Below are 43,119 nucleotides of genomic sequence, written 5' to 3'. Positions count from 1 at the left end.
TGTGCTCTAACCAGCTGAGCTACGTAGCCTGATACTATCATATTCTTCGATGGCTGGGGTACCTGGATTCGAACCAGGGAATGCCGGTATCAAAAACCGGTGCCTTACCGCTTGGCGATACCCCAATGACCGTCGCGGTGAACCGCTATATCGAAGAAAAAATGGCTGGGGTACCTGGATTCGAACCAGGGAATGCCGGTATCAAAAACCGGTGCCTTACCGCTTGGCGATACCCCATCCGTGCAACGCTTACGGGTGAATGGTGCGGGAGGCGAGACTTGAACTCGCACACCTTGCGGCGCCAGAACCTAAATCTGGTGCGTCTACCAATTTCGCCACTCCCGCAAAAAAGATGGTGGCTACGACGGGATTCGAACCTGTGACCCCATCATTATGAGTGATGTGCTCTAACCAGCTGAGCTACGTAGCCATCTTTTTTTCGCGTAACCTTATCGGCGTTGCGGGGCGCATTATGCGTATTGAGCCTTGAAGCGTCAACCCCTTTTTCATTGAAAATAGCTGGAATGTGACTGTTTGGTTAGGTTGCGAACAGCATGACGCAATATTCGGCAATTATTAGTTATTAATTGTTTTTTCGCGCGTTAAATCGACATAAAAAAAGAGCCCTGCAGGGCTCTTTTCTAAGGATTGACTTATTTATACGCGGACTGATGCACGCCAACCGCACGGCCAGACGGATCGTTCATGGTTTTAAACGCTTCATCCCATTCAATGGCTTTTGCTGAAGAACAGGCAACCGACGGCCCGCCAGGCACGCATTCAGCTGCGCTGGCAACCGGGAACAATTCCTCAAAAATCTCACGATACAAATACGCTTCTTTAGACGATGGCGTGTTATACGGGAAGCGGAAGCTGGCGGTTTCCAGTTGTTGGTCAGAAACTTGTTCTGCAGCCACCTCTTTCAGGGTGTCAATCCAGCTGTAACCGACACCGTCAGAGAACTGCTCTTTCTGACGCCACGCCACGCTTGCCGGCAGGTAGGACTCAAAACATTCACGCAGAACGTGTTTTTCCATTTTGCCGTTGCCGCACATTTTGTCCTGTGGGTTGATGCGCATCGCCACATCAAGGAATTTTTTGTCCAGGAAAGGCACGCGAGCTTCCACGCCCCAGGCCGACATGGCTTTGTTGGCACGGGCGCAGTCGAACATGTGCAGCGCCTGCAGTTTACGCACGGTTTCTTCATGCAGTTCTTTCGCGTCTGGCGCTTTGTGGAAGTAGAGATAGCCGCCAAACACTTCATCTGACCCTTCGCCCGATAACACCATTTTAATGCCCATTGCTTTAATCTTGCGCGACATTAAGTACATCGGCGTTGAGGCGCGAATCGTCGTGACATCGTAAGTTTCGATGTGATAAATCACGTCGCGGATCGCATCCAGACCTTCCTGCACGGTGAAGTGGATCTCGTGGTGGACAGTACCAAGGTGGTTTGCCACTTCCTGCGCGGCTTTCAGGTCCGGTGCGCCTTCGAGGCCAACCGCGAAAGAGTGCAGTTGCGGCCACCACGCTTCACTGCGTTCCTGATCTTCTACACGACGCGCCGCATACTTTTTCGTGATGGCGGAAATCACGGATGAATCCAGACCGCCGGACAACAGCACGCCGTAAGGAACATCGGACATCAGGTGACTTTTCACCGCATCTTCCAGCGCCTGACGCAGCTCGTTTTTATCCGTAACGTTGTCTTTTACTGCATCGTAATCAAACCAGTCGCGCTGGTAGTACTGACGAATTTCACCGTCTTTACTCCACAAATAGCTACCGGCCGGGAATTCTTTGATCGTGCGGCATACAGGAACCAGCGCTTTCATTTCAGACGCAACATAGAAGTTACCGTGCTCGTCGTAACCCATATACAGCGGGATGATGCCGATGTGATCGCGGCCAATCAGGTAAGCGTCCTGCTCGCTGTCGTACAGTGCGAAGGCAAACATGCCTTGCAGGTCATCCAGAAACTCTGGACCTTTTTCCTGATACAGCGCAAGGATCACTTCGCAGTCAGAACCAGTCTGGAACTGATAGCGATCACCGTATTCGGCACGCAGCGCCCGATGGTTATAAATCTCACCGTTAACGGCCAGGATATGTGTTTTCTTCACGTTATACAGCGGCTGAGCGCCGGCGTTGACGTCGACAATAGACAGACGTTCGTGCGCCAGAATGGCGTTATCGCTGGCGTAAATGCCAGACCAGTCCGGGCCGCGATGGCGCATCAGACGGGACAATTCCAGAGCCTTTTTACGCAGTTCAACTGCGTCAGTTTTAATATCGAATACGCCAAAAATAGAACACATAACCTTCTCCGTTAACCTGTTGCGTGATGCTTTTTATGTTTGCTTGATAAATAAAATGCCGCAAAGCCGCTGGGGGCGCAAGGAGTTTGGTGGGCTGAAAATAAAAAACTCAATGATGATTGTTGAATGGTGAAAAAAGATTACGTAATGAGCGCATTTATTGATGAATCATCAATAAAATGGCAATTTTATTAGATGGGGGTATTTCTGTGGGCCGAATAAGGCGCTTACACCATCATCCGGTATTCGCGCCGCAACATTGCCGGATGATGACGCGCGTGCGTCTTATCCGGCCTGGGATCAAATCACATCAATCTCTGCAACGGAGGGATAGATCCAGCTTGGTCTGAATGGCATGTTGTCAATATCGTCAAGCTTGGATACGCCAGACAGTACCAGGATAGTTTCCAGACCCGCCTGAAAGCCTGCCAGAATATCGGTGCGCAGGTTGTCGCCAACAATGACCGTTTCTTCTGAGTGCGCCTGCATTTTGTTGAGTGCTGCGCGAATAATCCACGGGCTGGGTTTGCCGACATAAAACGGTTTACGGCCGGAGATCTTCTCAATACCGGCGCAGAGCGCACCACAGGCAGGGTAAAAGCCGCGACCGTGGGTATCCGGGTTAGTGGCGATAAAACGTGCGCCGTTAGCCACAAAGTAAGCCGCTTTATGCATCATGTCCCAGTTGTACGAACGGGTCTCTCCGACAATGACAAAATCAGGGTTAACGTCGGTAATGGTAAAGCCCGCTTTATACAGCTCATGGATTAACGCGCCTTCACCCACCACGTAGGCTTTTTTCCCTTCCTGGCGACGGAGAAAATCAGCAGTAGCCATGGCGGAAGTATAAAAGACGCTATCGGGGACATTCACACCCGCGGTGGCGAAGCGGTTTGCCAGATCTTGCCCAGTCTGCGAAGGGTAGTTCGTCAGCAGGACTAACGGTAAACCTTTCTCCAGAATGCCGGTCAGAAATTCTGCTGCACCGGGTACGGCAACATTGTCGTGCATCAGCACGCCGTCGATATCACAAATTACATTCTTAATGGTCATGAACTACCCAGGGAATTCGTTATGAGTCATATAGTAGCCCACTACTATATGAGAGCATTAGCTTTCCAGCAAACGTTGCAGCAATGAACCATTGAGCATGGCGCGCTTCACCAGCGCAAATGCACCAATCGCTGAACGGTGATCCAGCGTGGAACGTACCACCGGTAAATTGTGGCGAAACGCCTTCAGTGCCTGATTATTAATGCAGCTTTCTATTGCCGGAAGCAGGACTTTATCTGCTTCGGTAATCTCACCGGCAATGACGACTTTTTGCGGATTAAACAGGTTAATCGCAATCGCGATGGTTTTACCCAGGTGGCGACCCACGTGCTCGATAACTTCTGCTGCCAGATTGTCACCTTTGTTGGCTGCCTTACAGATAGCTTTGATGCTGCAATCGTCCAGCGTGAGACGGCTCGGATAGCCTTGTTTCAGTAAATTTTGTACGCGATGTTCAATGGACGCATTGGCAGCGATCGTTTCCAGACAACCAAAGTTACCGCAATGGCAGCGTTCGCCCAGCGGTTCAACCTGGATATGGCCTATTTCGCCCACGTTGCCGTTGCGTCCGATGAAAATACGCCCGTTGGAGATAATTCCTGCGCCGGTTCCGCGATGGACACGCACCAGAATGGAGTCTTCGCAGTCCTGACTTGCCCCAAAATAGTGCTCGGCAAGTGCCAGACTGCGGATATCATGGCCGACAAAACAGGTGACCTGAAAACGTTTTTCCAGCGCGTCGACCAGTCCCCAGTTTTCAACCTGAATATGGGGCATATAGCGAATGACGCCACTTTCGGGGTCAACGAGGCCTGGCAGGATAACGGAGATTGCAATCAGCTCACGGATTTTCCGCTGGCAGCTGTCAATAAAGGTGGCAATCGTATTGAGCAGCGCGTGTTCCAGGGTTTCCTGGGTGCGCTCGGGTAGCGGATAATGCTCTTCGGCAACCACTTTGCTGCTCATATCATAGAGCGTCAGCGTGGTGTCGTGGCGGCCAAGGCGAACGCCAATGGCGTGGAAATTACGGGTTTCGGTGACGATAGAGATGGCGCGGCGGCCCCCGGTGGAGGCCTGCTGATCGACTTCTTTAATCAGCCCGCGTTCAATCAGTTGACGCGTAATTTTGGTTACGCTGGCGGGAGCAAGCTGGCTTTGCTCGGCAATCTGAATTCGCGAGATTGGCCCATGCTGGTCAATCAGGCGATAAACTGCCGCGCTGTTAAGCTGTTTTACGAGATCAACATTACCTATTTGAGCTTGTCCGCCTGGTGTCATTCTTTTTCTTACTCAGTAACGACCTCGTTGCCATTAACGATGGTCTTGATAATTTTAAAGTCGTGCGTGAACGCGGTCAGGTTGGCTACTTTGCCTGGCGCGATACTGCCGAGTTGTTTGTCGACGCCAATGGCGCGAGCAGGGTAGAGCGTTGCCATACGCAGGACTTCGTCCAGTGCGATACCGCAATGTTCAACCAGATTGCGTACACCTTCGATCATGGTTAATGATGAGCCGCTCAGTGTGCCGTTCTCATCAACGCACAGTCCATTGCGGTAGTATATTGTTTTACCAGCGAAAATGAACTGCTCAATGTTTGCACCCGCCGGCGCAGTTGCGTCGGTTACCAGGCACAGTTTGTCACCTTTCAGGCGTTTGGCATTGCGAATGTTGGCATAGTCAACATGCATGCCATCGGCGATGATACCGCAATAAATATCGGCCTCATCCAGAATCGCGCCTGCCAGACCTGGTTCGCGACCGGTAATATAAGGCATCGCATTGAACAGATGTGTTGCAAAGGAAATGCCTGCACGGAAACCGATTTTTGCTTCTTTCAGCGTCGCGTTAGAGTGGCCCGCAGATACCACGATACCTGCATTCACCAGTTGGGCGATCACGTCGACAGGAACCATTTCAGGCGCCAGCGTCACTTTGGTGATGACATCCGCATTATCGCACAGGAAATTGACCAGCGCAGCGTCTGGCTGGCGGACAAAGCTCGGATTATGCGTACCTTTTTTCACCAGATTCAGCCACGGACCTTCAAGGTGTAGCCCTAATGCCTGATTTGGATGCTTAGCGAGGTATTCACGCATAACGCGAACACCCTGCTTCATCAGGTCATCGCTGGTGGTGATTAGCGTTGGCAGATAGTTGGTGCAGCCAGATTTTTCATTGGCTTTCTGCATGATTTCCAGCGTTTCAACGGTAACGGCCTCTGCCGTATCGTTAAACTGTACACCGCCGCAGCCGTTTAACTGCACATCAATAAAACCGGGGGAGACAATGGCCCCATTCAGCGAGCGCTGTTCAATCCCTGACGGCAATTCAGACAGTGGGCAAACGCTATCGATCAGGCCATTGGCGACAACAATCGCATGGTCATCAAGAATTTCGTGACCGGTAAAAATCCGGCCCTGGGTTAAAGCATACATTCCGACCCCCGATTTCAAAAAAATGCCGCCCTGCACGTTTTCGACAGGGCGGGGACATCATTACAGACCTTTAATATTTTCCGCTTCTAACTCGTTAAAGTATTTCAGCGTCTTCACTTTCAGTTCCATAGTGGAAGGCTCATCGCAGACCACAACCGCTTTCGGATGCAGTTGCAGACAGCTGATAGTCCACATGTGGTTAACGTTACCTTCAACAGCCGCCTGCAGCGCCTGGGCTTTCTGGTGACCCAGCACCAGGATCATTACTTCTTCAGCATCCAACAGGGTGCCCACGCCTACGGTCAGTGCATATTTAGGCACCTGGCTTACGTCGCCGTCAAAGAAGCGTGAGTTTGCTACACGGGTGTCGTGGGTCAGCGTTTTGATACGAGTACGGGAAGCTAAAGAAGAAGCGGGTTCGTTGAACGCAATGTGCCCATCGTTACCTACGCCGCCCATAAACAGATGGATTTTACCGTAAGAACGGATTTTCTCTTCATACTGACGGCATTCTGCATCAATATCCGGCGCGTTACCATTGAGGAGGTTGATATTTTCTGCTGGAATATCAACATGATCAAAGAAGTTACGGTGCATAAAGCTGTGATAGCTTTCCGGATGCTCTTTCGGCAGGCCAACATATTCGTCCATGTTGAAAGTGACAACATGTTTGAAGCTCACCTGGCCCGCTTTGTGCATTTCGACTAATGCTTTATAGGCAGTCAGCGGAGTGCCGCCAGTCGGCAGGCCCAGAACGAACGGACGATCTGCCGTTGGTTTGAACGCGTTAATACGGTTAACGATATGGCGAGCAGCCCATTTGCCGACTTGTTCAGCGGTATTCAGGGGGATCAGTCTCATTCTTCACCTCAAAAGTAAATGTAAGCAGTTGGCGGATTGAGTCTCTGTGCAGTATTAAGCGTAACCTGGTTTTGCATCGGTAAGGATCAATCCGTTTCGATTTTTTGAATGATAAAATAAGTTTTCGTAGTTAGCCAGTGTAAGGGGGGGTTAATAACGATATTTGGTGATTGGAATCACAAAAAACACGCTTTTAATTTGCGATACGAATTAATTTTTCACACACTCTGAATGTAGATGAATGGTTAATGTTGTTGTTCCAAAATCTCTTGCTGTTGCAGTCAGGAATGGTCGCACAATAAAAATATGGCTTCAAAGGAGCCTAATCGGGGTCTCGTAGGGGGAATAAAATGAATATTTTAGGTTTTTTCCAGCGGCTGGGTAGGGCGTTACAGCTCCCCATCGCGGTGCTGCCAGTCGCGGCACTGTTGCTGCGATTCGGCCAACCAGATTTACTGAACGTACCCTTCATCGCGCAAGCGGGTGGGGCTATCTTTGATAACCTCGCGTTAATTTTTGCTATTGGTGTGGCTTCCAGCTGGTCTAAAGACAGCGCGGGTGCGGCAGCGCTGGCAGGTGCGGTTGGTTATTTCATATTGACCAAAGCAATGGTTACCATTAACCCGGCGATCAACATGGGCGTCCTGGCGGGTATCATCACCGGTCTGGTCGGCGGTGCCGTGTATAACCGTTGGTCTGGCATCAAACTGCCTGATTTCCTGAGCTTCTTCGGCGGCAAACGTTTTGTACCCATCGCCACTGGTTTCTTCTGTTTGATACTGGCTGCTATCTTCGGCTACGTGTGGCCGCCGGTGCAGAACGCCATCCATGCGGGCGGTGAGTGGATCGTGGGCGCTGGCGCGCTGGGCTCTGGTATTTTTGGTTTCATCAACCGTCTGCTGATCCCAACCGGTCTGCATCAGGTGCTGAACACCATCGCCTGGTTCCAGATTGGCGAATTCACTAACGCAGCAGGTACCGTATTCCACGGTGATATCAACCGCTTCTACGCGGGTGACGGCACTGCGGGTATGTTCATGTCTGGCTTCTTCCCGATCATGATGTTTGGTCTGCCGGGTGCGGCACTGGCGATGTACTTCGCGGCGCCGAAAGCACGTCGTCCGATGGTTGGCGGTATGCTGCTGTCCGTTGCGATCACTGCATTCCTGACCGGTGTTACCGAGCCGCTGGAATTCCTGTTCATGTTCCTGGCGCCGTTGCTGTACCTCCTGCACGCCGTTCTGACAGGTATCAGCCTGTTCGTTGCGACGCTGTTGGGTATCCATGCGGGCTTCTCCTTCTCCGCAGGTGCTATCGACTACGTGTTGATGTACAACCTGCCGGCTGCAAGTAAGAACGTCTGGATGCTGGTCGTTATGGGTCTGGTGTTCTTCGTTATTTACTTCGTCCTGTTCAGCGCGGTTATTCGTATGTTTAACCTGAAAACGCCGGGCCGCGAAGATAAAGAAGACGAGATTGTTACTGACGAAGCGAACAGCAATACCGAAGAAGGTTTAGCTCAACTGGCAACCAGCTACATTGCAGCGGTTGGCGGTACGGATAACCTGAAAGCGATTGATGCCTGTATCACCCGTCTGCGTCTGACCGTTGGCGATTCTGCCCGCGTAAATGATGCGATGTGCAAACGCTTAGGCGCATCGGGTGTGGTTAAGCTGAACAAACAAACTATTCAGGTCATCGTGGGTGCGAAAGCTGAATCTATCGGCGACGAAATGAAGAAAGTTGTGGCTCGTGGTCCGGTTGCGGCAGCGTCTGCTGACAAAGCCCCGGCAGCGGCTGCCCCGGTTGCAAAACCGCAGGCGGTAGCGAATGCAGCCACCATTGAAGCGCTGGTTTCCCCGATTACCGGTGATGTGGTTGCACTGGAGCAGGTGCCTGATGAAGCGTTCGCCAGCAAAGCAGTGGGTGACGGTGTGGCGGTAAAACCAACGGATAAAATCGTGGTTTCTCCGGCAGCGGGTACTATTGTGAAAATCTTCAACACCAACCATGCGTTCTGTCTGGAAACGGAAAAAGGCGCGGAAATCGTGGTCCATATGGGTATCGATACCGTGGCGCTGGAAGGTAAAGGCTTTAAACGTCTGGTTGAAGAAGGTGCGGTTGTTGCAGCAGGTCAACCGATTCTGGAAATGGATCTGGAATACCTGAACGCGAACGCACGTTCCATGATTAGCCCGGTTGTTTGCAGCAATAGCGATGATTTCGGTGGTCTGGTTGTTAAAGCCGAAGGTCATGTCGTTGCCGGTCAAACACCACTGTATGAGATTAAAGGTAAGTAATTGCTCGTAGGCTGGATAAGGCGTAAGCGCCGCCATCCGGCACGATGAGATGAATTAAACGCGGCGGGGGATATTCCTCCGCCGCTTTTTTTTGCAGCAAATGTCCTTATTATTTTCATCTGGTACGTATTTTCCGTAACTAAGGGTTGTCACTACGTCCGGCTTATAAGATCATATGCCGTTATACGTTGTTTACGCTTTGAGGAATCCACGATGAGTGAGGCTGAAGCCCGCCCGAGTAACTTTATTCGTCAGATCATCGATGAAGATCTGGCCAGTGGTAAGCACACCACTATCCATACCCGTTTTCCGCCGGAGCCAAATGGCTATCTGCACATTGGCCACGCGAAATCCATTTGTCTGAACTTTGGTATTGCGCAAGATTACCAGGGCCAGTGCAACCTGCGTTTTGATGATACGAACCCGGTTAAAGAAGATATCGAGTACGTTGAATCGATTAAAAACGACGTTGAATGGTTAGGTTTCCACTGGACTGGCGACATTCGCTACTCTTCGGATTACTTCGATCAGCTACATGCTTACGCGGTAGAGCTTATTAACAAAGGCCTGGCGTATGTCGACGAACTGTCTGCTGACGAAATTCGCGAATACCGTGGCACGCTGACACAGCCGGGTAAAAACAGCCCGTTCCGCGATCGCAGCGTTGAAGAAAACCTCGCGCTGTTTGAAAAAATGCGTACCGGTGGTTTTGAAGAAGGTAAAGCCTGCCTGCGTGCGAAAATCGATATGGCTTCGCCGTTTATCGTGATGCGTGACCCGGTGCTGTACCGCATTAAGTTTGCTGAACACCATCAGACGGGCAACAAGTGGTGCATCTATCCGATGTACGACTTCACCCACTGCATCAGCGATGCGCTGGAAGGCATCACACATTCACTGTGTACGCTGGAATTCCAGGATAACCGTCGTCTGTACGACTGGGTGCTGGATAACATCACCATTCCGGTTCACCCGCGCCAGTACGAGTTCTCGCGCCTGAATCTGGAATACACCGTGATGTCCAAGCGTAAGCTGAACCTGCTGGTGACTGATAAGCACGTTGAAGGCTGGGACGATCCGCGCATGCCGACTATTTCGGGCCTGCGCCGTCGTGGTTACACCGCTGCTGCGATTCGTGAGTTCTGCAAACGCATCGGTGTGACCAAACAGGACAACACCATTGAGATTGCCTCTCTGGAATCCTGCATCCGTGAAGATCTGAACGAAAACGCACCGCGCGCAATGGCGGTTATCGATCCGGTGAAACTGGTTATCGAAAACTACCCGCAGGGCGAAAGCGAGCTGGTCACGATGCCTAACCACCCGAGCAAGCCGGAAATGGGCAGCCGTGAAGTGCCTTTCAGCGGTGAAATCTGGATCGACAGGGCCGATTTCCGCGAAGAAGCCAACAAACAGTACAAGCGTCTGGTGATGGGTAAAGAAGTCCGTCTGCGTAATGCTTACGTTATTAAAGCTGAGCGCGTAGAGAAAGATGCAGAAGGGAATATCACCACCATTTTCTGTACTTACGATGCTGACACGCTGAGTAAAGACCCGGCCGATGGGCGTAAAGTAAAAGGCGTTATTCATTGGGTAAGTGCGGCTCATGCGCTGCCGATTGAAATCCGTCTGTACGATCGTCTGTTCAGCGTACCTAACCCGGGGGCTGCGGAAGATTTCCTGTCCGTGATTAACCCAGAGTCGCTGGTGATTAAACAGGGCTATGGTGAGCCTTCGCTACAGGCCGCTGTTGCTGGTAAAGCGTTCCAGTTCGAGCGTGAAGGATACTTCTGCCTCGACAGCCGCTATGCAACAGCTGACAAACTGGTGTTTAACCGCACCGTGGGTCTGCGCGATACATGGGCTAAAGTAGGCGAATAAACCGTCGTTACGCATCCTTTCGAACGCCGCACTCTGCGGCGTTTTTTTTCGCCTGAAAACGGTTAGCAGACTCTATTTGCGCAGCGAAATAATTGTTATTCAGGAATGGTTTTTGCTGTTTATATTTTTCTAACAAAAACCTTGTGTTATCAGTCACTCTGGACTGAAACCGATTTCATCTTTATGGAAAACAAGCCTTTTTTCAATTATTCAACGCTTTTTTATCTTCCAATGAAAATGTAACAGAAAGCAATGAAATATGTGCGGTTGCTCATGTTCTTACATACTGGTTACAAAAAGAGATTGATAATTCGCGTCGCGAAAAATAGTCTATTCATTGTAGTCAATGAGGTTTTCTCAGCGCTACTTTTTTAATTTTTGCTTTTTCGCTGACCGCTTTTATCGGCAGCATTTTATACCCAATGAATTTCGAGTTGCATCAAGGCGGCGACGCCGCGAATTCCCTGGAGCGTACATCAGTACGTGACGGGGATGAGCGAGGAAAGCCAACGCAGATGCGGCTTGAAAGACGAAGGGTTATACGTCAAAGAGGATTAACATATGCGTACGTTTAGTGGCAAACGTAGTACGCTGGCGCTGGCTATCGCCGGTATCACAGCAATGTCGGGTTTTGTTGTCGCTCCCCAGGTTCACGCCGAGGGTTTTATTGATGACTCTACCTTAACGGGTGGCATTTATTACTGGCAGCGTGAGCGTGACCGTAAAGATGTGACCGATCATGACAAATACAAAACTAACCTTTCTCACTCCACCTGGAACGCTAACCTCGACTTCCAGTCCGGTTATGCGGCTGATATGTTTGGTATTGATGTCGCAGCATTTACCGCTATCGAAATGAACGAAAGTAGCGAAAGTGGCCATCCAAACGAAATCGCATTCTCTTCAAAAAATAAAGGCTATGACGAAGATTACTCCGGCGATAAGAGCGGGATTAGCCTGTATAAAGCGGCCGCCAAATTTAAATTTGGCCCAACCTGGGCGCGCGCGGGTTATATTCAGCCAACCGGACAAACTCTGCTGGCACCACACTGGAGCTTTATGCCTGGTACCTATCAGGGTGCTGAAGCCGGTGCCAACTTCGATTATGGCGATGCGGGTGCGCTGAGCTTCTCCTATATGTGGGCCAACGAATATAAAGCGCCGTGGCACACCGAAGTCGATAAATTCTATCAGGCCGATAAAAAGACCAAAGTTGATTACCTCCATTCAATCGGCGCCAAGTATGACTTCAAAAATAACCTGTTGCTGGAAGCCGCATTCGGTCAGTCTGAAGGCTACGTCGATCAGTATTTCGCCAAAGCCAGCTACAAATTTGATTTAGGCGGTAACCCATTTACTACCAGCTACCAGTTCTACGGTGCCCGCGATAAGGTTGATGACCGTACGGTTAACGACATTTATGATGGCACGGCCTGGCTGCAGGCACTGACCTTCGGCTACAAAGTGGCAGAAGTCGTTGATCTGCGACTGGAAGGAACCTGGGTTAAAGCTGACGGGCAGCAGGGCTACTTCCTGCAGCGTATGACCCCGACCTATGCGTCTTCAAACGGTCGTCTGGACGTTTGGTGGGATAACCGCTCTGACTTCAACGCCAACGGTGAAAAGGCCGTGTTCTTCGGTGCGATGTATGACCTGAAGAACTGGAACCTGCCTGGCTGGGCTGTGGGTGCATCATACGTTTACGCGTGGGATGCTAAACCGGCAACCTGGCAGCTCAACCCGGATGCATATTACGACAAAAATCGTACTATCGAAGAGTCGTCTTACAGCCTGGATGCGGTCTATACCCTGCAGGACGGCCGTGCGAAGGGCACAATGTTTAAACTGCACTTCACCCAGTACGACAACCATTCGGATATTCCGAGCTGGGGCGGTGGTTACGGTAACATCTTCCAGGATGAGCGCGACGTGAAATTCATCGTTATTGCTCCGTTCACCATCTTCTAATGCCGACAGCGGCAGGCCGCAAGCCTGCCGTTTTGTTGAGGAGTGTGTTATGAAAAAGCTGATACTCATCGCCGTCATGGCATCAGGGCTGGTTGCCTGTGCGCAATCACCCGCGCCGAAAGAAGATAGCCGTCTTAAGGAAGCCTACAGCGCGTGTATCAATACCGCGCAAGGCTCGCCGGAGAAAATCGAAGCCTGTCAAAGCGTGTTGAATGTGCTGAAGAAAGAAAAACAGCACCAGCAGTTTGCGAATGAAGAAAGCGTGCGCGTACTGGATTACCAGCAGTGTATCCAGGCAACGCGTACGGGTAACGATCAATCCGTTAAGGCCGATTGTGATAAGGTCTGGCAGGAAATTCGCAGTAATAATACGGCGAAATAAAACGTGGTATGCACAAGAACGGGCGGAGATATTTCTTCGCCCGTTTGCTTTTTAGCGTCGTTTCTCAATTGCCCACTTGAGTAATGCCGCGCAACGGTAAAATCCGTGGGCGAATTTTCCGTATGGGATGGTCAGAAATAGCGCCATCACGACACCAAGATGAATAGCAAGCAAAATAGCCATCCATGAGGTATCTCTGCCTGCCAGCAGCGCTAAGCCCGTCAGACTCGTCAGTAGCAGCAACAGGATAAAACCGCGGTCCATCGGCTTTTGCCGCGCGTCGCCCTGTAGCGGTGAGCGTTTAAAATTCAGCCATAGCAAGCCAGCCGGGCCGAGAACCAGACCAATACCGCCCAACGTGCCCAGCATGACCGGAACGCTGAAGAACGGGTAGGGAGCTTCTATGCCGGCAAAGTAGTGATAGCCCGTTGCCACCACGGTGGCGGCAAAGCAGAGCAGAAAACCGTAGAAGGTGAAGTGATGGAAACGGCGGCGCATCAGGGTGAAGGCATCATCCGCTTCGTTACACCCTTTGCCGTGCCCGCCATCGAGATATTTCAGCATCAGCGCATTGTGTGAGGCTTCAGCAATGTCAGCAGAACTCGGCATCCCCGGAGAAATCTCCCGCCAGAAGCGGATAACGCCCGCCATCAGCAGACCCATCGCCAGAATAAAGACTGAACCAAACATCCATGCCAGCAGGTTATGCGGGAAAATTTGATAAAAATCTCCGGCCAGCGGAGGATGGAACAGGGAACCTTTTAACCCCATGGCAAGAAGTAAAAACAGGATCAGGCCAAAAACCAGCGACAGCGTTACGGTCATGCCAGCCCGGCGGTAAAGCGCGCCAAAGGCGGCGGGTTGCGTATAGTGTTGATAGGTTTCCAGCCTTACTTCTGCCATTGCTTTCGGTACATTGATAGCAAATTCATGGGGCGGCGCGTATTGACACGCGTGCAGGCAGGCACCGCAGTTATGGCACAAGTTCGCCAGATAGTTGATATCCGCTTTAGCGAATTCCAGACGCTGAGTCATCGCCGGGAAAACGGCGCAAAAACCCTCACAATAGCGGCAGGCATTGCAGACTTGCATGACTCGTTCAACTTCTGCTTCCGGCTCGGTTAGCATTTTCGCTTCGATAATTAATTTCTCAAGCGGTTGCATGATGTGCCTCCTCACGTGCTGCCAGCGCGGCTTCTTTTCCGGCAATACGGCCAAAGGTGGTCCCTATCGACATGCCTACACCCGCGGTGTAGCCTTTTCCCAGCACGTTGCCCGCCATCATCTCCCCGGCGACGAACAGATTGCGACTTGGACGCCCGGCAAAATGCACCGCGGCGTGTTCATTCACCTTTAATCCCAGGTAGGTGAAGGTGATGCCTGGCCGCAGGGCATAGCCGTAGTAAGGCGGCTGGTCCAGCGGTCGCGCCCAATGTGTTTTGGCCGGTGTCAGGTTTTGTGTTGCACAGTTATCCAGAGTGGTGTGGTCAAAGTGCCCAGGCCGGCAGGCGCTGTTGTACTGCATGACAGTATGGGTAAAGCGCTCAGTATCCAGTCCCAACTGACGTGCCAGTTCTGCTAGCGTATTGGCCTGTGCGCCAGGAAAAACCGGAGGCATGAAGTGACCGATCGCTTTACTGTCGATAATGGAGTAACCAATTTGTCCGGGCTGGTGGGCAACCAGACGTCCCCAGATGGCATAGCGTTTGGGCCAGAAGTCTTCGCCTTCATCATAAAATCGTTCTGCATCGCGGTTCACTACGATGCCCAAAGAGACACAGTCCACGCGGGTGCAAATCCCGCCGTCATATAATGGCGCTCTGGCGTCAATGGCTACGCAGTGTGACTGGGAAGGTTCGCCGATGATGTCCGCCCCGGCATCGATCATAAATTTGAGTAATACGCCCTGATTAAAGCGCGTGCCGCGAATGAGGAAGTTATCCGCAGGCCATTCACCGCGGGCGTTCTCACCCCAGGCTTCTCGCAGCCATTCGCGGTTAGACTCAAATCCGCCAGCAGCAAGCACGCAGGATTTCGCGGTAATACGCTCTGCACCTGTCAGCGCCGCCACGAACTCGCCGTTGTGCAGTTCAAGCGCCTGCACCGGTGTGTTATAGCGGATTTGCACCCCCAGTTTTTCTGCGCTGCGATAATAGGCGTTCACGAGGGCTTTTCCTCCGCCCATAAAGAAGGCATTCGTTCGCGCGACATGCAAAGCGCCAGAAAGTGGAGGTTGAAAGTTAACGCCGTGCTGGCGCATCCAGTCGCGGCATTGGGAAGAGGTACGGATCACCAGGCGTGCCAGTGCTTCGTTGGTATTACCTTCTGTTACACGCCAGAGGTCCTGCCAGAATTCCTCTTCTGGATAGCTCTCCACCAGTACATCCTGTGGCGCATCATGCATACAGCGTAAATTACGCGTGTGCTGGGAGTTTCCTCCGCGCCATTCACGCGGGGCCGCCTCAAGCAGCAGTACCGAAGCGCCTTGCTCCCGGGCGGTTAAAGCGGCACATAATGCAGCATTGCCGCCGCCAATCACCAGAACATCAACCATCGCATACTCCATTACTACTTAACTAATTGTTAAGTTTGTAATTAAAATGTATACGAGTAAGTTGTGGGGACGCTATGACGTGATGCTAAACAGCCCTTTAATTATTGTAAAGAGTCGCACCTGGCCAGCGTCCAGATTCCACCAGTTGATGCATCACTTTGGTGAGTACCACACGGGCAGCGAGACCTGCTGGGGTGAGTTCATCGTCAGAAAGGCTGACCAAAAAGTTGGGGCGGCTAAGTATGGGATTATGGATGCCGACCACTCTTAGCGTCTCTTTATCGAGATGGGATATTGCCGCGCCGGGCTGAAGTGTTGCGCCGATTCCGCTGCGAACGGCGTGCATCAGTAGCGTCAGGCCGTCAATTTCTGTGGCGATCTCAATGTTCAGCGCATGCTCCCGGCTGATAGCATCCAGTCTGCCGCGCAGACCATGACCTGGGCTTGGCATTATCAATGGAATATTAACCAGTTCGGCTGGCGCAATAGTGTCATCCGCAATATCTGCCAGCAAGGTATGAGTACCAATCAAAAATAACCGTTCCTCAAGAATCGCTCTGGCGCTCCAGCGCAGGATTTTTTCCTTCTGAAAGACCACGGCCAAATCAATTTGACGGGTATTAATCATTCGTTCCAGATTGCCAGAGAGACTTTCCACGACATGCAGGCGGACATTGGCATAGCTTTCCCGCATGGCGTTGATGAAAGGCATCCCGAGCACGGAAGCGGTGCTGGGTGCCATGCCGACGCTGACGTGCCCGGAAAGTCTGGCCTCCCGTGCGGCGAGGATCGCATCGTCTGCGTGACGGAGCGCCAGTTGCGCCTGAGAGTAAAAAGCCAGCCCAGCGCTGGTGGGCGTCACGCCACGAGAGGTACGTTGCAGCAGACGTATGGCGAGTTCGTTTTCCAGGCGGGTCATTTGCTGGCTGAGCGCCGAAACACCGATATTGAGATCGAGCGCCGCGCTGCCCATGCTGCCGGTTTCAACAATGCGCACAAAATAGCGTAACTGGCGAAGTTCCATTTCGACTCTCCGATGAAGGCAATTGATTTTTACATTAAAGCAACACAGGAGCGGTGGGAAGGGGAAAGGGGCAGGTAACGCCCATAAAAAAAGCCAACCGGAGGGTTGGCTTTTCAGAAAGCATTACATTATTTGCCGTCGTGGGCGTGCTCATCTTCGCGGCAATCGCCTTCAGCGCAGTGACCGTACAGATAGAGGCTATGGTTAGTTAAACGAATGCCATGTTTAGCCGCAATCTCACGTTGACGCGCTTCGATGGAGTCATCGCTGAACTCGACCACTTTGCCGCAGTCAAGGCAAATCAGGTGATCGTGGTGATGTTGCTGGGTCAGTTCGAAGACGGATTTACCCCCTTCGAAATTATGGCGGGTCACGATACCGGCATCATCAAATTGGTTCAGCACGCGATACACGGTCGCCAGACCAATTTCTTCACCCATGTCGATCAGGCGTTTGTATAAGTCTTCCGCACTGACGTGATGGTTATCCGGTTCCTGAAGAACTTCCAGAATCTTTAAACGAGGAAGCGTTACTTTCAGGCCAGCCTTCTTTAATGCGGTATTGTTGTCAGTCATGCGGAATCTGTCCTGTAGCTAAACGGTTCACTTCATTAACAGAAGTGACAGAAATTGCACTTGAGATAATGCGGATCATTATAGAACTGCCATGCCTAAATGAAAACTGCAAGTCTCTGGCAAATATTGTTAATCAAAACGTGGTATCACCGACAAACACACTGTGCAATACCCGATTGGCATCCAGCCATTGTACAGGGTCAGGCGAAAAAGTTACAAATTTGTAGCAATTATTTTGATTGGTTTTATCTATTGATGCGGCGCAGATGAATATCTGCGCCGCACGAAATCAGGCATTGATGATTTCGTCGAGGTGCAGCTCTTCAGAGATCTGCTTAACCCATTTTTCTACGCGTTCTGCGGTCAGTTCCGGCTGGCGATCTTCATCGATAGCCAGACCGACAAAGTGGTCGTCATCTGCCAGACCTTTGGACGCTTCAAAATGGTAACCCGCCGTTGGCCAGTGGCCGACGATGGTGGCGCCGCGCGGCTCGATGATGTCGCGGATGGTGCCTAACGCATCACAGAAATATTCTGCGTAATCTTCCTGGTCGCCACAGCCGAACAATGCCACCAGTTTACCGTTAAAATCAATGTCTTCGAGAGTAGGGAAGAAGTCGTCCCAGTCGCACTGCGCTTCACCGTAGTACCAGGTTGGGATGCCGAGCAGCAGAATGTCATACCCTTCCAGGTCTTCTTTGCTGCTTTTTGCAATGTCATGTACATCGGCAACGTCTTTACCAAGCTGTTTTTGAATCATTTTTGCGATATTTTCGGTATTACCGGTGTCGCTGCCGAAAAAGATGCCAGTGATTGCCATGAGTAAAATAACCTCTTGAAACTTATTGAAATGGTGGTGGCGCAATGCCCACGGATAAGGGCAATCATAGCAGAACAGTCAGGCATGCGGAAACAGCAAACACGCGGGACTGCACTCTGTGCTACACGATTTATGATTTTTACCCGTCATACTTCAAGCTGCATGTGCGTTGGCTTTCCTCGCTCATCCCAGTCACGTACTTATGTACGCTCCTGGAGATTCGCTGCGTTGCCGCCTTCCTGCAACTTGAATTATTTAGGGTTAGAGCAGAAATTCAGACTAAGCCTGACCGCGCAATGCGGTGAGTTGGTTCATCAGCATCTCTTCGATGAGTTCACTGCGACTCATGTTGCGCGCTTCCGCCAGCTCATTCAGAGCGTCAACGGCATCCGCGTTCAATTTCAGTTCGACACGCTTAAGTCCACGAACTTTGTCGCGTTTAAGCTGATTACGTTTATTAATACGTAACTGTTCATCACGCGAAAGCGGATTGGTTTTGGGTCGTCCCGGGCGACGCTCCTGCGCGAACAGATCTAATGTCGTACGGTCCGTTTGTTCTTTGGCCATGATCTTGGTGACTTCGGGGAAACAATCAGCCAGGCGTCTGCCCGGATGGATAGCGCGCCATAATACATCAGCAGGGGAGGCGCGCCAACGCCCACGCACGTAATCGCGCGCAGACGCTGAGTTTTTAATCAGTTAACCTTCTCACTCAGATAACGACGGATAGCGCGCAGCACCGCTTCTGGTTTTTCTGCATGCACCCAATGACCCGCGCCGGCAATAACGTGCGCCCGAGCCAGCGGGAATTGCGCCAGCAGTTGTTCGCGATACGCTTCGGTAACATACGGTGAGTTGCCGCCAGGGATAAACAGCGCCGGGTGCTCCCACGCAGGAATGGTTTCCCAACCGACGATATGAGGATATTGATCCCACAGCACGGGAACGTTAAAACGCCACTCGCCGTCGACAAATGATTTCAGCAGAAACTGGATTACGCCTTCTTCTTGCAGATGTTGACGCATGACGCTCGCCGCCTGCTGACGCGAAGCAGCCTGCGCATCGGTTACAGCATTGATTGCCGCAAAAATCTCATCGTGACGGCGGACATGATAGTCAACGGGGGCGATGTCGATGGCCACCAGTCGTTCGACACGCTCCGGGGCCAGTGCGGTCAACGCCATGACGGCTTTACCCCCCATCGAGTGACCGATAAAGATCGCTTTTTCTATCTGCCGATCGTCCAGCGTATCCAGCAGATCCTGCGCCATGGCCGGATAATTCATCTCTGGTGAGCGGGGAGAGAGGCCATGGTTTCGCATATCGACCTGGATGATATCGTGATCGGCTACCAGGGAGCGCGCCAGTATGCCCAGATTATCCAGACTGCCAAACAGGCCGTGAACCAGGACGATGGGAGAATTATTGTGCGGGTTTTGCGCAGATTGCGCTCGGATATTCAATTTCATGGCAAAGTTCTTTTTTTCACACTCACGGGTTAGGGTATCATGTTGACCATTCTGCCACATGGCTGCAACAACTACGGTTACTCCGAGTTTTGCTGGTCACCAGGCTCGACGCTATCCGCTGTTAGGATTTGCCTTTACACTACAGCGTGTAAAGTCCTGACAACTTGTATTCAGCCAAACATTGCACTGGATTAAGATGAAAACGATTGAAGTTGATGATGAACTCTATAGCTATATTGCCAGCCACACCAAGCATATTGGCGAGAGCGCATCCGACATTTTACGGCGTATGTTGAAGTTTTCCGCCGCATCACAGCCTGTCTCTCCGGTAGTAAAAGAAGTCCGCGCCGTGCAACCTGTCGTGGAAGCCAAACCGGTCAACCCCGCGAAAGACAAAGTGCGCGCCATGCGTGAACTGCTGCTTTCCGATGAATATGCGGAACAGAAAAAAGCAGTGAATCGCTTTATGCTGGTGCTGTCTACACTGTACTCACTGGATCAACATGCGTTTGCACAAGCAACAGAATCGTTGCATGGCCGCACGCGCGTCTATTTCGCAGCGGATGAACAGACGTTGCTGAAAAATGGTAATCAAACCAAGCCGAAACACGTGCCAGGCACGCCATATTGGGTGATCACCAATACCAATACCGGCCGTAAATGCAGCATGGTTGAACACATCATGCAGTCAATGCAATTCCCCGCGGAGTTGATTGAAAAGGTTTGCGGAACAATTTAATCCTTGCATTAGAAGGACCAGGCAATGGCAATCCACAACCGTGCAGGTCAACCTGCACAACAGAGTGATTTGATTAACGTCGCCCAGTTAACGGCGCAATACTATGTACTAAAACCGACGGCAGGGAATGCGGAGCACGCGGTGAAGTTCGGTACATCCGGGCATCGCGGTAGTGCGGGTCGTCATAGTTTTAATGAGCCGCATATTCTGGCTATCGCTCAGGCGATTGCCGAAGAACGTGCGAAAAACGGGATTACTGGCCCGTGCTATGTGGGCAAGGATACCCATGCGTTGTCTGAACCGGCATTTATCTCTGTACTGGAAGTGCTGGCGGCGAACGGCGTTGACGTCATCGTGCAGGAAAACAACGGCTTTACGCCAACCCCTGCCGTGTCGAATGCTATCCTGGTCCACAATAAAAAAGGCGGTCCGCTGGCTGACGGTATTGTGATCACGCCGTCCCATAACCCACCAGAAGACGGCGGAATTAAATACAACCCGCCAAACGGTGGCCCGGCAGATACCAATGTCACTAAAGTCGTAGAAGACAGGGCTAATGCACTGTTGGCTGATGGTCTGAAAGGCGTGAAGCGCATCCCGCTGGATGCCGCACTGGCCTCCGGTCATGTTAAAGAACAAGACCTGGTGCAACCCTTCGTGGAAGGGCTGGCAGATATCGTCGATATGGCGGCAATTCAGAAAGCGGGTCTGACGCTGGGTGTCGATCCGCTGGGCGGTTCCGGTATCGAATACTGGAAACGTATCGCTCAGCACTACAACCTGAATCTGACCCTCGTTAACGATCAGGTCGACCAGACTTTCCGCTTTATGCATCTTGATAAAGACGGTGCCATTCGTATGGACTGCTCCTCCGAGTGCGCGATGGCCGGTCTGCTGGCGCTGCGTGACAAGTTCGATTTGGCGTTTGCCAATGACCCTGACTATGACCGTCACGGTATCGTAACGCCGGCTGGACTGATGAATCCGAACCACTATCTGGCGGTCGCGATCAACTACCTGTTCCAGCATCGCCCACAGTGGGGCAAAGATGTCGCCGTGGGTAAAACACTGGTGTCCTCCGCGATGATCGATCGTGTGGTGAACGACCTGGGACGTAAGCTGGTCGAAGTGCCGGTGGGTTTCAAATGGTTCGTTGACGGTCTGTTCGACGGTAGCTTTGGCTTCGGCGGCGAAGAAAGTGCGGGGGCATCTTTCCTGCGTTTCGACGGTACACCGTGGTCCACTGACAAAGATGGCATCATCATGTGCCTGCTGGCAGCGGAAATTACGGCAGTGACAGGCAAGAACCCGCAAGAACATTACAACGAACTGGCGGCGCGCTTTGGCGCACCGAGCTATAACCGAATTCAGGCTGGAGCCACCTCCGCGCAAAAAGCGGCGTTGTCTAAGCTCTCTCCGGAAATGGTGAGCGCCAGCACGCTGGCGGGCGACCCGATCACGGCGCGTTTGACGGCAGCACCGGGTAACGGCGCCTCGATTGGCGGCCTGAAAGTGATGACTGACAACGGTTGGTTTGCCGCACGTCCGTCAGGCACCGAAGACGCTTACAAGATCTACTGCGAGAGCTTCCTCGGTGAAGAACACCGCAAGCAGATCGAAAAAGAAGCGGTTGAAATCGTCAGCGAAGTGCTGAAAAACGCGTAAACAGTAGGCCGGATAAGACGCTAGCGTCGTCATCCGGCATAAATTAAAAAGCCGGATAGCTTTGTGCTGATCCGGCTTTTTTTATTCGGCTTAGATTCACGGCATAAACCGATAGCCAATCCCGGTTTCGGTCAAAAAATGGCGTGGGCGAGCCGGATCCAGCTCCAGTTTCTGGCGCAAATGACCCATATAGATACGTAAGTAATGGCTGTGCTCAACGGCATTCGGTCCCCACACCTGATTCAATAACTGGCGTTGGGTCAGCACTTTTCCGGCATTATTGAGCAGTATGGCCAGCAGGCGAAACTCAATTGGCGTCAGATGAACCTCCTCAGCCCCGCGATGAACCAGACGCGCGGCAATATCCACCTTTACATCGGAAAACTGCACTACGGGATCAGGGGAGGGGCCGCTAGCGTGGCGGCGCAGTGCAACGCGTAAACGAGCCTGCAGCTCGCCAATGCCGAATGGCTTGCTGAGATAGTCATCGGCTCCGGCATCCAGCGCGGCGATTTTATCGCTCTCTTCGCTGCGGGCTGACAACACGATCACCGGGATCGCGCTCCACTGCCGCAGGTCGCGGATAAAATCAATACCGTCACCGTCCGGAAGGCCGAGGTCGAGAATGATGAGATCGGGTTTTCGTGTGGCGGCTTCCAGCAGACCACGTTGCAGCGTTTCCGCTTCATACACACGCAGGCCATCAGCTTCCAGCGCGGTGCGCAGAAAGCGACGAATGGCTTGCTCATCTTCAACAATCAGTACGTTTGTCACATATCCTCATGAAAATCTTCAAGTTCAGGGGACGCTTCCTGCGGCAGTGTAACACGGAAACTCGCCCCTCCCTGCGGACGATTATGCGCTGAAATCGTGCCACCGTGCACGTCGACAATCGCCTGACAAATTGCCAGCCCCAGCCCAACACCCGGTACCGATGATTCTTTGTTTCCACGGGAAAACTTGTCGAAAATACGTTGTTCCAGGCCGGCAGGAATACCGGGCCCATTGTCCCAAACGTCCAGCAGCAGATGCTCGCCGTCGACCTGGGCGTCGATACCGATTTGTGCCTGCGGGCCGGCATATTTGACGGCGTTTTCCAGTAGATTGATCAGCACCCGCTCAAAGAGTGGTCCATCAACGTGTATCAGCGTCAACGGCTCCGGAAGTGACAGGTTAATGGGTGTTGCCAGCCCTGGCTCCAACATTTGCAGGGCGCTGCCTACTACCTCTTCCAGCGTTAGCCACTCTTTCTTAAGATTAAAGCCGCCAGACTGGATTCGCGCCATATCCAGCAGATTATTGACCAGTCTGGTGGTATTAAGCACGTGCTGGCGGATCTCGCTGGCCTGGCGAGCGTGTGGTGAGCCTTCACTTGCCAGATCCAACGTTAATATCTCCGCCTGACCGAACAGCACCGTCAGCGGCGTGCGTAAATCGTGGGACAGGGCGGCGAGCAGTGCATTGCGAATACTTTCTCGCTCACTGGCAAAGCGCGCCTGCTCTTCACTGGCCGTCAGAGTCAGACGCTCCAGCGCACTGGCCACCAGCAGGGTGAAGGTTTCCAGCAGACGTTGCTGTTCCGGGATCATCAGCTGACGCAGGTTTCCTGGCTCCACCACCAGTAGCCCATAGGTTTTATCGGCGCTTTTTAACGGCAAAATTTGATAGGGAACGCCGGGTAATGTGTCGGTGCCGGCACCGGCCATCTGCCCCTTGTCAAAACTCCACTGGGCAATGGCATCATCCCACGGCGTCATACCCTGCTGATGCGTCAGGGGAACCAACTTACCGTTTTCGTCTGGCAATAACACCCGGCTACGGGCCTGAAACGTTGAGGCAATAAACTGTTCGCTGGTGGCCGCGATATCCTGTTGGCTGCGCCCTACAGCCAGTGCTTTCGACATCTCATACAGGTGCCGCGTTCGTTGCTCACGATAGCGTGCAACCCTGGCCTGATAACGCACCCCCGCGGTCAGATTACCGATAACCAACCCAACCGTTAGCATCACGGCAAAGGTCAGCAGGTACTGGACGTCAGACACGGCAAGCGTGCCGCGTGGAGCAATAAAGAAGAGATCAAAGCTGGCGACGTTGATAAACGTGGCCACCACCGACGGCCAGCGCCCGTAGAACAGGGCGATAACCACCACACCTAATAGATAGAGCATCACCAGGTTGGCGGCGTCAAATGCAACCAGCCACTGCATGGCAATCAACGTCGTAACAGCACACAATGCAGCGGCGACCACGCAACCCTGGATTTGTACCCGCCATTTATCCTTAAAGGTGCGGTTATCCGTGGTTTGTAATGTCTGACGAGAAGGGGGATCGTCCAGTGCGACAATCATCAGGTCGAGATCCGGTGCGCGATGGGCGAGTTTGTCGGCAAAGGAATCGCTGCGCCACCAGCGACGGGTTGTCGGACGCCCGAGCACAATTTTCCCCAGGTTGTGTTCCCGGGCATAACGGACAACGGCTTTATCTTCGGCAGGGTCGGAGAGAGTGGCGGTTTCCGCCCCCAGTTCCTGCGCCAGTCGCAGCGCGCTTAAGATTGCCCGCCGCTGTTTTTCGGGTAGCCGGTGTAGCGCCGGTGTTTCAACATATACCGCATGCCAGACGCTGCCGAGACGCGCCGCCAGGCGCGCGGCGGCTCGCACCAGTTTCTCGCTGCCGGTGTTGTGTCCAATACACAGTAAAATGGCATCGCGGGTATGCCAGACTTTTTCTTCTCCTGGACGCCCCCGCCAGGCTCGCATCTGATCGTCTACCCGATCGGCGGTGCGGCGCAGGGCCAGTTCGCGTAGCGCTATCAAATTACCTTTGCGGAAGAAATGCTCGATAGCACGCTCTGCCTGACCGGCAATATAGACCTTGCCTTCGTTCAGGCGCTGGCGCAAATCGTCGGGTGGGAGATCGACCAGGACTACATCGTCAGCGGCATCGAAAAACGGGTCAGGAACGGTTTCGCGCACCTGAATACCGGTAACGCCGCTGACCACATCATTCAGGCTTTCCAGATGCTGAACGTTAACGGTGGTAAAAACATCAATCCCGGCTTCCAGCAGCTCTTCAATATCCTGCCAGCGGCGTGGATGGCGTGAGCCTGGCGCATTGCTATGCGCCAGTTCGTCCATCAAAATCAGCGCCGGGCGGCGGGCGAGGGCGGCATCAAGATCGAACTCGCTGATATGCCGCCCACGGTGTGCCTGGCGTTTCAGCGGTAGCACGGTGAGACCGTCCAGCAGTGCGGCGGTCTCCTTGCGTCCGTGGGTTTCCACCACACCAATCAGCACATCCAACCCCTGCGACCGTAGCCGTTGTGCCTCCGCCAGCATGGCCCAGGTTTTCCCTACGCCCGCACAGGCGCCAAAGAAAATTTTCAGTTTTCCCCGGTGCGGCGCGGTGGTCTGCTCCAGTAGGCGATCGGGGTCGGGACGTAGGGGTTCGCTATGCATGTCCTTTTTCTCAGTGCTTATCCAGCGCTAAATTAAGTTCCACCAGGTTCACTACCGGCTGACCGATGAAACTGACCAGCGGCTTTTGCGTATAGTGTGCAACCAACTGCGTAACCTCTTCAACGCTGAGGTTGCGGGCTTGCGCCACGCGGGGAATTTGCCAGGCGACCGCATCGGGGGTCAGGTTATTGTCCAGACCGCTGGCGGACGCTGTGACCAGTTCCACGGGCACAACAGGGTTAGCCTGTGGGTTAGCAGCACGCAGTGCGGCAATCCGGCTTTGCAGTTGCTTATCCAGCTCCGGGTTGCTCGCTGCCAGGTTGCTGCCGCCTGAAGCCATTGGATTATAGGGTACTTCTGCCGTTGCCGACGGGCGTCCATGAAAATAACCCGCGGCGGTAAAATTTTGCCCGATCAGTTCAGAGCCGCGAATTATCTGACCTTCACGCAGAAGCGAGCCGTTAGCCTGGTGGGGAAACCACCACTGCCCCAGCGCGGTGGTCAGCAGCGGATAAACACCGCCGGTGATAAGCATCAGGAAAAGCAATGTTGATAATGCAGGACGTAATCCATTCATCTGAAACCTCACACCAGACCCAGCAGGGTCAGCAGTAAATCAATCACTTTGATACCGATAAACGGCACAACCAGACCGCCCAGACCGTAGATCCACAGATTGCGGCGCAGCATGGCGGAAGCGGATAACGGCTTATAACTCACCCCTTTCAGCGCCAGTGGGATCAGGAAGACAATCACCAACGCATTGAAGATGACGGCGCTCAGGATTGCCGAATCCGGCGAATGCAGTCGCATGACGTTCAGTGCGTTAAGCTGCGGGTAAGTTGCGGCGAACGCAGCCGGGATGATGGCGAAATATTTCGCCACGTCGTTGGCGATACTAAAGGTGGTCAGCGACCCGCGCGTCATCAGCATCTGTTTACCAATGTGCACCACTTCAATTAGCTTGGTGGGGTTAGAGTCGAGATCCACCATGTTGCCCGCTTCCTTCGCGGCCTGGGTCCCGGAGTTCATCGCGACCGCGACATCGGCCTGCGCCAGTGCCGGGGCGTCGTTGGTTCCGTCGCCAGTCATCGCCACCAAACGACCTTCCGCCTGATACTGACGGATCAGTGCCAGCTTGGCTTCCGGTGTCGCTTCGGCTAAAAAGTCATCCACTCCCGCCTCTGCGGCGATTGCTGCAGCAGTCAGGCGGTTATCGCCGGTGATCATCACCGTTTTGATGCCCATTTTGCGCAGCTGAGCAAAACGTTCTTTAATCCCACCTTTGACAATATCTTTCAGGGCTATTACGCCCAGCACCCGTGGACCTTCAGCAACGACCAGCGGCGTCGCGCCAAGGCGAGCAACATTTTCGACTTTCTGCTCCACATCGGCAGGGAAGTGGCCGCCGTTAGCTTCGACGTGACGACGAATAGCATCTACGGAACCTTTGCGGATCATCCGGTTGTCGATGTTGATACCGCTCATCCGACTCTGCGCGGTAAACGGCACAAAGGTGGCATGGAGCGACTGTACGTCACGAATACGCAGGTTAAAGCGCTGTTTAGCCAGGACAACGATGCTGCGGCCTTCCGGCGTTTCGTCGGCCAGTGATGAAAGTTGTGCAGCGTCGGCCAGTGTTTTTTCGTCCACGCCGTGGGCGGGCAGAAAATCAGAGGCCTGACGGTTACCCAGCGTGATGGTACCGGTTTTATCCAACAGCAGGACATCGACGTCGCCAGCCGCTTCTACCGCACGTCCGCTGGTGGCGATAACGTTCGCACCCAGCATGCGGCTCATCCCGGCGACGCCAATCGCGGAGAGCAGCCCACCGATCGTGGTGGGGATCAGACAGACCAGCAGGGCAACCAGTACCGTGATACTGACCGCACTGCCGCCCCAGGCAGAGAATGGCCACAGTGTGGCGGTGGCCAGCAGAAAGACGATAGTCAGGGCAATCAGCAGGATCGTCAGCGCGATTTCATTTGGCGTTTTACGTCGCTGTGCGCCTTCGACCATGGCAATCATTCGGTCGAGGAATGTTTCTCCGGGGTTGACGCTACACGCGATCACCAGCCAGTCCGAGAGAATGCGGGTCCCGCCAGTGACGGAGGCAAAATCACCGCCGGATTCACGGATCACTGGCGCGGATTCGCCGGTAATGGCGCTTTCATCCACCGAGGCGCCGCCTTCGATAACTTCGCCGTCACAAGGGATAATATCGCCAGCTTCCACCAGCACGATATCCCCTTTGCGTAACTCTTCGGCTGGCACGTGATCCATTGGCGCGCCATATTTTGGTTCACGAAGTTTGCGGGCAAAGGCGGTTTTTTTGACCCCTTTCAGGCTGTTGGCCTGCGCTTTACTACGCCCTTCAGCCAGCGCTTCCGCAAAGTTAGCGAACAGAACGGTCACCCACAGCCAGAGGCTTATCGCGCCGGTAAACAGGGGATTACCTGACATATGGCCTGTCGCCATCGCTACCGTTAGCAGGGTGGTCAGCAGACTGCCCAGCCAGACGATAAACATCACCGGGTTACGCCACTGAGTATGTGGACTTAATTTTTTCACGGCGTCCATCAGCGCTTGTGCGACCAGAGAAGGTTCGAACAGCGCCAGTTGCTTGCGACTCATAGTCATGTGCTCCGCATCACTCAACGTAAAGAGAGGTATTCTGCTACCGGGCCAAGCGCCAGCGCAGGAACAAAGGTGAGGGCGCCAACCAGCAACACCGTACCGATCAACAATCCAACAAACAGCGCACCGTGGGTAGGTAGCGTGCCGGGACTTGCTGGCTGACTCTTTTTACCGACCAGCGACCCGGCAATCGCCATCACCGGGATAATGACGCCGAAGCGGCCGAAGAACATGCACGCGGCCAGCAGGCTGTTCCAGAATGGGCTGTTGGCACTTAATCCGGCAAAAGCGCTCCCGTTGTTATTGGCGGCAGACGAGACCGCGTACAGTACCTCGCTAAAACCATGCGACCCAGGATTGAGCATGGCGCTACGCCCGGCATCGCTCATCATGGCTACCGCGGTCCCAAGCAGCACCAGCGCAGGGGTAACCAGAATCGCCAGCGCGGTCATTTTCATTTCGCGGACATCGATTTTTTTACCCAGATATTCCGGAGTGCGGCCAATCATCAGCCCGGCAATAAACACCGCCAGCAACACGAACAACAGCATGCCGTACAACCCTGATCCCACACCGCCGAACACCACTTCGCCAATCTGCATCAACCACATCGGTACCATGCCGCCCAGCGCAGTGAAGGAGTCGTGCATAGCAATGACTGCGCCACAGGATGCGGCCGTCGTGACGACCGCAAACAGGCTACTGACCAGCACGCCAAAGCGGCTCTCTTTACCTTCCATGTTGATATTGCTATCTGCGCCAAACGCCATCAGATGCGGGTTACCCTGCACTTCGGCCCACATCACAACCGCCACGCAAACGACAAAAATAAGCGACATAGCCCAGAGCAGAGTGCGTCCCTGTCGGCGATCGCCCACGACGTCGCCGAAGGCGAAACACAGCGCCGCGGGAATTAAGAAGATAGCCAGCATCTGTACCATGTTGGTCAGCGCGGTTGGGTTTTCAAACGGATGTGAGGAGTTGGCATTAAAAAAGCCGCCGCCGTTGGTACCGAGCATCTTAATGGCCTCTTGTGAGGCGACAGGTCCCATCGGCAACAGTTGTTTTGCCCCTTCAAGCGTGGTGATCGCCTGATAAGGCAACAGGTTTTGCAGCGCACCTTGCTGGATGAAAAACAGCGCGATGAGCAGAGAAATCGGCAGTAATATCCACAGCGTAATGCGGACCAGATCTACCCAGGCATTCCCCAGCGTGTTCATACTCTGGCGCGTAAAGGCGCGAGCCAGGGCAAAGATCACCGCAATACCTGTCGCCGCAGACAGGAAATTCTGCACGGTCAGGCCGGCCATTTGGCTGAAGTAGCTTAACGTGGTTTCACCCGCATAGGACTGCCAGTTGGTGTTGGTCACAAAACTAACTGCGGTATTGAGCGCGAGATCCCACGATAGCCCTGGCAACTGTTGCGGATTCAGCGGCAACAGGTTTTGCGCCATCAACATCGCAAACAGTATCAGCAGACCGAGGATATTCAGTGCGAGGATCGCCAGCAAATAGTGCAGCCAGGTCATTTCCTGCTGCGAAATACCCAGCCCACGCCACAGCACACGCTCAACGCCTGCAAGACCGGGTAAGGATGTGTTGTTGATAAGACGTGCCAGCCCAAAGCCCAGCGGCCTGGCGATAACAAACAGCACCAGCAGGAAACTGGCGATGAGTAAAAATCCTTGCGCTGCCATCAGAACGCCTCCGCATTAATCAAGGCATACACCAGATAACCCAGTAACAAAAAGACCAGCACAATGCCGGTTATCACGCCTGCACTCACAGTGCACCTCCAGTGGCATAAATGTGATAACCAGAGCGTAGGTTTTTGGTTGCAAAGATTTCGCAAAAATCTGCGGGCGGGGTGTAAAAAAAGTATAAAAATGGCAAAGACCATTATTTAACTAATGATTAGTATTAATTTAACTTTTATGTAACTTAATTACGAATTTAGGTTAAACGGAGCATCAATAGATAAAAATAAGTGGTCGGATGAGTAGCAAAATTACACACAAGGCGGTATTATTTTCATCAGTTAACCAAGTTTATTTTTCCGGTGCGATTCACCGAACAGATATATGGGAGAGGATTATGGACTTTTATAAAGAATATCCAGCACACATTGTTTTCTTGCGCCGTACCTTTGCCGTAGTGGCTGGTGTTCTGGCGCTGCCGGTCATGCTGTTCTGGAAAGATCGTGCCCGTTTTTACAGCTACCTGCATCGCGTCTGGTCGAAAACCAGTGATAAGCCGGTGTGGATGGAGCAGGCTGAAAAAGCCACCTGCGATTTCTACTAAGTTGCCGTCCAGGCTCAAAAAACCGCCAACAGCAATGTGGCGGTTTTTTTATACGCCGCAGTCTACACTTACCTGTGTAACGGATAAGGAGTGGCGATGAGCAAGAGAGTTCCTGTTGGTGTCCGCGCCTGTCTGACCACAGAAGCGAACGATAAATTTCTGTTTGACGAGAATACGCTGGTACGTATTTATGCCTTGCATGAATTGTACCGACTACGCCAGAGCGGATTATCACGTGGCGCATTGATTGATTTTCACACCCGTTACAAGCTGGTGTTACTGGCACACTCCCAACCGGAGTATCGTGAGCTCGGCCCTTTTGTTGCCGCAATCCACGAATGGGCAAGCCTCGATGCTTTTTATACGGAGTACCGTTTGCGGTTGATTCATCTGCTGTTTAATAACGCGACCCGACGCAACCATACTAATGTCCTGATGCATGTGCAGGGCTATTTCCGTAACCAGCTCAATCTTCGGCAACGTCAGGAACTGACCTCAATAATCGATAACTATCGACGTGAGATGCAGCCGCTGCTTGTGCCATTGGTGCTCCTCCAACACTATATGACGGAACACCCGAACAGCTGGTTGTCCGGGCAACGTTACTTTGAACTCTGGCCTGCGATTCTGCGTTTACACGGCAAAGCTTAATTTTTATTCGGGAGTTTTATGACCACTCATCTGGTCTGGTTTCGGCGCGATTTACGTCTGCATGACAATCTTGCGCTGGCAGCGGCATGTCGGGATCGTTCGGCACGGGTATTGGCGTTATATATTGCCACGCCGGCACAGTGGAAAGCGCATGATATGTCACCGCGTCAGGCGGCGTTTGTCGGCAAGCAGTTGAATGCGCTGCACACGGCGCTGGCAGAAAAAGGCATCCCGCTGCTGGTTTATGACGTCGGGGATTTCACCGCCAGCGTAGAGATCGTCAAAAATGTCTGCGTGCAGCATGACGTTAGCCGACTGTTTTATAACTATCAGTACGAAATCAACGAACGCCAGCGCGATGCTCAGGTAGAAAAATCATTACCGCAGGTGCTGTGTGAGGGCTTTGACGATAGCGTAATCCTGGCGCCGGGCGCGGTAATGACCGGGAATCATGAGATGTATAAAGTCTTTACGCCGTTTAAAAATGCCTGGCTGAAGCGGTTAAAAGACAGTATCCCGGAGTGTGTTGCGGCACCAAAAACCCGCGAAAGCGGCGCAATTCCCTCCCCATCAACGCCAATTACGCTCAACTATCCGCAGCAGGATTTTGATGTGGCGCTTTTCCCGGTAGAAGAAAAATCGGTTATCGCGCAATTACGTCAGTTTTGCCAGCAGGGTGCGGCAGAATACGAACAACAACGTGATTTCCCGGCAAATGAAGGTACCAGTCGGTTGTCGGCAAGCCTTGCCACCGGCGGGTTATCACCGCGCCAGTGTCTGCACCGTTTGTTAGTCGAGCAACCGCAGGCGCCAGAGGGAGGCGCCGGGAGCGTTTGGTTAAACGAGCTCATCTGGCGCGAATTTTACCGCCATCTACTGACGTACTATCCCGCACTGTGTCGGCATCAGCCCTTTATTCGCTGGACCGATCGTGTGCAATGGCAAAATAATCCGGTGCATTTGCAGGCCTGGAAAACGGGGAATACGGGCTATCCCATTGTGGATGCGGCGATGCGCCAGCTTAACGGCACAGGGTGGATGCACAATCGTTTACGCATGATCGCGGCGAGTTTTTTGGTGAAAGACCTGCTGATCGACTGGCGAAAGGGTGAGCAGTATTTCATGTCACAACTGATCGACGGCGATCTGGCGGCGAATAATGGTGGCTGGCAGTGGGCAGCTTCTACCGGCACGGATGCGGCGCCGTATTTCCGTATTTTTAATCCCACCACCCAGGGGGAGAAATTCGACCGTGACGGTGATTTTATCCGCCAATGGGTACCGGAATTACGCGATGTACCGGGAAAAGCCATTCACGAACCGTGGACGTGGGCGGAAAAAATGCAGGTGATACTCCATTATCCTCGTCCGATTGTCGATCATAAGCAGGCAAGGTTAGCCACGCTGGCTGCCTATGAGGCAGCGCGTAAGGCGTGAGGGTAGAAGATTTCTGTGTAATGCCTTCCAGCAGAATGAATATGTTGCAGTTGTACACATTTAGCGCTGAAGAGGGCGCGCAAGTCTGCTAATGGCTGGATGTGCGGGGTGCTCCCCGGGCAGTAAAGTTCCGTTATCTTCTTTTCAGGTGACGGAACACGATGATAACGCCGACGACTTCCACACCGCATGATGCGGTATTTAAAACGTTTTTATACCATCCCGAAACTGCGCGGGATTTCCTCGACATACATCTTCCTGCTTCTTTGCGAACACTTTGCGATTTGGATACGCTGAAGTTAGAGTCCGAGAGCTTTATTGAAGCAGATTTGCGTTCCCGCTACTCCGATGTGCTCTGGTCGCTGCGCACACGCGACGGCGATGGCTATGTCTATGTCGTAATCGAGCACCAAAGTTCAGCCGACCCGCATATGGCTTTTCGTCTGCTGCGTTATGCGATAGCAGCCATGCAGCGCCATCTGGATGCCGGGCACAAGGAACTGCCGCTGGTAATACCGATGCTGTTTTATCATGGCTGTCGAAGTCCGTACCCGTATTCACTATGCTGGTTGGATGCGTTCGCCGAACCTGTGGCGGCCCGGCAACTTTATGCCAACACATTTCCGCTGGTGGATATCACGGTGGTGCCGGATGACGAAATCATGGCGCACAGGCGAATGGCGTTGTTGGAACTGATGCAAAAGCATATCCGCCAGCGGGATTTGATAGGGTTGGTAGAACAGCTGGCCTCACTGATCCTTACTGGATGTGCTAATGACACACAGCTCCAGGCGATGTTTAATTACATTCTGCAATCCGGTGATGAATCTCGCTTCAATGAGTTTTTGCAAGAGATGGCGCAACGGATCCCCCAACACAAGGAGCGGCTGATGACTATTGCAGAACGGTTACGGTTAGATGGATTACAGGAAGGATTACAGGAAGGATTACAACAGGGGTTACAACAAGGTAAACACGAAGCCGCATTGCGTATAGCGCAAACTATGCTGGCGCAGGGAATAGATCGCGAAATGGTGTTACTGGTTACAGGTCTGTCTGAAGAGGATTTAGCGGCAAAGAATTCGTAACCTGCGGATAAATAACGGGCCCGAGTGATATTACATCGTCGGGCCCGTAAACTCAGGACTCTACCGCGAGAGGACGGTTTTTAAATTTGAGTGATTGATATAACCAAATCAACAGCACCAGCGCCACACAGGCCAGCGCGCCCCAGGTAATTTCGCTAAAGACATCAATATAGGCGTTGATGGAATAGTTGATGGCACCGGAAGCATCAAACGCGCCCTGTGATGTCTGGTCAGCAATCACGCCTGCCAGGTAGTTGGCAATGGCCCCGGAAAGCAGCATATAGATACCGGTTAATACGCCGGTTACCCCTGGGATCTCAATGCGTGTAATTTGTGACATGGCGACAGGGTCGATAAACAGCTCGGCGAATCCCATAACGGCCAGCCCTAAAACCATCAGCGGCATGGAGGAGTGCCCGTATGCGGCGGACCAGCGGGCGCTTAAGGTCAGAATACAGAAACCAGCACTCATTAACCCCAGACCGAGAGCAAACTTACCCCAGATACGAACGGTACGATTGCCACTCACGCTTTCTTTGACCACCCAGGCCAGCACGATGCCGCACAACATGACGGCGAAGGCGTTTACCGACTGGAACATAGCAGTAGGGACTGAATATCCCATCACGTCGCGATTAACAAAGCGGTCGATATACAAGCTGATGGAACTACCACCCTGCTGTGCAAAGGCCCAGAACAACAAGCTGAAGAAGGTCAGCGTGACGATAAGCCCCAGCTCTTTACGCTGTTTCTGCGTTTGTGCCTGACGGTAGATTTTTGCCAGAACGGCCAAACCAATGACGGTGGCGACAATCAGCGCGTACACGGACCACTCTTTCCAGAACAGGACAGTAATTAAAAGTGGTGCGGCGACCAGCAGAACCAGCAGCCAGGCCCAGTTCGGCAGAATGAACGATTTGGCACACAGCACGGCTTTGTTGACGCCGGTGGTGTGAGCAAAATGACGATTCCCGCATAAGAAAATGACCAGCCCGGCCAGCATACCGATAGCGGCCAGCGCAAAGCCCATTGCCCAACTGTACTCTTCCTGCACGTAGCCGCAGGCGATAGGGGCAATAATTGAACCAATGTTACCGGCGGCATAGAGCAGAGAGAATCCGCCGTCACGGCGCGGATCTTCTGGTTTATACAATTCACCCAGCAGGCAACTGATGTTGGATTTAAACAAACCGTAGCCACAGACAATAATGGCCAGAGATAAGTAGAGAAACGCCGGAGCCATTTCACTGGCGCCCAGGACCAGATGTCCCACTGCCATCAGAAATGCGCCAATCATTACCGCCATGCGGTTACCGAGCACTTTATCCGCCAGGTATCCCCCGAGAATCGGCGTGACATACACCAGCGAACAGTAAGCACTGAACAGTTCATACGCGTGATTATCGTTGTACTTAAGCTGGTTAGTGAGATACAGGATCAGCAGTGCACGCATGCCATAAAAACTGAAGTATTCCCAAATTTGCAGCGCGACGACGTAATAAATCGCGCGCGGCTGAGATGCTTGTTTATTCATTATTTTCTCGAAGTAAATGCCTCACGACGGAAGGAACGTGCCGTGTGAGTGTGTTTCCTTAAAGTTGTAACTTTGATACAGATCTGATTATTTTTGCAATATGCTGTCTGATTGCATAAATATACATGAATACGATCTCGTGGTGGTAAGCAATTTACGTTTACAGGCCGCGTGATTGTTTCTTGATGTGTCAGCGAAATGGCTATCGACGAACGGAGGTGAGGACGCTATTTTAACTGAAGCTGTGTTGCTGATTGAGCAGGCAGAATTTATGACAACGAGGACGATGATGAAAAACACCGAGCTGGAACAACTGATTAACGACAAGCTGAACAGCGCAGCCATAAGCGACTATGCACCGAATGGTTTGCAGGTTGAGGGCAAAGAAACGGTGCAAAAAATCGTGACCGGCGTAACCGCAAGCCAGGCATTACTGGATGAAGCTGTTCGCCTCGGGGCCGATGCGGTCATCGTTCATCATGGTTATTTCTGGAAGGGCGAATCTCCGGTTATTCGTGGCATGAAGCGCCGGCGTTTGAAAACGCTGCTGGAAAATGACATCAACCTGTATGGCTGGCATCTGCCGTTGGATGCCCACCCCGAACTGGGGAATAACGCGCAACTGGCCGCGCTGTTGGGTATCACGGTGATGGGGGAGATAGAGCCTCTGGTACCGTGGGGGGAACTCTCCATGCCGGTTCCTGGGCTGGAACTGGCATCCTGGATTGAAGCGCGTCTGGGACGTAAACCGTTATGGTGCGGCGATACCGGGCCTGAAAACGTTCAGCGTGTTGCCTGGTGTACGGGGGGCGGTCAAAGTTTCATTGATAGCGCGGCCCGCTTTGGTGTTGATGCCTTTATTACCGGGGAAGTTTCTGAACAAACCATTCACTCTGCCCGCGAGCAGGGGCTGCATTTCTATGCTGCCGGTCACCATGCTACCGAACGCGGTGGTATTCGTGCCTTGAGCGAATGGCTGAATGAAAACACCCATCTGGATGTGACGTTCGTCGACATCCCTAACCCAGCCTGATAAAGAGGGACGAAAGTGCAGCGAGCGCGTTGTTATCTGTTAGGTGAAACTGCGGTGGTTCTGGAGCTGGAACCGCCGATTACGCTGGCAACTCAGAAACGCATCTGGCGTCTGGCTCAGCGTCTGGCTGATGCTCCGAATGTACTTGAGGCCATTCCGGGGATGAACAATATCACGGTGATCCTGAATTCCCCGCAGACGCTGGCGCTGGATGCAATTGAACGCCTGCAACGTTGGTGGGAAGAGAGCGAGGCGATGGAGCCGGATTCGCGTTTTGTCGAAATCCCCGTTATCTATGGCGGCGAATATGGGCCCGATCTGGCCGACGTCGCCCGGCACAGTGGTTTGAGCGACAAGCAGGTCGTTGAATTGCATGCGTCCGTTGATTATGTCGTCTGGTTTTTAGGGTTTCAGCCAGGATTTCCCTATCTTGGGAGCTTGCCGGAACCATTGCATACGCCAAGGCGAGCCGAACCGCGCTTACTTGTTCCGGCAGGTTCGGTGGGGATCGGAGGTTCACAAACCGGTATCTACCCGATTGCAACGCCCGGCGGGTGGCAACTAATAGGCCGTACCGCCGTTAAGCTTTTTGATCCGCAGCGTGAGGAGCCGATCCTGTTACGGGCTGGAGATACTGTACGTTTTGTCCCGCAGAAGGAGGGCGTATGTTAAACATCATTCGTGCTGGCCTGTACACCTCCGTACAGGACGGGGGGCGTCATGGCTTTCGTCAGTCAGGGATAAGCCACTGCGGCGCGTTGGACAAACCGGCATTGAACGTCGCTAATCTGCTGGTAGGAAATGATGCGAATGCTGCCGCGCTGGAAGTCACGTTGGGTCAGCTGGTGGTGGAGTTTGACGCGGATGGTTGGTTTGCCTTGACCGGTGCGGGATGCGAAGCGCATTTGGATCGTACTCCGGTATGGAGCGGTTGGCGGTTGCCAGTTAAAGCCGGACAACGCCTGTCATTAAAACACCCGCATCATGGTATGCGCAGTTACCTGGCGGTGGCGGGCGGTATTGATGTTCCCGACGTTATGGGATCGCGCAGTACCGATTTGAAAGTCGGTATTGGCGGGTTTGAAGGACGTTTGTTACGCGATGGCGATAAGTTGGCAATTGGCGTTTCAACACGACAATTTAATGGCCCACAAGGGGTAAAACAGCTGATGTGGGGCAACCATATTCGTGCGTTACCTGGACCCGAATATCAGGAATTTGACGAGGCATCGCAGGCATCGTTCTGGCGCTCGCCGTGGCGACTGAGCCCACAGAGTAACCGTATGGGGTATCGTCTGCAGGGGCAGCCACTGACACGCACGACAGACCGCGAGATGTTGTCACACGGTTTGCTCCCCGGCGTGGTACAGGTCCCGCATAACGGGCAGCCAATTGTACTGATGAACGATGCCCAGACCACGGGCGGATATCCGCGTATCGCCTGTATCATCGAGGCGGATATGTATCACCTTGCGCAGATCCCTCTTGGACAACCGATTCACTTTGTTCAGTGCTCGCTGGAAGAGGCATTGAAGGCGCGTCACGATCAGCAGCGCTATCTGGAACAGCTAACATGGCGACTTAACGATGAAAATTGATTTGAATGCCGACCTCGGCGAAGGCTGTGCGAACGATGCGGCGCTGCTTCAACTGGTGTCATCGGCCAATATCGCCTGTGGATTTCATGCCGGAGACGCACAAACCATGCTGGCAAGTGTGCGGGAAGCGCTGAAAAACGGCGTGGCCGTGGGGGCACACCCAGGCTTTCCAGACCGGGAAAATTTTGGTCGTAGTGCTATGAATCTGCCTGCCGAAACGGTTTATGCGCAAACGCTGTATCAAATTGGTGCACTGGCAGTCATTACCCGTGCAGAAGGGGGCGTGATGCGCCACGTGAAACCGCACGGCATGCTCTATAACCAGGCCGCAAAAGATCCTGTACTGGCCGATGCGATAGCCAGAGCGGTTTATGCCTGCGATCCGTCATTGATACTGGTAGGGCTGGCGGGGAGCGAATTGATCCGTGCCGGTGAACATTATGGCCTGGCGACGCGTCAGGAGGTTTTTGCCGATCGGGGGTATCGGGCTGATGGTAGTCTGGTTCCGCGTAGTCAGCCAGGTGCACTGATCGAAGACGAAGAGCAGGCGCTGGCGCAAACGTTAGAAATGGTGCAGTCCGGGAGAGTAAAAAGTCAGAGTGGAACATGGGCAAACGTAACCGCGCAGACGGTATGCATTCACGGGGATGGTGAGCACGCACTCGCTTTTGCCCGCCGTTTGCGCAGCGCGTTCGGTGCCTGCAATATTCAAATTAGCGCATAAGTTTTTTTAATACAAAACAATAATATACAACACAACAACATAAGGGATTTAATTATGGGAGAGGCTATTTCTCTCTGGCCATTGACGGGGATCGCCGTCATTGTGGTCGGATTTCTTTTACGCTTTAACCCGGTATTGGTGGTTATCGTTGCCGGGATCGTCACCGGGCTGGCAGCGCATATGCCAATCGCCACTATTCTCGAAAAGCTGGGTGAAGGCTTTCTCAACACCCGCAACCTGCCGTTTATCCTGCTGATTCCGCTGGCAGTCATTGGTCTGCTGGAACGTCACGGACTGAAAGAGCGCGCCCAGGCGTGGATCGCGAAAATCCGCAGCGCCACCAGTGGTCGTCTGCTCATTGTCTATCTGTTTATTCGTGAAGCGACCGCCGCGCTGGGCTTGACCAGCCTGGGTGGGCATCCTCAGATGGTACGCCCGTTATTAGCCCCGATGGCTGAAGGGGCTGCGGAGAAAAACCACGGTGAATTGCCGGGGGCCGTACGTTATCGCCTGCGTGCAATGTCTGCGGCGACTGACAACGTTGGTCTGTTTTTCGGTGAAGACATCTTCGTTGCCTTTGGGGCGATCATTTTCATGCACAACTTTATGCTGGAGTCCGGTGGGATCCAGACCGAACCGCTGCATATCGCTTTGTGGGGGATCCCAACGGCAATTTGCGCCTTCTTGATCCACGGTACGCGCTTGTGGCGTCTGGATAACTATCTGCAGCGTGAGGTGGCGAAAGCCAATGCGGCAGCGAAAGGAGCAGCGCAATGAATTTTCAGCAAAGCTATCTCTACTGGCTGGCGGGTGCGGTACTGTTGATTGTGGCGGTGATGTCCTGGCAGGACAAAGCGAACCCGCGTCGCTTAACCACAGGCTTGTTTTGGGGGCTGTATGGTGTGCTGTTCCTGCTGGGCGACTGGACGTACTCACTGTTTGGCGACAAACGTACGGTACATATCGCGGTCGGTATTGCGGTGGTCGTACTGGCGCTGATTGCCGGGTTTGGCGGTGTGAAACTGGGAAGCTACCATCAACGCACCCAGCAGCAGCGTGAAGAAAGCGCCAGTCGACTGGGTAATCGCCTGTTTTTTCCGGCGCTGGCTATTCCGGTGGTGACCGTTATCGGTGTACTGATGTTTAACCACATTCCGGGTTTGCAGGATGCGCTGTTTGGGCCGGGGAATCACGCCACGCTGGTCACGCTCTTTTCTATGACGGCAGGCTCGCTGATTGGCCTGGCAATGGCGATAAAAATGACTCATGAGCGCGTCCATCAGCCCATTCAGGAAGCCCGTCGCCTGCTGGACTCCATCGGCTGGGCGTTCATCCTGCCGCAAATTCTGGCGACGCTCGGGTTGCTGTTTACGGCGGCAGGGGTGGGCAGTGGTATATCGTATCTGACCCAGGAATACCTCGCGGTAGATAGCCGCTTTATCGCCGTAGCGGTGTATACCATCGGAATGGCGCTGTTGACGATGGTCATGGGGAATGCATTTGCTGCTTTCCCGATTGTGACCGCCGGGATCGGTATTCCAATTCTTGTGTTGCAGCATGGTGGTAATCCCGCGGTGATGGCGGCAATTGGGATGTTCTCCGGTTATTGCGGAACCTTAATGACGCCGATGGCAGCGAACTTTAACATCGTGCCTGCAGCCCTGCTGGAGTTACCGGATAAAAACGCCGTGATTAAAGCGCAGGTGCCAACCGGCATACTGCTGTTGCTGGTTAACGTGTTCCTGATGTATTTCCTGATGTTCCTGTAAGGAGGAAGGATGAAAACGGTCTTAATCACCGGATTTGAACCCTTTGGCGGAGAGTCAGTTAACCCTTCCTGGGAAGTGGTCTCCGGGCTCGACAATGCTATCATCGCCGGATGTCGTGTCGTTGCGCGTCAGCTACCGTGTGTGTTTGGCGAGTCTCTGGCCGTACTTAATGCCGCGATTGACGCGCTGTTACCGTCGTTGGTGCTGGCGGTGGGGCAGGCAGGAGGTCGTACCGATATTACCGTTGAGCGAGTGGCGATCAACGTTGACGATGCGCGTATTGCGGATAACCACGGTCAGCAGCCCGTTGATGTGCCGATTGTCGCCGAGGGTCCGGCAGCATGGTTTAGCACGCTGCCAATCAAAGCGATGGTGATGGCCATGCGCAATGCAGGTATCCCAGCCTCCGTTTCCCAAACAGCAGGTACCTTTGTTTGTAATCATGTGATGTATGGCCTGCTGCATACGTTACGCGACACACCGGCAGTGAAGGGCGGTTTTATCCATATTCCTTATCTGCCACAACAGGCCGCCGCGCACCCCGGAGCGCCAAGTATGGCGAGCGAAACGGTGCGCCGGGCGCTGGAAATTGCCATTGACACTGCATTGCAGGTGGACAGCGATATTGCCGTGACGGGCGGTGCAACACACTAACAAAGGACAGTATTATGCCTGAAGGCCCGGAGATCCGCCGCGCGGCGGATAACCTGGAGGCGGCAGTCAAAGGCAAACCCCTGACGGATGTCTGGTTTGCCTTTGAGCAGTTAAAACCGTATCAATCCCAACTCATCGGGCAGCGTGTTACCCAGCTTGAAACGCGGGGTAAAGCCTTGCTGACCCATTTTTCCAATGGCCTGACGCTGTACAGCCACAATCAGCTTTACGGCGTGTGGCGAGTCGTCGATACCGGCAACATTCCGCAAACCACGCGGGTGCTGCGCGTCAGGCTGCAAACAGAGGATAAAACTATCCTGCTGTATAGCGCGTCTGATATCGAAATGCTGACGCCAGAGCAGCTCACCACCCATCCATTTCTGCAACGGGTTGGACCGGACGTCCTTGATTTGCGTTTAACGCCCGCAGAGGTAAAAACGCGTCTGCTGTCTCCGCGTTTTCGCAATCGTCAGTTTTCCGGTCTGTTGCTGGATCAGGCGTTTCTGGCGGGGTTAGGTAACTATCTACGGGTAGAAATTCTCTGGCAGGTGGGGTTGACCGGGCAACATAAAGCGTCACAGCTTAGCGATGAACAGTTGGATACGCTGGCGCAAGCGCTGCTTGATATTCCTCGTCTGTCGTATAACACGCGTGGCCAGGTCGATGACAATAAGCACCACGGCGCACTGTTTCGCTTTAAGGTTTTTCACCGGGACGGCGAAGCCTGTGAGCGCTGTGGTGGAATCATCGAGAAAACGACACTTTCCTCACGCCCCTTTTACTGGTGTCCGGGCTGCCAGCATTAGGCAGGCTGTCTTGGCGCATGCGCTGAAATAAAACGCGCCACCGCCGGGCCGGTCAATAAGATACTGAACAACCGCAGGGTTTGCATCGCCATGATGAGCGCCATATCGGCGTGGCTGCCTGCGGCAATTACCGCGACGGAATCCACCCCGCCAGGGCTGGTCGCCAGATAGGCGGTGAGAAAGTCGATTTGCATGTAATGCGCCAGACCCCAGGCCATAGCGGCACAAATCGCCATCAGTGAAAAAATAGACAATAAAATTTGTGGCAACGGACGCAGTGCCATCAAAAATATCTGCTTGTCAAAGCCCAGGCCTATTTGCCAGCCAATCGCCATATACGCCATTGCCAACAGCCATTCCGGCAGTTCAATGACCATCACACCGCCTGCGTTCAGCAATGCGCCTGCCAGCATGGGCAGCAACATCACGCCAGAGGGGATACGCAGTAAGCGCCCGGCTATACCGGCAACGGCGGCCAGCAGTATGGTGCTCAACAGATTAATACTCAGCGGCGGAAACCAGACGATGTGCTGACCGACCGCTTGCGCCTGATCGCCCATGACTAATCGGGTTACCAGCGCGGCCGCCCCGACCACCAACAGTACCCGCAGATACTGCATAAAGGCTACCAGGCGGATGTCAGCGCCATAATCCTGCGCCATCGCAACCATCGCGGCTGCCCCGCCAGGTGATGAACCCCACGCGCCGGTGTTCCCTGGTAAATTGCTGTAGCGAACCAGCAGCCAGCCGATGACCGCGCTGCTAATAAGCGTCGCCAGCAGGATGACAATCACCATCGTCCAGTGTGCTGCAAGCGTGGTTAAAATAGAGCCAGTGAGGTTTTGCGCAATCATGCAGCCGAGAATGGCCTGAGCGGCAAGAAATGTGCAGCGAGGAGGGTGCAGGGAGATCCCGCGCATACTGAAAATGATACCGACGATCATCGAACCGAGCAGCAATGCGCCCGGAAGATGTATCAACAGCAAGAACAGGGAAAGAAGAAGTGACAGTAAAAACAGTAAACCCCACCGCAACACATGCATCCCATGCTCCTGAATGAAATTAAGTAACGCTCAATAAATCATAGAGAAAGCGCGACAAGAATAAAACTATGAGGGGCAATAAAAACCATAAGTTTGACAAATAACAATGTCAGTATGTCTTCCGGGTAAGCATGAGCGCCATCCTGCAAGATAAGCTAACGCTTAATATCAGACTAAAAATCACGTTTGCCGTCGCTGGTGTACATATGAATGATATTTATATTGATGAGTTTAATTTATATATTGAATGAGTTTTTCTCTGCTGTCGTTTTATTAAATGATTAAGGTGTGCTAACACCTATTTAATAATAAAACTGGAGCACTTTTTGATATCTTTTTTACAGG

At 53.0% G+C, this 43,119-nt stretch carries 39 protein-coding genes and 4 tRNA genes; 18 read left to right on the top strand and 25 right to left on the bottom strand.

Translation table 11 applies throughout. The annotated features are described in order from the left end of the window. Positions 1–50: 50 nt before the first annotated feature. From FDX19_RS22720 to nagB, 9 genes are all read right to left on the bottom strand, one after another. Positions 51–125, bottom strand: a tRNA-Gln gene (locus tag FDX19_RS22720). Positions 126–162: 37 nt separating this feature from the next. Next, positions 163–237 (bottom strand) — tRNA-Gln (locus FDX19_RS22715). Between the two features lie 23 nt (positions 238–260). Beyond that, positions 261–345: transfer RNA gene (locus tag FDX19_RS22710), tRNA-Leu, on the bottom strand. Between the two features lie 8 nt (positions 346–353). Beyond that, a tRNA-Met gene (locus tag FDX19_RS22705) sits at positions 354–430 on the bottom strand. A gap of 223 nt (positions 431–653) precedes the next feature. Then, positions 654–2,318 (bottom strand): asparagine synthase B, encoded by a 1,665-nt coding sequence (asnB, locus tag FDX19_RS22695; protein ID WP_137384496.1) that lies wholly within the window; start codon positions 2,316–2,318, stop codon positions 654–656. Between the two features lie 300 nt (positions 2,319–2,618). Beyond that, the gene (gene nagD, locus FDX19_RS22690; RefSeq protein WP_137345352.1) at positions 2,619–3,371 is read right to left on the bottom strand and encodes a ribonucleotide monophosphatase NagD; all 753 of its coding nucleotides are present in this window, start codon (positions 3,369–3,371) and stop codon (positions 2,619–2,621) included. A 57-nt stretch (positions 3,372–3,428) separates the two neighbouring features. Continuing rightward, a complete protein-coding gene (locus FDX19_RS22685) occupies positions 3,429–4,649 on the bottom strand; it encodes an N-acetylglucosamine repressor (RefSeq protein WP_137384495.1) in 1,221 nt (406 codons plus the stop codon). 8 nt (positions 4,650–4,657) lie between these two features. Beyond that, positions 4,658–5,806, bottom strand: coding sequence for an N-acetylglucosamine-6-phosphate deacetylase (gene nagA, locus FDX19_RS22680; RefSeq protein ID WP_137384494.1), 1,149 nt, complete (start codon positions 5,804–5,806; stop codon positions 4,658–4,660). Between the two features lie 60 nt (positions 5,807–5,866). Beyond that, the gene (nagB, locus tag FDX19_RS22675) at positions 5,867–6,667 is read right to left on the bottom strand and encodes a glucosamine-6-phosphate deaminase (protein WP_003022803.1); all 801 of its coding nucleotides are present in this window, start codon (positions 6,665–6,667) and stop codon (positions 5,867–5,869) included. Between the two features lie 350 nt (positions 6,668–7,017). Between nagB and nagE the strand changes: the two genes are divergently transcribed. From nagE to chiQ, 4 genes are all read left to right on the top strand, one after another. Further along, a complete protein-coding gene (gene nagE, locus FDX19_RS22670; RefSeq protein WP_137384493.1) occupies positions 7,018–8,967 on the top strand; it encodes a PTS N-acetyl glucosamine transporter subunit IIABC in 1,950 nt (649 codons plus the stop codon). A 213-nt stretch (positions 8,968–9,180) separates the two neighbouring features. Beyond that, positions 9,181–10,848 (top strand): glutamine--tRNA ligase, encoded by a 1,668-nt coding sequence (gene glnS, locus FDX19_RS22665; protein WP_137384492.1) that lies wholly within the window; start codon positions 9,181–9,183, stop codon positions 10,846–10,848. Between the two features lie 561 nt (positions 10,849–11,409). Further along, positions 11,410–12,816, top strand: a complete 1,407-nt coding sequence (gene chiP, locus FDX19_RS22660) for a chitoporin (RefSeq protein ID WP_137384491.1) — start codon at positions 11,410–11,412, stop codon at positions 12,814–12,816. Positions 12,817–12,865: 49 nt separating this feature from the next. Then, on the top strand, positions 12,866–13,198 hold the full coding sequence (chiQ, locus tag FDX19_RS22655) for a ChiQ/YbfN family lipoprotein (RefSeq protein ID WP_005121405.1): 333 nt from the start codon (positions 12,866–12,868) through the stop codon (positions 13,196–13,198). A 51-nt stretch (positions 13,199–13,249) separates the two neighbouring features. Here the strand turns inward: chiQ and tcuB are convergent, their stop codons facing one another. The 8 genes from tcuB to ybfF form a co-directional block, all read right to left on the bottom strand. Beyond that, positions 13,250–14,362 carry a tricarballylate utilization 4Fe-4S protein TcuB gene (tcuB, locus tag FDX19_RS22650; RefSeq protein ID WP_137384490.1) on the bottom strand — a complete coding sequence of 371 codons (1,113 nt, stop codon included), beginning with the start codon at positions 14,360–14,362 and terminating at the stop codon, positions 13,250–13,252. Next, positions 14,349–15,752: an FAD-dependent tricarballylate dehydrogenase TcuA gene (tcuA, locus tag FDX19_RS22645; protein WP_137384489.1), complete on the bottom strand. Its 1,404-nt coding sequence runs from the start codon at positions 15,750–15,752 to the stop codon at positions 14,349–14,351. Before tcuA ends, tcuB begins: the two co-directional genes overlap by 14 nt. Positions 15,753–15,849: 97 nt before the next feature. Then, a complete protein-coding gene (gene tcuR / locus FDX19_RS22640) occupies positions 15,850–16,776 on the bottom strand; it encodes a tricarballylate utilization LysR family transcriptional regulator TcuR (RefSeq protein WP_137384488.1) in 927 nt (308 codons plus the stop codon). A 128-nt stretch (positions 16,777–16,904) separates the two neighbouring features. Further along, on the bottom strand, positions 16,905–17,351 hold the full coding sequence (fur, locus tag FDX19_RS22635) for a ferric iron uptake transcriptional regulator (protein WP_003022836.1): 447 nt from the start codon (positions 17,349–17,351) through the stop codon (positions 16,905–16,907). Then, positions 17,344–17,430, bottom strand: coding sequence for a ryhB-regulated fur leader peptide (locus FDX19_RS22630; protein WP_100247215.1), 87 nt, complete (start codon positions 17,428–17,430; stop codon positions 17,344–17,346). Before FDX19_RS22630 ends, fur begins: the two co-directional genes overlap by 8 nt. A 210-nt stretch (positions 17,431–17,640) precedes the next feature. Further along, positions 17,641–18,171 (bottom strand): flavodoxin FldA, encoded by a 531-nt coding sequence (gene fldA, locus FDX19_RS22625; protein WP_003022839.1) that lies wholly within the window; start codon positions 18,169–18,171, stop codon positions 17,641–17,643. Between the two features lie 279 nt (positions 18,172–18,450). Continuing rightward, complete coding sequence (gene ybfE / locus FDX19_RS22620; RefSeq protein ID WP_005121400.1) at positions 18,451–18,738, bottom strand: LexA regulated protein; 288 nt, start codon at positions 18,736–18,738, stop codon at positions 18,451–18,453. 128 nt (positions 18,739–18,866) lie between these two features. Further along, positions 18,867–19,640 carry an esterase gene (ybfF, locus tag FDX19_RS22615; protein WP_137384486.1) on the bottom strand — a complete coding sequence of 258 codons (774 nt, stop codon included), beginning with the start codon at positions 19,638–19,640 and terminating at the stop codon, positions 18,867–18,869. A 196-nt stretch (positions 19,641–19,836) separates the two neighbouring features. Between ybfF and seqA the strand changes: the two genes are divergently transcribed. Continuing rightward, entirely contained in the window at positions 19,837–20,379 is a 543-nt protein-coding gene (seqA, locus tag FDX19_RS22610; protein ID WP_137384485.1) for a replication initiation negative regulator SeqA, read from the top strand. 24 nt (positions 20,380–20,403) lie between these two features. Next, complete coding sequence (gene pgm / locus FDX19_RS22605) at positions 20,404–22,044, top strand: phosphoglucomutase (alpha-D-glucose-1,6-bisphosphate-dependent) (protein ID WP_101742411.1); 1,641 nt, start codon at positions 20,404–20,406, stop codon at positions 22,042–22,044. A gap of 96 nt (positions 22,045–22,140) precedes the next feature. On the opposite strand, the gene kdpE is transcribed toward pgm, so the two are convergent. The 6 genes from kdpE to kdpF are packed head-to-tail and all read right to left on the bottom strand — an operon-like array spanning position 22,141 to position 29,922. Further along, positions 22,141–22,818, bottom strand: a complete 678-nt coding sequence (gene kdpE, locus FDX19_RS22600) for a two-component system response regulator KdpE (RefSeq protein WP_137384484.1) — start codon at positions 22,816–22,818, stop codon at positions 22,141–22,143. Then, entirely contained in the window at positions 22,815–25,499 is a 2,685-nt protein-coding gene (gene kdpD, locus FDX19_RS22595; RefSeq protein ID WP_137384483.1) for a two-component system sensor histidine kinase KdpD, read from the bottom strand. Before kdpD ends, kdpE begins: the two co-directional genes overlap by 4 nt. A 10-nt stretch (positions 25,500–25,509) precedes the next feature. Further along, positions 25,510–26,076: a potassium-transporting ATPase subunit KdpC gene (gene kdpC, locus FDX19_RS22590; protein ID WP_137384482.1), complete on the bottom strand. Its 567-nt coding sequence runs from the start codon at positions 26,074–26,076 to the stop codon at positions 25,510–25,512. An 8-nt stretch (positions 26,077–26,084) separates the two neighbouring features. Beyond that, positions 26,085–28,133, bottom strand: a complete 2,049-nt coding sequence (gene kdpB / locus FDX19_RS22585) for a potassium-transporting ATPase subunit KdpB (RefSeq protein WP_137384481.1) — start codon at positions 28,131–28,133, stop codon at positions 26,085–26,087. 20 nt (positions 28,134–28,153) lie between these two features. Further along, on the bottom strand, positions 28,154–29,833 hold the full coding sequence (gene kdpA, locus FDX19_RS22580; protein ID WP_137384480.1) for a potassium-transporting ATPase subunit KdpA: 1,680 nt from the start codon (positions 29,831–29,833) through the stop codon (positions 28,154–28,156). After that, entirely contained in the window at positions 29,833–29,922 is a 90-nt protein-coding gene (gene kdpF / locus FDX19_RS22575; protein ID WP_001670793.1) for a K(+)-transporting ATPase subunit F, read from the bottom strand. The genes kdpA and kdpF overlap by 1 nt, the downstream gene beginning before the upstream one ends. Before the next feature lie 308 nt (positions 29,923–30,230). On the opposite strand from kdpF, the gene FDX19_RS22570 reads away from it, so the two are divergent. The 4 genes from FDX19_RS22570 (at position 30,231) to FDX19_RS22555 (ending at position 33,613) form a co-directional block, all read left to right on the top strand. Then, positions 30,231–30,437, top strand: coding sequence for a YbfA family protein (locus tag FDX19_RS22570; protein WP_003022870.1), 207 nt, complete (start codon positions 30,231–30,233; stop codon positions 30,435–30,437). 96 nt (positions 30,438–30,533) lie between these two features. Next, on the top strand, positions 30,534–31,088 hold the full coding sequence (locus tag FDX19_RS22565) for a DUF1722 domain-containing protein (protein WP_137384479.1): 555 nt from the start codon (positions 30,534–30,536) through the stop codon (positions 31,086–31,088). A gap of 18 nt (positions 31,089–31,106) precedes the next feature. Next, on the top strand, positions 31,107–32,525 hold the full coding sequence (gene phrB / locus FDX19_RS22560) for a deoxyribodipyrimidine photo-lyase (RefSeq protein WP_137384478.1): 1,419 nt from the start codon (positions 31,107–31,109) through the stop codon (positions 32,523–32,525). 161 nt (positions 32,526–32,686) lie between these two features. Beyond that, complete coding sequence (locus tag FDX19_RS22555) at positions 32,687–33,613, top strand: Rpn family recombination-promoting nuclease/putative transposase (protein WP_137384477.1); 927 nt, start codon at positions 32,687–32,689, stop codon at positions 33,611–33,613. A gap of 52 nt (positions 33,614–33,665) precedes the next feature. Here FDX19_RS22555 and dtpD read toward each other — a convergent pair whose 3' ends face one another. Then, positions 33,666–35,147 carry a dipeptide permease DtpD gene (gene dtpD / locus FDX19_RS22550; RefSeq protein WP_137384476.1) on the bottom strand — a complete coding sequence of 494 codons (1,482 nt, stop codon included), beginning with the start codon at positions 35,145–35,147 and terminating at the stop codon, positions 33,666–33,668. Between the two features lie 289 nt (positions 35,148–35,436). Here dtpD and ybgI point away from each other — a divergent pair, with 289 nt between their 5' ends. From ybgI to nei, 8 genes are read left to right on the top strand one after another with little or no spacing between them, the layout of a single operon-like run. Further along, the gene (gene ybgI / locus FDX19_RS22545) at positions 35,437–36,180 is read left to right on the top strand and encodes a radiation resistance protein YbgI (RefSeq protein WP_137384695.1); all 744 of its coding nucleotides are present in this window, start codon (positions 35,437–35,439) and stop codon (positions 36,178–36,180) included. A 15-nt stretch (positions 36,181–36,195) separates the two neighbouring features. Next, the gene (gene pxpB / locus FDX19_RS22540; protein ID WP_137384475.1) at positions 36,196–36,852 is read left to right on the top strand and encodes a 5-oxoprolinase subunit PxpB; all 657 of its coding nucleotides are present in this window, start codon (positions 36,196–36,198) and stop codon (positions 36,850–36,852) included. Continuing rightward, positions 36,846–37,778 carry a 5-oxoprolinase subunit PxpC gene (pxpC, locus tag FDX19_RS22535; protein WP_137384474.1) on the top strand — a complete coding sequence of 311 codons (933 nt, stop codon included), beginning with the start codon at positions 36,846–36,848 and terminating at the stop codon, positions 37,776–37,778. The genes pxpB and pxpC overlap by 7 nt, the downstream gene beginning before the upstream one ends. Continuing rightward, positions 37,768–38,502: a 5-oxoprolinase subunit PxpA gene (gene pxpA / locus FDX19_RS22530; protein WP_137384473.1), complete on the top strand. Its 735-nt coding sequence runs from the start codon at positions 37,768–37,770 to the stop codon at positions 38,500–38,502. The genes pxpC and pxpA overlap by 11 nt, the downstream gene beginning before the upstream one ends. Before the next feature lie 54 nt (positions 38,503–38,556). Next, positions 38,557–39,279: a DUF969 domain-containing protein gene (locus tag FDX19_RS22525; protein WP_005122560.1), complete on the top strand. Its 723-nt coding sequence runs from the start codon at positions 38,557–38,559 to the stop codon at positions 39,277–39,279. Further along, positions 39,276–40,271 carry a DUF979 domain-containing protein gene (locus tag FDX19_RS22520; RefSeq protein ID WP_137384472.1) on the top strand — a complete coding sequence of 332 codons (996 nt, stop codon included), beginning with the start codon at positions 39,276–39,278 and terminating at the stop codon, positions 40,269–40,271. The genes FDX19_RS22525 and FDX19_RS22520 overlap by 4 nt, the downstream gene beginning before the upstream one ends. Positions 40,272–40,280: 9 nt before the next feature. Next, on the top strand, positions 40,281–40,925 hold the full coding sequence (pcp, locus tag FDX19_RS22515) for a pyroglutamyl-peptidase I (protein ID WP_137384471.1): 645 nt from the start codon (positions 40,281–40,283) through the stop codon (positions 40,923–40,925). A 14-nt stretch (positions 40,926–40,939) separates the two neighbouring features. After that, positions 40,940–41,731, top strand: coding sequence for an endonuclease VIII (gene nei / locus FDX19_RS22510; protein WP_137384470.1), 792 nt, complete (start codon positions 40,940–40,942; stop codon positions 41,729–41,731). Here the strand turns inward: nei and FDX19_RS22505 are convergent. Further along, positions 41,728–42,774, bottom strand: a complete 1,047-nt coding sequence (locus tag FDX19_RS22505; protein WP_137384469.1) for an AbrB family transcriptional regulator — start codon at positions 42,772–42,774, stop codon at positions 41,728–41,730. The genes nei and FDX19_RS22505 overlap by 4 nt on opposite strands. Positions 42,775–43,119: the final 345 nt, after the last annotated feature.

It is taken from the genome of Citrobacter sp. wls619 (genome assembly GCF_005281345.1).
Taxonomy (GTDB): domain Bacteria; phylum Pseudomonadota; class Gammaproteobacteria; order Enterobacterales; family Enterobacteriaceae; genus Citrobacter.
This window is presented reverse-complemented; position numbering and strand designations above follow the sequence as displayed.

Coding starts and splice junctions, on each gene's coding strand:
- ybfE (WP_005121400.1), bottom strand. CDS start 18,738: ATGGCCAAAGAACAAACGGACCGTACGACATTAGATCTGTTCGCGCAG.
- pxpC (WP_137384474.1), top strand. CDS start 36,846: ATGTTAAACATCATTCGTGCTGGCCTGTACACCTCCGTACAGGACGGG.
- kdpB (WP_137384481.1), bottom strand. CDS start 28,133: ATGAGTCGCAAGCAACTGGCGCTGTTCGAACCTTCTCTGGTCGCACAA.
- FDX19_RS22520 (WP_137384472.1), top strand. CDS start 39,276: ATGAATTTTCAGCAAAGCTATCTCTACTGGCTGGCGGGTGCGGTACTG.
- FDX19_RS22525 (WP_005122560.1), top strand. CDS start 38,557: ATGGGAGAGGCTATTTCTCTCTGGCCATTGACGGGGATCGCCGTCATT.
- nagA (WP_137384494.1), bottom strand. CDS start 5,806: ATGTATGCTTTAACCCAGGGCCGGATTTTTACCGGTCACGAAATTCTT.
- FDX19_RS22565 (WP_137384479.1), top strand. CDS start 30,534: ATGAGCAAGAGAGTTCCTGTTGGTGTCCGCGCCTGTCTGACCACAGAA.
- nagB (WP_003022803.1), bottom strand. CDS start 6,667: ATGAGACTGATCCCCCTGAATACCGCTGAACAAGTCGGCAAATGGGCT.
- glnS (WP_137384492.1), top strand. CDS start 9,181: ATGAGTGAGGCTGAAGCCCGCCCGAGTAACTTTATTCGTCAGATCATC.
- chiP (WP_137384491.1), top strand. CDS start 11,410: ATGCGTACGTTTAGTGGCAAACGTAGTACGCTGGCGCTGGCTATCGCC.
- pgm (WP_101742411.1), top strand. CDS start 20,404: ATGGCAATCCACAACCGTGCAGGTCAACCTGCACAACAGAGTGATTTG.
- FDX19_RS22505 (WP_137384469.1), bottom strand. CDS start 42,774: ATGCATGTGTTGCGGTGGGGTTTACTGTTTTTACTGTCACTTCTTCTT.
- nagE (WP_137384493.1), top strand. CDS start 7,018: ATGAATATTTTAGGTTTTTTCCAGCGGCTGGGTAGGGCGTTACAGCTC.
- ybfF (WP_137384486.1), bottom strand. CDS start 19,640: ATGAAATTGAATATCCGAGCGCAATCTGCGCAAAACCCGCACAATAAT.
- FDX19_RS22685 (WP_137384495.1), bottom strand. CDS start 4,649: ATGACACCAGGCGGACAAGCTCAAATAGGTAATGTTGATCTCGTAAAA.
- fur (WP_003022836.1), bottom strand. CDS start 17,351: ATGACTGACAACAATACCGCATTAAAGAAGGCTGGCCTGAAAGTAACG.
- phrB (WP_137384478.1), top strand. CDS start 31,107: ATGACCACTCATCTGGTCTGGTTTCGGCGCGATTTACGTCTGCATGAC.
- fldA (WP_003022839.1), bottom strand. CDS start 18,171: ATGGCAATCACTGGCATCTTTTTCGGCAGCGACACCGGTAATACCGAA.
- tcuR (WP_137384488.1), bottom strand. CDS start 16,776: ATGGAACTTCGCCAGTTACGCTATTTTGTGCGCATTGTTGAAACCGGC.
- dtpD (WP_137384476.1), bottom strand. CDS start 35,147: ATGAATAAACAAGCATCTCAGCCGCGCGCGATTTATTACGTCGTCGCG.
- pxpA (WP_137384473.1), top strand. CDS start 37,768: ATGAAAATTGATTTGAATGCCGACCTCGGCGAAGGCTGTGCGAACGAT.
- chiQ (WP_005121405.1), top strand. CDS start 12,866: ATGAAAAAGCTGATACTCATCGCCGTCATGGCATCAGGGCTGGTTGCC.
- kdpA (WP_137384480.1), bottom strand. CDS start 29,833: ATGGCAGCGCAAGGATTTTTACTCATCGCCAGTTTCCTGCTGGTGCTG.
- kdpC (WP_137384482.1), bottom strand. CDS start 26,076: ATGAATGGATTACGTCCTGCATTATCAACATTGCTTTTCCTGATGCTT.
- asnB (WP_137384496.1), bottom strand. CDS start 2,318: ATGTGTTCTATTTTTGGCGTATTCGATATTAAAACTGACGCAGTTGAA.
- tcuB (WP_137384490.1), bottom strand. CDS start 14,362: ATGCAACCGCTTGAGAAATTAATTATCGAAGCGAAAATGCTAACCGAG.
- kdpD (WP_137384483.1), bottom strand. CDS start 25,499: ATGCATAGCGAACCCCTACGTCCCGACCCCGATCGCCTACTGGAGCAG.
- pcp (WP_137384471.1), top strand. CDS start 40,281: ATGAAAACGGTCTTAATCACCGGATTTGAACCCTTTGGCGGAGAGTCA.
- FDX19_RS22570 (WP_003022870.1), top strand. CDS start 30,231: ATGGACTTTTATAAAGAATATCCAGCACACATTGTTTTCTTGCGCCGT.
- ybgI (WP_137384695.1), top strand. CDS start 35,437: ATGAAAAACACCGAGCTGGAACAACTGATTAACGACAAGCTGAACAGC.
- FDX19_RS22630 (WP_100247215.1), bottom strand. CDS start 17,430: ATGATCCGCATTATCTCAAGTGCAATTTCTGTCACTTCTGTTAATGAA.
- nagD (WP_137345352.1), bottom strand. CDS start 3,371: ATGACCATTAAGAATGTAATTTGTGATATCGACGGCGTGCTGATGCAC.
- FDX19_RS22555 (WP_137384477.1), top strand. CDS start 32,687: ATGATAACGCCGACGACTTCCACACCGCATGATGCGGTATTTAAAACG.
- tcuA (WP_137384489.1), bottom strand. CDS start 15,752: ATGGTTGATGTTCTGGTGATTGGCGGCGGCAATGCTGCATTATGTGCC.
- nei (WP_137384470.1), top strand. CDS start 40,940: ATGCCTGAAGGCCCGGAGATCCGCCGCGCGGCGGATAACCTGGAGGCG.
- seqA (WP_137384485.1), top strand. CDS start 19,837: ATGAAAACGATTGAAGTTGATGATGAACTCTATAGCTATATTGCCAGC.